A 43,453-nucleotide genomic window follows, 5' to 3' on the forward strand; every position below is an offset into this window, starting at 1 on the left:
GCAGCGGTGAAGTCGAAGAGCGGCCTGTGGCATTTAGGATGTAGCATTTAGCATTTAGGTTGTAGGGCGCTCCGCGCGTTGGGGCTGGGAGGGGCGACGCGTGGATTCGAGCGCCGTGGAAAAGATCGCGCTCGGCCAGGAAACCGCGGCATGTGCTAGGCACGCGGCGCCATCAGCGTGGAGAGCTCTTGGGCGACGCGGTGGATGACGGACTCCCAATCGCCGGGGGCGGGCTGGCGGAAGAGGCGCATGGTCGGATACCACGGCGTGTCTTCGCGCTCGAGGCCCCAGCGCCAGTCGGGGACGAACGGTAGCAGTGTCCAGACAGGGCGACCGAGCGCGCCGGCGAGGTGGGCGACGGCGGTGTCCACGGTGATGACGAGATCGAGTTCGGTGATGAGAGCGGCGGTGTCGGCGAAATCGGTGATGTCGGCGGTCAGGTCGATCAGCCCGGCATCGATGAGCGCGGGCGGCTGGCCGTCCGGTGGCTTCACTTGCAGGGTTTGGAAAGTGGCGCCCGGCAGGCGGAGCAGGGGAAGCAGCTTTTCGGGTGGCATCGAACGCTGGCGATCGTTCCGGTGTTGCGGGTTGCCCGCCCAAGCCAGGCCGACCCGAAAGTGAGACCGGGCGCCGAGTTTCGCGCGCCAGGCGGCGCGGGATTCGGCAGTGGCTTGCAGGTAGGGCTGGGCCATGGCCAGGGGCTCCCATTGCTCAATGGCAAATGGAAGATGGAGAAATGGAAGATGGCGATCGAACGGTGGCAACGACGGGGAGGCCGGCGCGGTCGTATCCTGGCGGTCGACGATCTCCGCGCCGAAGCCGCCGCTCTGCCGGACCAGCCGGCTCAAGAGCGGCGGGCATTCCACAATGACGCGGGCAGCGTGGGCGCGCTCGCGGACGAGGGGGACATAGCGCAGGAATTGAATCGCGTCGCCGTGGCCTTGTTCCTCGTGGATGAGGATCGTCTCCCCGTCGGCCCGCGACCCGTCCCAGAGCGGCGCGGCGAACTCGCGCGGCGGCGCCGCGGGTTCGGGGCAGTGATCGTGCCGCGCATGCACGCGCCAGCCTTCCTCGTGGCGCCCGAGTCGCAGCAGAACGGGCGCGAGCGCCCAGTGCGGGTCGGCGTAGTCTGGCTTCAAATCGATGGCGCGGCGAAAGCAGGCGATCGCCTTGTCCCACTGTCCCGACCGCGAAAGCGCTACGCCCAGATTGTAGTGCATCTCGGGGGCGTCGGGTTGCAGGGCGAGGGCTGGCCGAAAATGGGACGCGGCTTCGTCCAGATAGCCCTGCTCCATGAGGACGTTGCCGAGGTTGGTGTGCGTCTTCCCGTGGCTGGGGTTCAGGGACAGCGCCTGCCGGTAGGACGCGACGGCCTGGCCCAGGTCGCCGGCCCTCGCGTGGGTGTTGCCCAGGTTGAAGTGCACCTCCGGGCGATGCGGATCGATTTGCCGCGCCCGCTCAAGGACGGCCACGGCTTCGGGCCAGCGGCCCAGATCCGCCAGAGTATTTCCCAAGAGAACGGTGGCGCGCAGGGAGTCCGGTTGCGCCGCCAGGATCCTCCGGCAGGCCTCTTCGGCCTCCGCCAGGCGGCCGGCCTGCTGGAGGGCCATGGCCATCTGGAAAGCTTGTTCGATGGTGATTGCAGGCATGCCGGGGAGGGTTATCCTCAGGTTGAATCGTGTAGCGGGGTAAATTCCCAGAGCAAAAAGTGTTTGCATTCTGCGGCGAGGCCGCTATTTTCCGCGCTCCCAATTTACTTATGGCTAAAACCTGCTGGCTCGAACGTGAAAAACGCAAATCCGCGACTGTGGCGAAGTACGCCGCCGTGCGCGCTGAACTGAAGGCGAAGGGCGACTACGTCGGTCTGTCCCAACTTCCGCGCAATGCCTGCGCGGCGCGCTTGAGCCGCCGCTGCCAGGCCACCGGCCGCAAACGTGGCTACATCGGCCGCTTCAAGCTGTCGCGTATTACCTTCCGCGAACTCGCTTCGAACGGGATGATCCCCGGCGTGACGAAGTCGAGCTGGTAACCGGTATTCCAAGACTCTTTTTCGAGCCGCCGGCTACCGCTGGCGGCTCGTTTCTTTTTCCATGACTCCCGCTTTCCTCGCCAACGCCGGAGCCATTGCCACCGAATGGGACGGGCCGGAGGTCATCGCGGGCAAGCTGCTCGGCATCCTGACGATCGTCGTGCTCAACGGTTTTTTCGTGGCCACGGAGTTCGCGCTGGTCAAGGTGCGCGGCAGTCAGCTTGATCCCTTGATCGAGGAGGGCAACGCGAAGGCCGTACGCATCCGGCACATTCTCGGGCATCTCGACGCCTACCTTTCGGCGACGCAATTCGGCGTCACGCTGGCCAGCCTGGCGCTCGGCTGGCTGGGTGAGGATTATTTTACGATGCTGCTGCAGCCCGCCTTTTATCGGCTGGGCATCGAGTCGCACCGTGTCATCGACGGCTTCGCCGTGGGCATCGGCTTCGTCATCATCACTTTCATCCACATTCTCTTCGGCGAACTGGCGCCGAAGTACATCGCCATCCGCGACCCGCTGCGCCTCGCGCTGACGCTGGTGCGGCCGCTGGATTTCTTCTTCAATCTTTTCCGCCCCGCGATCTGGCTGCTCAACCAGGCCTCGAGTATCGTGCTGCGCCGCTGGCTGCGCATCACCCCCGCGACCGAAAGCGAACTGGCCCATAGCGAGGAAGAGCTGCGTGTGATCCTGAGCCAGAATGCCGAGCAGGAAAGCGTGACCACGATCGGCAAGGAGATCCTGATCAACGCCCTGGACATGCGCGACCGCGTGGTGCGCGACATCACCACGCCGCGCGGCAAGGTCGTGTTCCTCAACACCGAGGACACCTTTGAGGAAAACCTCCAACGGGCGTTCGATTCGCGGCACACGCGCTTCCCGCTGTGCGAAGGCCACCTCGATCACACGATCGGTCTCGTGCACATCAAGGACATCGTCAAGCTGCTGCGCACGCCGCAGCCGGACCTGCACACGATCAAGCGCGACCTGTTTCCCGTGCCGGAAATGATGTCGCTGGAAAAGCTGCTGACCTTTTTCCTGAGTAAGCACGCGCACCTTGCGCTGGTCGTCGACGAGTACGGCGGCACCGCCGGCATCGTGACGCTCGACAACGTGATCGAGGAGCTCGTGGGCGAGATCCAGGATGAATTCGACGCCGAGAATCCCGAGTTCCGCCGGCTCAATGCCAACGAATTTACGGTCGAAGGTTCCATCGGGCTTTACGAACTGCACGATCTCGCGGGGCTGGAATTGGAAAGCCCGGACGTGAGCACCATCGGCGGGTATGTCACGCATTTGCTCGGCCACATGCCGAAGCAAGGCGAGCACGTGCGCATCGAGGACTACGAGGTCACGGTCACCCAGGCGGATGGCCGGCGGGTAGGGCAGGTGCTCTTCAAGCGCGTGGGTGACAAGGACGAGGAGAAGGCGGAGGCGTAAATCAACAGGGCGAAGGATGCCGCCCCTCGCAGTTCATTTCTCCACCTTCAAGAACTGCACGCCGTCGAGCACGACGTAGCCGTCGGTGCCCTCGTTGGTGACGCTGATGGTGGTGTTGTGACCGCTGGGGAGCGCGAATTTGCCGAGGGATTGCTGGCCGCTCTTTTCCTGCTCGTTGACGCGGATGGTTTTGGAATCACTGCCGGCGATGGAGATGGTGACGGGGACGTTCTTCGCGCGGTTGGCGTTGGGCGGGAAGTGGAAGATGATCTCGTACTGACCGGCCACCGGAATTTCCGGCGTCCACTTGGCGGTGAGCTGGCCCTTGTTCTCGTTGTGATCGTGGATGTAGCCTTCGCCGACGTGGTGCGTGCCGCCGAGACTGCCGGCGATCCATTCGCCGGTCTTGAGCGCATCGGTGTCGTCGAGGACGAGGCCGTCGAGTTTGGGTGGAGGCGTGGCGGGATGATGGGCGGGGCCGGTCCACTCGAGGACCTGGCTGTCCTGAAGGAGGCGCGCTTTCAACGTCGCGTAGTCGACTTTTTGCACCGTCACCTTGGTGTCGATGGCGAGGCTGGCCGCGGTGGCGGCGCTCTGGCCGAGGATCATGAAGACCGGCTCCATGCGGATGCTGCCGTAGGCGATGTGGGTGGCTGAGAGGCAGACAGGGACGAGCAGGTTTTCCGCCTGCCCGGCTTTCGGGACGATGCTGCGGTACGAGACGGGATACGGCCCGGCCACGCCAACTTCCACGTCGCCTTCGTTGCGCACGATGCCGCCTTGCACGAGCCGCTGGCAATTGTGCGAGTCCATGTTGTAAGCGCCCATGGCCACGGGATCCTCGGCCTTGCGCTGCCAGCGGCAGTCGGCCTCGGTCATGACGTAGTCGGACATCATGCGGCGGGCTTCGCGGACGTAGAGCTGCGGCGGGAAGTGGCCGTTGTTCGCGAACTCATCCTTCGCCATGCCCCATTTGTTGACGGTGTCGCGGATGTGCGGCGGCACGCGCGGGCTGCTGGAGAGGAAATAGAGCAGGCCTTTGATGTAGTCGGCGTGGGCCTGGATGATGCGTTCGCGGGTGGGATAATCGGCGTCGGGATAGGCGAAGTTTTCGCCGATGAAATCGGTGCTGAAGCCGCCGCCGTTGTTGGTGTCGGTCTTGTCGTTGGGCATGGGCGTGGGACCCATGAAAATGCCGTTCAGCGGTTTGCCGGCTTTTTCCGCGGCCTCGATGTAGCGGGCGAGCAGCTCAAATTGTTTCTCGTCGTAGTTCGCCGGTTTGAGATCGGCCCACGGGACGAGGTTTTCCTGCGTGCGGGTCATGCACAGGCGGAAGTTGTAAGCCTGCACGCACTTGTCGGCGTCGCCGGGCTTTTCATCGGTGCCGGCCTGGATGAAGGGGATCAGACCGCTCTTCGGGTCGCCGGGGGTGAGGTAGGGATCGACGGCCACGGTGAATTGATGCTGCGGGGTCTTTTCGCGGAAGCCGTTGAGCGTCTCGCCAAACTCGGCATTGGCTTCGCGGCCCACATGATAGCTCACGCCGGCCTTGGCCATGAGGTCGCCCTCGTAGCTGGCATCGATGAAGACCTTCCCGCGATAAGTGCGGCCGCTTTCGGTGGTGAATTCGACGATGCGCGCGCCGTCCATCTTCACACCCTGGAGCTTCTCGCCGAGGTAAACTTTCACCCCGGCATTCGCGAGCCACTTCTTATAGATGTCCATGGCCACGTGGGGCTCGAAGGTCCACTTCGTATCTCGACCCGTTTTTTGCACCAGGGGGTCGGTGGATTTCTCGTGCTTGATGTCCTGTGCGTCGCGCTTCTGCCAAGTCCACGCCTCGGGCTTTTCGTAGTGTGTGGCGATCTGCTCGTAAAACTCGCGCGCGATGCCGCCGATGGCGCCCTTGTTGCCGATGTCCGTCGCGCCGAGGCCGCCGGTGGTGAGGCCGCCGAGATGGGGTGACCACTCGGCGATGACCGCTGTCTTGCCCATGCGCCGGGCTTGCACCGCAGCGGCGACGCCACCGGAGGTGCCGCCAAAGATGACGATGTCGGATTCGACGACTTCAGCGCGGGCGACAAGGGCGCTGAGCAACAACGCGGCGATGAGGGGGAAGGGGAGTTTCATACAAGGAGTGATCGAACGAGCCAAAGGTGAGACGCGCAAGCAAATGATCGGGTGAAGGAACAGATCATCGCCGTCGACCAGGAGCATCGAGTTTCGTCAGACAACGATTCAACCCTTTCAGGGTTAAGGCACCGCTGTGGGAATTACCCAGGGTAGCTCGTGCCTCGCAACCCTGGGCTGTTAGATTAAACGCCGTTGGCGTTCCTTCGGTTCCCGCCGCTGATCTACATGAAGCGCCCTAGAAATTCATCCGCAGGCCGCCGGTGACGCTCTGCGCGTTGTATTCCTTCTTCAGGAGGTCGGTGTCGTAGTAGATGTAAGTGGACGTGCGCGTGTTCCAGAGGACGGCGACACCGGCGCCGAAGAGCAGGCTGTCGCGCCCGAGTTCCGTGTCGGCCACGGAGAACATGTCGCCGGCGCCTGAAGCGAGGGCGGAGTCGATTGAATAGCTGCGGTCGCCGAATTCGTGCTGCCAGGCGAGCTGGCCTTCCGGACGCACGATGACATTGCCGACTTTCCAATCGTAGGCCATCCGCAATCCAAACGTGGAGCGGATCGAAGATTGATGCTGCCCGGCGTAACGCAGCGGCGTGAGCGAGCCGTGCTCGGTGAAGCCATCGATGCCGACGTAGGTATATTGGAACTGCGCGGTGGGGCCGATGGTGAGGGCGTCCAGACGCCAGTCGTAGCCGGTATCCACCATCACTTCCACTTCCGTGCCCTGCGTGCTGCCGGAGGCGTCGCCATCCAGCGAACTGCGGCGGGTGGAGTAGTTGCTGGCGCCGCCGGTGACCGCGGCATCCGCATAGAAACCCTTCGTATAATAAGTGCCGTAAACGCCGACCTTGCCGCCATTGACGAGCAGGCGGCCGTCGTCGGGGAGATTCGCATTCGTGCCCGTGTAGCCGACGGTCATGCCGACCGCGAGTTTGGGAGTGAGCCGATAATCCGCGCCGACCGTGACGCCGCCGGTGTTGAGCTCGTAACTGCTGGCATTGGACGATTCGCCGACGTGGACGAAATCGCCGTCGCCGCGGATAAAGGTGCCCCAGCGCCGGTCGGCGGCGGGCGTGGCGTCGGTCTTGCCGCCGTCGCCGCTTGGGCCGGCAACGCCGCCGCTGTAGTTGGGCCCGCCGTTGGCCTGGAAGCCCGCACTGCTGAAGCCGCTCGCTCCCGCGCGCAAGTCGGCGGTGCGGCGCTGCACATTGCGCGCCTGCACATCCGCCAGCGAGACGCCGAGCCGGTAAACCGCCGCCATCTCGTCGGGCGCGATATGGTTGAAATCGTCGGGCAACTGATTGAGCTGCCGATTGTCGAGGAAGGTCATCAGCTTGGCGGAGCGCTTGTCGGTCGCGGCGCTGTCCAGCATCCGGGCCACGGAGGTCTGGTTGTAGGTGAGATGAATCTGGCTTTCGATCGAGGTGAAGGAACCCTGCGTGCCTTCGAGGGCCACGGCATTCGGCTCATAGACCAGCTTGGCCACGACGATGGTGCCGCCGAGGAAGGGATTGACCACGTCCGAGAAGGTTCCGCTTACGCCACCGTCGGCGGTGAGGAACTTCACCTTCTGGCCCATCTTGAGCTTGATCGTGCCGCCGCCGTCCTTTTGCAGAACGAGGCGTCCGTCCAGTTGCGCATGGCCGCCGATCGACAGCCGCGAGTATTGGCCGGCGTTGGCGCCATTGACCTGGATGACCAGCGCGCCAGTGGACTTTTGCGTATAGTTTCCCTTCACGGTGAAGGTGCCCGGGGTGGCGCTGTTGGGAATAGCCCCGATGGGTGTGCCGGGAAGGACGGCGCCGAAGTTGACTAGATTGCCGGCCAGCGTGCCCGTTCCGGTGAGCGTTCCCTTGACGCTGATGACGGCATTGCTGATGAGAGTCCCTTGAACATTGAGGCTGCCTTCCTCGATCTTGGTGCCTCCGGTGAAGCTGGCGGTGTCCGTGAGTCTCCATTGGCCGCCGCCGAGTTTGTCGAGAAACTCGTAACCGGAAAAATCGGCCAGCTTCAAGGTGTCGTCACCGCCGCCGACGAGGCGAAGGGTATCGTTGGTGCCCACGCTGGCGGAGATCGGGGTGTAATGAATTTGCGCCGCGATGATCACGGTATTAATCCCGGTGCCGAGATTGACCGCACCGGTGAAGGTGCCGAAGTCGCCGATCGTAATTCCGGAACTGGTGGTGGCATCGACAGACACCCCACCCGTCGCGCCGATCGTTCCTCCGTTGATCAGCGTGGTGATGCCGGTCGCGTTGTTGGCGGTCACTTTGCTGGCCAGGCTGCCGAGGACGGTGATCCCGCCGGCGGTCAGCGTGGTGCCGCCGGTGTAGGTATTGACGCCGCTGAGGCTAAACGTGCCGGTGCCCAGTTTGGTGACGCTGCCGGTCCCTTGGATGACACCCGAGAACAAGGTATTGGTGTTATCACCGCCAGTGGTGAGCGTAGCCGAGCCGAGATTGACCGTCCCGCCTGTCCCGGTCGTAAAGTCATTCGCCAGGGAGCCGATAGTTTGATTTAAATTATTGAGGTCCAACGTGGCGCCCGCGTTGACCCCGACGGCGGAGTTGCCGGGGATGGTATTGGTGGCGCCGGCGCGCAAGGTGCCCCCATTCACCAACGTTGCGCCCGCGTAGGTGTTGGCGCCGCTGATGGTCATCGTGCCAGTGCCAACCTTGAAAAAGCTGCCGCCGGTGCCGGCGGTATTTCCGCCATCCTTGATGACGCCGGAGAAAGTGGTGCTGGTGTTATCGAAACCCGCGACCAGGATCCCGTTCGTGGAGCCGAGTGTGACCGTGCCGCCGCCGCCGGCTCCGTCGGCCAGAGAACCGATTTTTTGCAGGTGATCGTTGACGTCCAAGGTGGCGCCGGGATTGACGCGGACCGCCGAGGTCGAGGGCAGAGCGTTGTCCACATTCACCCGAATTGTCCCGGCGGTGATTTGGGTGACCCCCGTGTAGATGCTTTGACCGCCGAGGATCAGCGTGCCGTTGGTGGGGGAGTTCAGCGTGATGCCGCCACCCACGCCGACGCCGGGGAGGTGGTTTGGATTCTCAAAATTAGTATCACCGTCCTCGATCACACCCGCGAAATTACCTCCGACGCCAATGGTCAGCGTCCCGGAGCCGAGCCCAATCCTGCCGACGCTGTTGCCATTGAGGGTGGCGATGGTTTCATTGGCGCTGCGCAAGTCCATACCATCGATGTGAACCCCACCTCCGAAGGTGATACCCGCGCTGTTGACCGTGACGGTGGCAGTGTCGGCGATCTGTTCTCCGCCGGCCAAGCCGTTGATGAAGTCGACCGAGCCATTGCCCTCGACATCGATATCTCCCTGCACCGCACCATTGGCCACCGATTTTGCCAAGACGAGGAAGGAATGTCCCTCGACCGTGGTCAGCCCCGTGTAGGTATTCGCCGTGCTTCCGCCGTAAATGAAAGACACGTAGTCATTGGTAGGGTCACTGTTTACCGCCGCGGAAGTGTCGAACGTGATGCCGCCATTGGAAATAGCGTTGGTAAAAGTGATCTGTGCTCCCGCGTTGAGCCCGGTAATCGTCCGCGTGGCGGCATTCAGATTCACGGGGCCGTTGAATGTGAGGTTTTGGAGGCCAGCGTCCGCGAGGTTGATATTGGTCGCGATCGAGAAATCACCGAGAACGGAAACCGGGTTGTTGAATTGAAGGTCTCCCACTACGTTGTTGAGCACGTCCCGGGTTCCCGAGACGTTCGTACCAATAATGCCGCCGACGATCGTCAGCGTTCCCGTACCCAAGGCATTGGTGTTATCGATGTTCAATCTTCCGCTATTGAGCGTCGTTCCGCCGGTGAAGGTGCTATTGCCGGCGAGGTTAATCGTTCCGCCGCCCTGGATCACGATGGAGCCGCCACCCACGAGGGCGGGGTTGATCGTCGCCGTCACTCCCGCGGGCGCGACAATCGTCGAGTTCACGTTGGGAGTGAGCGTGAAGCCGCCGCCATCGTTGATGACGTAGCCGTCAACATCGAAGTGCAACGATGTGAAGGTGATATTGTCGCCCAAGGTGACCGTTCCGGGCGTGGTCGCAAAGTGAGCGATATCGTTGGAATCGTAGACTTGTGGGACCGTGCCGGAGGCGTCGACCCAGTTGGTGGTTACGTTGTCCCACGTGCCGGGACCGCCCGCGCCGTTCGGGGTGCCGCTGCCGGCGGTGTTCGTGCCGTCCCAGTATTCATCGGCCGGGGCCTGGGGGGCGGCGAGGAGAAAGCCGAGGGTCAATAGCGCCGCCACGGAAGTCGTGAGTACGGCGGGACGCTTCTTCTGGGAATGGGGTCGGGACATGAACAGGCGGCAGGGTGCCGTCTCCAGAGTAAATCGTCAAGCCCGCCTTGGGTTAAAGTTGTGTTGCGAAGGGCGGGGTAAATCAGTCGTCCGTATTGTCGACGATGGGCGACAATATGCGTTTGGCTTAAGGCGGTCCGCGCGACCTGTGTCGAGGCACCGGCCCGGAGAATTTTCGGACCTTTAGTAGCCTTGACCGGCCTTGACTGGCCTTGACTGGCCTTGAGCCCGCGCCGTTTTCTTTAGGCGCAGCCATGCTCCATCAAGGCAGCCCGCGCATGGAGAGGGCGCGCCAGTGCGGAATGAACCGGGGATCAGGAAAGAATTTCAGGCACGATTGCTGGCGATCCCCGTCGCCACCCTTGCGGGCGCGCTTCGCGCGGCTTCTCGCTCCGCTCGATTAGGCACGATTGAGGGCGATTGACCACGATCGCTGGAATTTGACCGCAGAGGCCGCAAAGAGAAGCGAGAGGGCCGCAGAGGGAGTATTTTCCTTTGCGACTCTTTCTCGTTTCTCTGCGCTCTCGGCGGTCATGCCGACCCTTGCCGTAGATCGGCCTGGCCGTGTTACTCTCGCTTGGTATGTCAAAGAACCTCCTTTTCCACCCGCGCCTCCGCAAAGCCCTCGATGGCTACACACACCTCTTCTCAATTCCGTCGCGCATCGTAGCACCGTAGCTGTAAAAAGTCAAGCAAAAAGTGAGAGGAATAGCGCGAAAGAATCGACCGCCGGGCTCATTGAACCCCAGCTACAATCCTGCATCGACCGCTTCCGCTACCGCTTTGCCGCGGGCGCGGGGATCTTCTTGAAACGCTGCGTGAGTTCGACCAGCGGGCCTTCGACGCCGAGGCGTTCCAGGGAACTCGCGCCGACGAAACCGACGCAATCGGTGTGCTGGTTCACGTAAGCGGCATCTTCCGGCGTGGCGATGGGGCCGCCGTGGCTGAGGAAAAAGATGTCCTTCCGGCCTGAGGAACGCGCTCCGTCAATGATCGTCTGCGTCCGCCGCACGGCATCATCCATCGAGCACACTGCGCCGGTTACGCCGATCGAGCCGCCGACGGTCGTGCCCACGTGGGCGATGATCGCATCCGCGCCCACGTCGGCCATCGCCTTCGCTTCGTCCGCCGTGGCCACATAGACGATGGTGAAAAGATCCATCCGGTGCGCGAGGCCGATCATCTCGATCTCCTTCTGCACGCTCATGCCGGTTTCCTCCAGCACCTTGCGGAACTGCCCATCGACGATGGTGTGGGTGGGAAAATTGTTCACCCCGCTGAAGCCCATGTCCTTCACCTTGCCCAGCCAGTGCCACATGCGCCGACGCGGATCGGTGCCGTGCACGCCGCAGATCACCGGGATTTCCTCCACCACCGGCAGGACCTCGTACTCGCCGATGTCCATCGCCACCTGGTTCGCATCGTCATAGGCCATGAGCCCGCAAGTCGACCCATGGCCGCTCATGCGGAAGCGCCCGGAATTGTAAATGATGAGCAGGTCCGCCCCACCGCGCTCGATGAATTTCGCGCTGATCCCCGTGCCCGCGCCCGCGGCGATGATCGGTTCTCCGCGCCCGAGCGCGGCGGACAAGCGATCGCGGACTTCCTGCCGCGTGTAGGGGTTTCCTTTTCCAGTCCAGGGGTTGGGCATCGGGGTGAAAGTTTGAAGTTTGAGGTTTGACGTTTGAAGTAGGGGAGCTGGCAGCAAAGCGCGTCGCCGCGGCGCGGGAAAGCCTTTGTGCGTTTTTGATAGACGTTGGTGGTTCAGGGAAACGTCCGCGCCACTCCGGCACTCGGAACGAATCGTTAGTTTCCTCATTGCTCGCGACCGTTACGGTCGAAAAAGGCCTGGTACCTGCAGATCGGTAACTAAAGTTTCCTGCGGCCTCGTTTTCATGCTTGCCAAGGTGTTTCGAACATGACCGTATTCTCACGGGTAAATCGAGAGTCGATGAATCATCGTTATCGCAAATTGTGTGCGTGTGGCCAGCTACTGCGGTCTGTCGACCGACTGCAAGGCGGGATGGATCGGTGTCATCTTAAATCTGACTTGGAAGTTATTATTTGAATCGGATGAGTTTGGGCGCACAAAGGTTGATCATCAAATTGAGCCGAGATCCCGCCGATCCGGAGAACGTCATTCTCTCTCTGGTTCCGCCGATCGAGAGGCAGGCTGGCAATAAACCCGGCGGGTTCAAGCCGGTGACGATTCGCCACCCCGATTCCTTGCTACCTCCCGCTGACGATTTTTGGGAAGAGTTGAGAGAGGCAAATGTCGACAACCGTTTTTATTCTTTTGCCGAGGAGGACCGGAGATGTAAATCATTGGGTCGCCGCCTGTTTGAAGTCCTTTTCGACCAGACCGTCGCCGGTGACGCGAAGGTAGATTACGATAAGATCTACGACGAAGTCCAAGGTTTGGCTCACACGTGGGATCAGCATCGTTCTGCCGACCGGGAAGACGCGAGTATCAAATCTTTGGGTTGGCGGCCAAGAGTGATGTTGCAAATCTCCGACGAGATCGGGGAATTGTGGCGTTATCCATGGGAATTGATGTGGATTCCATTTCAGCCCACCAAGGTGGGAAAGATTCCAGGGGGAATTTTTCTGTCACGGACCTACGCTTTCCTGCGCATCATGCCGGGCACTCGAAAGGAGGGCGAAATGAGGGCCACTCCGATCCATTTGGTCTGTGGCTCGAAGGCGCAAAACAACATCTCCGCAACCCATTCGAGTCCTCTTGATTCGATCTGTGGTGGCCGGCGTCATCGGCCACCCACTTTGAGTTGGTTGGATGCCCATTCATGCTCCAGCTTGCGCGACATGTTGGTTCGGAATTCCAGCGAAGGATACGTTCACTTGGGGCACTCGGACTTCGTCACGGACGAAAAAGAGGTCTCGCGATCTCCCCGGCAGGTATTTTTCCTGGAGGAGGAATCGACCGCTCCGGCCGATACCCTTCCTTTCTCGAATTCCGCCAGACGCGTTCCCGCTGCCGAGTTTGCGACTGCTCTCGATGAAGCGGTAAAACTAAAGAGCGTGTATCTGCTGGGATCGATGACTGCTCGTGTCCACCCCACGAAGCTGGGAGATACGCTGCTTGGCCATATCCCGCGCCATATCGTGGAGATCGTCGGGTTTCAACACGACGTTTCCTCCGCTTCCTGCCTTGAGTTGCTGCAGATCCTTTTTTTCTCGATTCCTCAACCGGTCGAAATCCATGAGAGAGAGCCGATCGAAACAGAAGTAGCCATGCTGCACGCCCGGCGCAAGATGGCCGGTTTGCGAATCACGGGTCGCTACAGTGAACGCCGGCGTATTCCTAATGAGTGGTGGAAGCCGGTCATTTATCGCCGTGCGGCCAATGCGGAAATTCAAATTGACTATCAATATCCGAGCCCCGTCGGGACGGTCGAAAGCCGCGATATTTCCATCCCGATTCGCCTTCCGAGTGACCCTCGAATGAATATCGGAGGGATCTCTCGTTTCGTTCAGGATATTGCCGACCGCGCGACAACCAGTTCACTCTAAGGAAATCTTCATGACGACCCCGGACACAGATCCCAGCGAAGGGATGCCCTCACTACCGCCCCATTCGGCCAAAACAATTGCTCTAGTGAGTCCAAAGGGTGGAACAGGCAAGACAACACTCTGCCTTTCGTACGGTGAAATGCTAGCCCGGTGGGGGAAACGGGTGTTGCTGATTGATTCGGACTTTTCGACCCGCGGCCTCTCTCGCTATCTCAATATCATTTCCCTTCAAGGCCTCGAAAGGGAGATCGAGAAGATGGGGGATCCGAAACGAGAAATAGGTTTGGCGGGATTTTTTCCTGAGCTTGGGCTAAAGAAAACGCGTGATTGGGAGGTCGAGGCATATTGCAGGCCGATTGCGTTAAGCGAGGTATTTGATGACCCGAAACTGGAGGAAGTGAGGAGTCGTCTTCACATTCACCGGCATGGTAAACTTGTCGTCCCCAACAAGGAAATCGCGCGCGCAACGATTATGCGTGAAGATACGCTCATTGCGGAGTTGACCGACGCGGCGCTTTTGGAGGCGCCGCCGGGCGAAGAACCGGAAGAAACCAGAAAGCGTGCGTTGGGTTTGTTCCTTCATTACTGGATCGAGCTGCGAACGAAGTTGTTCACGCAATTCGATTTCGTGCTCATTGACACCAGGGGAGGCGGCGATTTGACTTCCGGTATAGCCGCGACGGTGGCGGACCTATTGGTCTTTGTCTCCGAATACGAGGCGGGGTGGAAAAGCACCATGGAGGGTTTTTTAGAAACAATGATCGATATCGGAAGGGACGTGGAGCAGATTGATGGCGAGCTCAAGCGGCGAAAAGAAAAGGAGCAAATGATCTTTAGTCAAATTGATCAGCCAAAAACTGAGGTTGTGATCTGGAATCGATGCCCTTTTCGAGCGAGAGACTTGGATGCACCGTTGCCGCTGGTTGGCAAGCAAACTGTGCCATATTATTTTGCTTACACATCGGCCATGATACCGCTTTCTGGCGCGGTTGGTGCAGCCCAAATCCTGAAAAAGAGTATTGCCGTTGACGATGACTTGGTAAAGCGAGACATCGAGTTTCAATTCTATCTGGCCAAGTCGCTTGATTATATTCTGTTTGGTGGAGCTGTTGACGGTGAAGCCACGGGCTACATCGGCCTAATTCCGCAAGCCACCGCAGAGGAAAAAGCGGGATTCCGAACAGTGGTTCTGGACGAATGGGAAAAGAAGTGGACCGAAATTCCGGAAGAACAAAGGCTGGAGCAAAATCGGGTGGAACGGGAGCGAAGCGAGCGCGAAGCCAGGGCAGCGGCAGGCCGGACCATATGGCACCGCGGAATGGTGACAGGTGCGGTGTGCCTGGCGGTGGCCAGTACGGTGTTTATTATCGAGTCGTGGTTGCCTTTGGGGAGTAATCCGCATGTTCCAGCGCTGGGGGGAACGGGCATTTTGGCACTGCTCGGCGCCGCGATTCTTCCGATCCTCGCGGTTGTGCTGCTGCCCCGAGTGATCTTACGCATGGGATTCCGCCACGACGAGGCCAGTCAACTGAGGACGATTTCGGCGGTGTCGGTAGGGATGGTCATGCTGGCGGTGGTGACCTTCGCCACCCGTTGGTCGGTGATCGGCGGTGGCGCCAGCGTGCGATCCCTGATTGAGCAAGGAGTGGAAGAAAAGGAGCAGGCGCGTATCTCCGAAAAAACGAAAGCCGCAGCCCTCCAGGCGCAAGTCGAGGAGCTGAAACAGAAGGACGCCGAGAACCAGAAAGTGATCCAGAAGATCGATCCTCAGAATCAGGAATTAGTGAAGCAATTGACGACCGCGGGGTTGGTGAATAACGCGGAATTGCGTGACCAGGTGGTCAAGGCGGCGGCCAGTATTCTCAACCGTCCAGAAGGTGATTTGAAGCAGCCGCAGGATTGGGAGCGCCTGATGCTTCAAGGGATCCAAACGTCTCAATCCTCTGCAATTATCCACGACGAAATATTTTTGAAGATGCTGAATGTGGCGCCGCCAAGGTTGTCTTCGTTTAGTCGCCGGACGCTCGCGGAAATCGGCACAGCGCAAGACGACTTTCCACCCTCGAAACGGGAGAATCTTGGCCAGATGGCGGGATTATGGTTTGCAGGCAGTTTCGCAGCGACGCCAGTCCGAGCGGTGTCCACGCCTCGACCTTCCTCAGCAAGTCCACCGAAAGCCGATGCTTTGGCGCTGTGGACGTTTCGTTGGTTTCGTCGAATGGCAGAGGATACTGAGGCAATGGGTTCGAAAGGTTACAAGCCACCTCTGGACTTTGCCTTCTCGAAGGAGGACGAAAATTTGTCTCACCTGCTGGTTGTGTTGGCGGCCCTCAGCCCCATCGAAAACAGCAAGGGGCCGACGGCGGATACCTATGGGAATGTCTACGTCCGATTTCTCATTCGACGTGTAAAACCGGCATCTCGACAGCAGCTTGTCCCATTGATCGAACAAGAGATGTCCGCGCTCTCCGGTTATCTGGCTGCGGGTGATAAGGAGGCGGCCAACGGCCAGCGTCGACTTGCTGAAATTTTGGTTGGCTGGCGAGGTAGAGGTTTTCCAGCGAAAGTCTGCGCGAAGGCGAATCGCTCGGCTTTGGGCTTTTGCCGGAGAACATGGAAGACAGCGAAGCGTACTGGAAATTGATCCAAAAGCTCGCTAGCCCAACGGTTTCGACGCCTCCTTCGCAAAATGCGAATTCGGATTCACAGGGTCGGACGGCGACCGAAGTTTCCAAGGCTCTACGACTTTTATGGGACGAGCATGGTAAGTGAGTCAATCTTGGCGGCGTGCGGTAATGAGGGTGCAGCCCTGCGGTGCGTTTCAAGAATCTGATTCCAAACGCAAGTCCACCAACGCCCATTGATCCGCCCAAACGATCATCCTGGCTATTTCTTCCTCGGGCCACGTCGAGCTATCTAACTTGGTAACTGCCTGGCGGAATTCGTTGGCGAATGCTGCGGGAGAGTTTGTCGAGTTGATCGAGTCGACGGGCGCATTAAGACGTAGTTGCAGGGCTTTGGTGAGCTCTTCGTTGGGCCAGTGAGGCAGGTACAGGTGATTCTCTTTCGCGTCGCTGGGTACCCAATTCCGTGGATTAAGGATGATTTCGACTGGGTCTTGGAAAGTTTCGAGTGGCTGATGTTGCCGTGCTACGGGAAACGCGCCGCCACGTCGTAGATTTTCGCGAAGGGCGAGTTGGCAGGCCAGGAAGCTATCAATAATTTTTTGCTGATGGCGGTCAGCGTTTGGCAGTACGGAAAAAGTGGGGTGACGGATGGCGGCGGTCGCCCACACTCCACCGGAATGGTAGACTTGCACTCGTTGATACCCAAGCAGGCCCAGTTTGGGGGACGTGGCCGCTGCAATCACGAGGCCACAGTATTCCTCGACGACGTGGACGAACACCGGACATGCTGGAGATAGCGAGAAGGCTACTAGGACGCCCGCAATGCTCGAGTCCCGCTGATCAAGCAACTCTTTGGCGCGGAGGATGATTTGGCGTGCTTCCTCGCCTTCCTTCATCAGGCGATGGAATGTATCGACCGCCCGAGTCATTGCCTCGTATGCCTGGACGAGCTCTGAAGGGGCGCCCTTGACCATGGGATTTCCGTCTGCGTCGCGCCCAATGGCGTCTTCGATTTGCTCTTTAAAGAAGGTGAGAGGGGCCTCGTGGAAGGAGACGGCCCGGGCGATGCGTCCCTGTGGCGCCACACGCTTTAAAAAACTGTCGAAGATTTGATCGGCAGGTAGGACTTTGGGGATCTTCTCAAGGTGGTCCTGGTTCTCCCCATTTCTGAACCATTGGTGAATGGCATCCGGCACGACGGCGCGGAGAGTACGCCAGCGCGAGTAAATTGGGTGACTGCGCAGCTTTTGGAGATCGCTGGCTGAGTAACAGTACCAAAAAGCTCCAGATCGTGCCCGCCAATTTCTTTTTCGGGCCTCCTGCAGGGCAATGCTCACGATATCATCCACGCCGCACCCATAGCCAACAACTACAATTCGTTCTGCGCCCACGAACATATTGACCAATTGTTCAAAGCCCGGAGAATTCAACTGCTCTTCCATGCTGGCCTCGTGATTGATGAGATCGTCAAATTCAAAAGTGCCGTGGGCGTGAAATAATTTGATGGGGTCGCCGGAGGAATTATTCTGGACACGTCCGAATTCGTTAAGGCCTCGAGCCACTCGCATGCGGCGCTTGCCGAAGATTCGCATGGCACGCTCCAGATGATCATCGAAATTGGTGGTAACGACCGTATTTCCGATCCGTCCGTCGCTTAAGAGTAGCGCCAGCAGCGTGTTGGCTCTGGAGATACACGTCCGCGTCGACAGATTTTCAAAAAAAGCCGCCTGGTTAGCCGGAAATGGCAGCCACTTTTGGAGCGCTTCTTTATATCCTCCAAAACTGGCTTCAAATTGAGCGGAGGTCGGGGGAACGGTGGCGGACGATTGTGCCATCAAGCGATAGAGCTCAGGCCCAATACAGGGAATTTGCGGAGCAGAGATACCTGCGCCCACGAGAGACACCCATGGCTCTCGGCTTCTGTCGCCATCATGAATGGGCCAAATTAGATCCAGGGCTTCACTTTCGGTGATCACCCTTCCCTTCCATTCGTCTTCAGTGCGAGGCGAAGACATTCCTCCCTCGTGTTTTTCAGACATAGTATTTCGTACTCATGCGGACTGACCGCATCGTCCGCACGCTGAGTAAACACGGGCCAAAACGCAAGCTGGAATTGATCTCCCGGTGGTGGTGCCGAACGCCCCCAATTCGAGAGTGAGCTGAACTCCGGGATAGAACCAGAGTCAGGCGTCGTATTCTTCAACCACCCGTAGGCCGGCAGATCTTCCGCCTTCGGGAATTCTTTCGGGAAAGGTACGCCATGAGGGTAAACCACATTTCCGATATAGAAACAGCCGCGCTTCAGTTAGAGGTGGATCCATGGTTGCCATCCTCATTAGGCGACGAATCACCGTCCAAAGCCGTTAAAACGTGAAGCGGAAGCCGGAGCGGGCGGAGAAGAAATTCAGGTCGCCGCAGGGATTGGTTGTCATCCGGGAAATAGCGATCGCCGCGAGAGGCCCAGCGGGCTTCGGGTGAGAATTTCCCTTTTCCGGGGAGGCGTAAGCTCGTGAATCGTTCCCCATGTGTGAAACGGAGGGTCATAGCCGATACCTATGGGCTTCTTGCCGAGAGATCGCTTTGCAGTGTGCTGCACCGCTGAAGGTGGGCTTGCATATAGCGTAAAGCTATCGCGACGTGTCGTGAGAAGCATTGGATCGGTAGACCGGACACGCCGATGTTTCCGGCAGGCCTGACAAATGTGGAGGAAGCCTTCGCTGCGGGTCGTCTCGACCCTTGCCCATGAAATCCCAAGATCCCCCCAACCCTCCGTCATCCGCGGCTGATGCGCTACCTTTAGCCGCGGGTGGCGACGGAAACGCGACGAAGCAGGAACCACGGGCCACGGACGCCCAAACACGAATGGGCGGCGCGGACACGCGCGACCACGAGATTTTCCGCGCGTCAGAACTGCGGTATCGGCGTTTATTTGAAGCGGCGCGGGATGGCATCCTGATTCTGGAAGCCGATACCGGAAAGATCAGCGATGTGAACCCCTTCCTGGTGGAGATGCTGGGCTATTCCCACGCCGAATTGGTGGGTACGTCGATCTGGGAGCTGGGTCCGTTCAAGGATATCGTATCCAATAAAGCCAAGTTCGAAGAGCTGCAGCGGCATGGGTATGTCCGCTACGAAAATCTTCCGCTGGAAGCGAGAGATGGCCGCAAGATTGCCGTGGAGTTCGTCAGCAATGTTTATCAAGAAGGTGCCGGCAGGGTCATCCAATGCAATGTCCGCGACATCACAGAGCGGACGGAAGCCGAGAAACAACGAATGTGGGTCGCCGCAATTGTCGAATACTCGGCGGAGGCCGTCGTAACGACGACCGCGAAAGGAATCGTCATAGGGTGGAACGCCGGTGCCCAGCAGCTGTACGGCTACACGGGCGAGGAAATCATCGGGCATTCCGTCTCGGCTCTCTTCCCGCCCGAGAGTTATCGGGAGTATTTGCAAATCATGGAAAAGGTCAGGAAGCGTGAGGTGGTCGAGGCATATGACACGGTGCGGCGGAAGAAAGACGGGACTCTCGTGAATGTTTCCGTGGATATTTCCCCGATCGAAGCGCGCGATGGCGAAGTCGTGGGAGCGACGAAAAGCAGCCATGATATCGGGCGCATCAAACGGCTGGAGGCGCAATTTATCGAAGCGCAGAAAATGGAGGTGATTGGGCACCTGGCGAGCGGTGTGGCGCATGACTTCAACAACATCCTGGCGGTGGTCATGGGTTACAGCGAATTGCTGGGCTTTGCTGTCGACCGGAATAGTCCGCTGCACAAATATGCCGAAGAGATCGGGCACGCGTCGGAGCGGGCCGTGGGGCTCACGCGGCAGTTGCTTATCTTCAGTCGCAAAGAAACGGTGAAGCCGGCGGTGCTCGACCTGAACGAGGTGGTCAAAGACCTGGAGAAAATGCTGCGCCGGCTGGTGGACGAGAACATCGAAATGACCATCGTTCTCGGAGACAAAAACGGGCCCATCAAGGCCGATCCCGGCTATATCGGGCAGGTAGTGATGAATCTGGTGGTGAACGCGCGGGATGCGATGCCCGACGGGGGAAAACTCACCATCACCACCAGTAATGTGGTGCTCGATGAAACGGCGGCCGGGAGGCACGCAAAGGTACTACCCGGGGACTATGTGATGCTCTGTATCCGTGACACCGGGACCGGGATGACAGACGAAGTGAAAGCACATTTGTTTGAAGCGTTCTTCACGACGAAACCCAAAGGCAAAGGCACTGGATTGGGCCTGGTGACCTGCCAGACCATCGTCCAACAATCAGGGGGCTATATCGACGTGAGCAGCGAGATCGGGAAAGGCACGACTTTCCGAATCTATTTTCCGCGGGTCGAGCAGGCGCTGGACGCCATGACGATGCCGAAACCAAGTGGGTCGTTGCCTCGCGGGACGGAGACCTTGTTAGTGGTGGAAGACGAGCCCGGCCTGCGGCATATGTCTGCGAGTGTCCTGGAAGGGCAAGGCTACACCGTCCTGCGCGCGCCAAACGGCCAGGATGGGTTGCACGTGGCGCGCCAGCACAAGGGCCCCCCGATTTCGCTCGTGGTGACCGATGTTATCATGCCGCGGATGGGCGGGAAGGTGATGGCCGAATGGCTGAAGGCAACTTATCCCGAGATCAAAGTTCTATTCACCTCCGGTTACACGGATGACTCCATCGCCAAAGACGGCGTGCTGGAGTCTGGAGTGGCGTTTTTACCGAAGCCTTATATGGCCAGCACGCTGACCCGGAAAGTGCGGGAGATGCTGGACGAGAAAATGGAGAAGGTAGCTGTCTAACCGGGAAAGGAGAATGTGCATAACCCCCGAGCGATAAGCAAACCCTGGCGCTGTGAAGCAGGCCTACTCTGGATTCTGCTCTTAGTTGTCGCTGGACTGCTCATTTGTTTGTCTGGTGTGGGTTGCTCCCGGAAAGAGCCGGTTCCATTGCGGGTGGGCAGCCAAACGTGGCCGGGCTATGAACCCTTCTATGTGGCCCGGCACCTGGGGTATCTGGATGAGAAGGAGGTCCGCCTGATGGAATACACCTCTACGTCGGAAATCCTCCGCGCTTTCGGCAATGGGGCCATCGATGCGGGGTTGATTACGCTCGATGAGGCGTTGTTGCTGGCGCAGGATGCGCCGGACGTTCGGCTGGTGTTGGTGACGGATTTTTCCAACGGCGCGGACGTGATCATGGCCAAGCCGGAGTTCGCCAGTCTCAAAGACTTGAAGGGGCACCGGGTGGGGGCGGAGACCTCGGCCTTGGGCGCCTATGTTCTCCTGCGCGCTTTGCAGCTCTCGGAGATGAAGGCAGAGGATGTGGAGATTGTCCCGCTGGAGTTTGCGGAGCACGAGGCGGCCTTCAAAAAGGGGAGCGTCGATGCGGTGGTGACTTATGAACCCACGCGGACGAAACTGCGGGACTTTGGGGCCCGCCAAATTTTCGATAGCACGCAGATCCCCAAAGAAATCGTGGACGTGCTGGTCGTGCGCGCGGCCTATCTGGAAGCGCATCCGGAGACGGTGAAGCATCTTCTTCAGGCCTATTATCGCGGGCGGGTCTATTTCAAAGAGCAGCCGCTGGAAGCCGCGCGGATCGCCGCCGCCCGCGCGAAGATCAGCCCCGATGAGTTTCTCTCCTCGCTCGATGGCTTGTTGCTCCCCGAGGCCGAGGAGTCGCGCCGCATGCTGACCGGGCAACCGCCCCTGCTGCTGAAAAACACGCAAACGCTGGCGGCTGTGATGCGAGAAAAGGGCTTGTTGAGAAAGGACGTGGATAGCAAAGCACTGTTCGACGAGAGCATGCTCGCCCGCGTATTACCGTGAAGGGGCTGCTGTCAATTCCCATGCGGGTGGCCCTGCCGGTGCTGCTGCTGAGTTTCGCGGCCATTGCCGGATTCATCTCGTGGAGGCTCGACACCCTATCGCTCGGGGAGGAGATCGAATCCCGGTTTATCGACGAGGCGAAGCTGAGGATCACCGACTGGCGGACAATCATCGAATATCGCTTTCGCAAGGGCGATCCCACCGGGGTAAACCTCCAAGTCTCCGGGATGACTACGCGGAACGATGTGCGCGCGGCGTTTGTGCTCGATTCGCAGGACCGAATCATGGCCGCGACGGCGGCCGCGGCGATTGGCCATGGCGTCGGGCTCATCGAGGCCGATCTTCCCGAGGAACTCAAGGGTCGGAATGCGGCACGCCTGGCCGAAGTGCGAGCTTCCGCCAATGGCAGCGTGGTACTGTCGCAAGATAGACGTTTTGTGGTCGCTTACTACCCGCTGGCGGTGGAGGTGAACGACCACGCGCTGCGGTCGATGCGGAGTGGAATTCTCGTGGTGGTGTTCGACATGCGCATCGCCAAAGAGCGGGCGTTTGATGGCGCCGGGCGTGAGATCCGTGACGATACCTTTATCTTCGGTGGGCTCGCCGCTTGCGCCTGGCTGTTTGTCCATTTCGCGCTGACCCGCCGGGTCGCCGGCATCGTCGCCACCACACAGCAGTTTGCGTCGGGGCAACGCAGCGCGCGCACCGGGATGGATGGAGGCGATGAATTGGGGCAGGTGGCCCGGGCATTTGACCTGATGGCCGACCAGATTGTCGAAGACGAACTCCGCCGGAAACAGATCGAGGAAAAGATGCTGCGGCAACAAACCGAGCTCCGGGTGCTGTTCGATTTCATTCCGGCGATGATCTGTTTCAAGGACACGAAAAACCGCATCCTGCGGGCGAATCAATTGCTGGCCAGCGCTATCGGGAAGACGGTGGCGGAAATCGAAGGGAAACCCGTTCTCGAAATTTTTCCGCAGGAGGCGGCCGGGTTCTATGCGGATGATTTGGAGGTGATTCGTTCCAAAGTGCCCAAGCTGGGGATCATCGAAAAGGTTCACGACCCGGAGGGTAAGGAAATCTGGATTCAGACGGATAAGGTTCCGGTCTGCGGTCCAGACGGGGAGGTGATCGGGATCGTCGCCATGGCCCAGGACATTACGGAGCGCAGACGGGCGGAAGAAGAGTTACGGTGGAAGACGGCGTTCCTAGAAGCCCAGGTGAATTCCTCCATCGACGGGATTTTAGTCGTGGATGAACACGGAACGAAAATTCTGCAAAACCAGAGAATGATCGACTTATTAGGAATTCCCCAGCACCTCGCCGACGACAAGGATGACGACAAACAACGCCAGTGGGTGACAGACAGGACCAAAGACCCCGCGCGGTTTATCGAAAGGGTCGTTTATCTGAATTCTCACCGGAATGAAATCAGCCGCGATGAGCTCGAAATGAAGGACGGGATGGTTTTCGACCGCTACTCCGCACCGGTAGTGGGCTCGGACGGAAAGTACTATGGGAGGATCTGGACATTCCGCGATGTCACCGAGCGGAAGCGGACGGAGGAGTTATTGCGGTTGCTGAGTTCCGCTGTGGAGCAGTCCAAAGAGTCCATCACGATCACCGATGCGGAACTGAATCTGCCGGGTCCGAAAATCCTTTTCGTCAACCCCGCATTCACCCAAATGACCGGTTACCCCGCGGCGGAAGTGATCGGAAAGACTCCGCGGATTTTGCAGGGGCCAAACACGGACAGAACGGTGTTGAGCCGGCTGCGGAAAAACCTCGAATTGGGTGAAGCATTTGTGGGTGAAGCCATCAATTACCGCCAGGATGGGTCGGAATTTAACCTGGAATGGCAAGTGGCACCCATTCGCGATGGTGAGGGGAAGATCACGCACTTTGTGGCGATCCAGCATGACATCACGGAGCGCAAACGAACCGAGAGAGAGTTGGAAGCGATGCACCACCAACTGGTGGAAACCTCGCGGTTGGCGGGCCGCGCGGAAGTGGCGACCAACGTCCTCCACAATGTGGGCAACGTGCTGAATAGCGTCAACATCTCCACTTCGCTGGTGACGAACCGGGTGAAGAAGTCCCGGACTTCCAGCCTGGCGAAAGTCGTCGGCTTGCTCCGGGAACACGAGGCGAATCTGGGAACATTCATCACTTCCGACCCCCGGGGTCAACGGTTGCCGGCTTATCTGGCCCAACTGTCGGAACACCTGCTGGCTGACCAAAAGGCGACCCTCCAGGAGCTGGAATCCGTGCGGGAGAACGTCGAGCACATCAAGGGGATTGTGGCCATGCAGCAAAACTACGCGACGTTCGGCGGGGTGAAGGAAATGATCAACGTGGTCCAACTGGTGGAAGACAGCATGAGCCTGAATGAAGAGGCATTCAGCCGCCACGGCGTGGAAGTCATCCGCGAATTTGAAAATGTGCCGCCGCTGAACGTGGAGAAGCACAAAGTCCTGCAAATTTTGGTGAACCTGTTGCGCAACGCCAAACACGCTTGCCAGGATTCGGATCGCCAGGACAAACGGATGACGGTGCGGGTGGCCAACGGCGATGGCCGGATCCAGATCTCGGTGATGGATAATGGGGTGGGAATTTCCCCGGAAAATCTGACCCGCATCTTCAGCCACGGTTTTACCACGCGCAAGGATGGGCACGGCTTCGGTCTGCACAGCGGCGCGCTGGCCGCGAAGGAAATGGGGGGCTCCCTCAACGTGTCCAGCGCCGGTCCCGGCCAGGGCGCGGCCTTCACCCTCGAACTCCCGCTCTACTCCAGCGGAAACAATCCCGAACCACAGAAATCATGAAATCGCCGACACATCCCCGATTGAAACATGGGCGGATCTCCGCCGCGTGGCGTTGGCTGGGCCAGCCTGCCAAAGGTATTGTCTGCGTCTTCGCCTGCGGGTTGCCGGGGATTCCGGCGTGGGCTGCGGAGAGCCCGCCCGGGCTGTCCGACTCCATCCAGCACCTGTGGAAGGAAGCGACGAGTTCCATCCAGTTCGGCGGCTTCGTCAGCCAGGGCTTCCTCGTGAACACCGGCCACAATAACTACCTCGGGGAAACCAGCAAAGGCACCTTCGACTTCCGCGAATACGCGGTCAACGCTTCCTACGCCATCGGCCAGTTTCGCTTCGGCATGCAAGTCTTCGGGCAGAAACTCGGCGAGTATGGCGACGACAAACTCGACATCGATTGGGCGACGGCGGACTATCAGCCCGCGCAGTGGTTTGGCCTGCGCGCGGGCCGGGTGAAGATGCCACGCGGCCTCTACAATGAGGCGCTCGACCTCGACTCGGTGCGCCCTTTTGTGCTGCTGCCGCAGAGCGTTTACGACGCGCGGCTGCGCGATTTCAACGCCGCGTTCAACGGCGCCATGATCTTCGGTAACATCGGTCTCAAGAAACTCGGCAGCCTCGACTACCGCGTGTTTTATGGCGACATCCCCATCGCCACCGACTCGGGAGCGAGCGACTACTTCAACAACGATTTTCCCTCCGCCAGCCTGGACTTCAAAATGGACTCCGTGGTCGGCGGTTCGCTGTTCTGGAACACCCCGCTGTCCGGACTTCGCGTGGGATACTCTTACAACTCGTTCGAGAACCTGAGGTCCACCCGCGAGGCCACGCTGCAGCTTTCGCCCCTGGCGCCGTTGGCCAGAGTGGTCGGCACGAAACAAACAGATCATTACGGACGACACCTGTTTTCGATCGAATATACCAAGGGCGATTGGGTGCTCGCCGCCGAAGCCGGGCGAGAGGAGGCCATCTACCACATCGGCACCAGCGGGGTGCGCATTGCGGACACTGATTTCACGAGCAACTACTTTTACGTATCCGCGGCGCGCCGGATCAACCGGTGGCTGGAACTCGGTGCCTACTATAGTTACTCGCGGGACAGTGAGTCGTTGATTGGCAGTACGACCGTTCAGATTAGCAAACAGCCGGCACTGACCCAAGCCGATCTGGCTCTGAGCGCGCGCTTCGATATCAGCGATCACCTGATCTTCAAGCTGGAAGGCCACTACATGGATGGCGCCGGCAAGATCTTCGACACAGTCCAAAATCCGCAGCCGGTCGCCGGCCGCGACGCGGCGTGGTTCCTCTTTGCCGCAAAACTCACCTATTCGTTCTAACCCCCGAGCGCGAATTACTGTGAAGAGAAAATTTCTACATTTGCTGGTGTTCGGGGTGAGCCTGCTCGATGGCAACGCGGCGGTCCACGCTGCGCCCGTGCTCGCCGGCCACTCCAGCCTCGCCGGCCAGGCCCTGGATGGCGATGCCGTGAGGGCGGTGCTGCTGGGAAAGAAAATCGCTCTGGGCGGGACCCGCGTGGTCATCGTGGTGGCCCGGGCCGGCGAGGCGCAGAACGCGTTTCTTCAGTCCCATGCCGGGATGACCACCAGCCAGTTTCTCAACTATTGGCGGCGCCTTTTCATGACGGGCGGCGGTAGCGCTCCCCGGATCGTCGAGACGGAAGCGGATGCCCACAAACTCGCCGCCGAAATACCCGGGGCGATCGTGATCCTCGACTCGGGCAACGTGGCAGGCCTCACGGCTCTGGCCCCGAACTAGCCGCCGATGAAACTCCTCCGTCTCACCCGCAGTTTCGGATTCCGGCAAACGATGCTGCTCACGGCGGGATGCTTCGCGCTGATCGCGCTCGGGGTCACGGGCGTCACGCTCGTGTCGCGCAACTATACTCGGCAGGGCACGCGGCAGACGGAGACGCTGACCGGAGAGTTTCTGCCGGGTCTGGTAACCCTCGCCCGCCTGCAGAACGCGGCACTCAACCTCAAGAGCCTGCCCTACCAATTCGCCCTGGCCAAGGACGAGACTGCGATGAAGGAACAAAGGCAGGCGTTCCAGATCGCCACGGTAGAGGTCACCCGCGGCATCGCCCGGTTGAAGATCATGGCCCAGGATGAACCGACGCAGCACCTGATCGCCGACTTTGCCGCCGCGGTGCAAACCTATCGCGAGGGGGCGGAAAAATTTCAGACCGAGTTGGGCGCCGGGGAGTTTGAAAAAGCGATGGCCACGCTCGACCAGCGGGTCGGCCCGGCCCAGCAAAAAATCGAAACCCAACTCGATGCCCTCGAGGAGCATTACTTCGAACTTTCCGCCGCCGCCGGCACCCGCACCACCGCGCTCCTGGTGCAGTCCGATCATTTCGGCCTTTTGGCGACGATCGTGCTGGCCGGGTTCACACTCCTTTGCCTCGGACTGACGCTCGCCGCCACCCGCGCCTTGGTGGCGCAAGTGGAGAGACGAGACGCCGAGCGCCAGGCCGCGCAGGACACCCTGGAAAAGCGCGTGGAAGCGCGCACGGAAGAACTCGCTGCCTCGCTTTCCATCCTGGATGCTACGCTCAATTCCACTGCCGATGGCATCCTGGCGATGAACCTTTCCAGGAAAGTGGTTTGCTACAACACCAAGTTCGCGGCCATGTGGGGGATCCCGCCAGAGATGCTGGAAAGAAGAGACGGTATCGAAATGGCGGCTTTCGCAGCCTCACAGGTCGAGGATTCAGAACAATTCCTCCAAAGGATTGAAGAACTCCACCGCAGGCAGGGGGCGGAGGGTTTTGATGTCATCGAGTTGAAGGACGACCGGACTTTCGAGCGCTACATTCAACCTCAACGGGCCGGTGGGGAGAGCGTGGGAACGGTGGCCAACTTCCGCGACATCACGGAGCGAAAGCGCGCGGGGGCTGAACTGGAGAAAGTCTACAAGCAACTCCTGGAAACTTCCCGCCAGGCAGGGATGGCGGAAGTCGCCACCAACGTGCTGCACAACGTCGGCAATGTGCTCAATAGCGTCAACATTTCCGCCGGCTTGATCGTGAAGAGAGTGATGAAGTCCAGGGCGCCTAGTCTGGCCAGAGTCGTGGCCTTGCTGCGGGAACACGAGCAGGACCTGGGGGCGTTTATTGCCCATGACGAGAGGGGTAAACATCTACCGGCGCATCTGGCCCAACTCTCCACCCATCTGGTGGCCGACCAGGAGGCCATGGTCACCGAATTGGATTCGTTGCGGCGGAACGTCGAGCACATCAAGGATATCGTGGCCACACAGCAGAAATACGCGGTGGTCGGCGGGGTGAAGGAAATGGTCGACGTGGTGGATCTGGTCGAAGACAGCCTGCGCATGAGTGAAGGCGCATTGCGCCGGCACGGCGTGGAGTTCATCCGCGAATTTGAAACTGTGCCGCCGATGAACTTCGAGAAGCACAAGATCCTGCAAATCCTGGTGAACCTCGTGCGTAATGCCAAACATGCCTGCCAGGATTCGGATCGCGCGGACAAACGACTGACGTTGCGCGTGACCAACGGTAAGGATCGGGTCAGTATCTCGGTGACGGACAACGGAGTGGGGGTGCCACAGGAAAACCTGGCGCGCATTTTTAATCACGGATTTACGACTCGCAAGGGCGGCCACGGCTTTGGCCTGCACAGTGGCGCGCTGGCGGCCAGGGAAATGGGTGGTTCATTGACCGTGCAAAGCGATGGCCGAGGCCAGGGCGCGACCTTCACCTTGGAACTGCCTTGCCCCAAACAGGAAGCCTCCAACAAATAACATGTGCGCTGACAAGAACCGACGGGTGTTGGTGATCGATGACAATCGTTCCATCCACGATGATTTCCGCAAGATTCTGTCCCCCGTCACCGATACGGAGGAAGCCCTGGATGTCACGGAGACGGAGCTGTTCGGACAGCCCACGGAGACGGTCTTGCAAACCCGATTTGAAGTGGATTCCGCTTACCAGGGTGAGGAGGGACTGCTGCTGATCAAGAAGGCGCTGGAGGCCGGGCGGCCTTACGCCTTGGCGTTTATCGATGTGCGGATGCCCCCCGGCTGGGACGGCGTGGAAACGACCCGGAAGATCTGGGAGTTTGATCCCAATCTCCAGGTGGTCCTCTGTACGGCCTATTCCGATTATTCATGGGATGAGGTGTTTGAGAACCTTGCCCATCGAGATGGGTTGCTCATTCTCAAGAAGCCGTTTGACAGCGTGGAGGCGTTTCAATTGGCGTCGGCACTCACAGAGAAATGGTGGTTGCATCAAGAAACCCAGCGAAAAATGGAAGAGCTGGAGGACCGGGTCGCCGAACGCACCGGGGAGTTGCAGCACACCAATCACGCGCTCCAGACGGAAGTGGCCGAACACCAGCGTGCGATCGGAATGTTGCGCGAGAGTAATGAGAAATTCCACCAATTGGCGGACAACATCACGGACGCATTTTGGATCCGATCACCGGACCTGAGCGTGGTGCATTACATCAGTCCCGCCTTTGAGCGCATCTGGGGCCGTTCCGTGGAAAGCCTCTACGCTCATCCGCATCAGTGGATCGACTTTATTCATCCAGAGGATCGCGAGCGCGTGGAGGGCGCCTTCGCGGCGCTCACGGGAGACACGCCCAGTTTGGACATCGAGTATCGTATCATGCGGCCCGACGGCGAGGTTCGTTGGGTGCGGGTGCGGGGGTTTCAAGTCCGGGATGCCGCGGGTAAACTGATCCGCCACACCGGAATTGTCACAGACGTTACCGAGCGGCGGCAGGCTGTGGAGAAGTTGCGCGAAAGCAAGCGCTTCGCCGAGAGCATCGCGGAAAATTCAACCAGTATCATCTATCTTTACGATCTGGAGACGCGCCGCAGCGTTTACTCGAACCGTAACGCCGCCGAGGCGCTCGGCTATTCGCACGCCGAGGTGGTCGCCATGGGCGAAAATTTTCTCCCCGCGAAGATGCATCCCGAAGATTTGCCGCGAATCCTGCAGCAACACGCCGAGTACGCGCACGTGACGGACAATCGCGTCTTCGATCTCGAGTTTCGCCTGAAGGACGCCGGCGGCAACTGGCACTGGATGTGGTCGCGGGAAACCGTGTTCAATCGGCGTCCCAATGGCGCCGCCTGGCAGATCCTTGGTTCGGCGCAGGACATCACGGAGCGGAAGCGGATGGAGGTCGGGTTATTTCAATCGCAGAAAATGGAGACCGTCGGGAAACTAGCGGGCGGCGTGGCGCACGAATTCAATAGCATCCTGACCGCCATCATCGGCCAGAGCGAATTGCTGATCGGCAAGCTTCCCGCCGACAGTCCCCTTGTGAAAAATGTCGCGGCGATCAGCCGGGCTGCGGTGCGGGCTGCGACCTTGACGCGACAGTTGCTGGCTTACGGTCGCAAACAAACCCTCCTGCCCGAAGTCCTCGATTTGAATACGGTCCTCGCGGACATGGAGGAAACCCTGCGGCATTTGATGACCCGCAACGCGGACGTGAGCATCGTTCCCGGCTCCGGACTGAAACAAGTCAAGGCGGATGCCCGGCAGATCGAGCAGGTCATCATGAACCTGGCCTTGAACGCGCGCGATGCCATGCCCAACGGCGGAAAGCTCATGGTGGAAACGGCGAATGTCTCGATCGACGAGGAGAGCGTGGGCGGTTATCCGGAACTGAAACCTGGAGACTACGTCATGCTAGCGGTGACGGACACCGGCACGGGAATGAGTGAGGCGACAAAGGCCCGCGCCTTCGAACCGTTTTTCACGACGAAGGGGGTAGGCGAAGGGTCCGGTCTGGGATTGTCGACCTGCTACGGCATCATCAAACAGAGCGGCGGTCACATCAGCCTGTACACGGAACTGGGACGGGGCACGACTTTCAAAATCTATCTGCCACAGGTGGAGCAGGAGGTGATGATTCCAGTGCAGCGACCGGCCTCTTCTGCTTTGCCGCGCGGGACGGAAACGATTCTTTTGGTCGAGGACGATGCGGACTTGCGAGAAATGGCGGCGACGTTGTTGAGGCAGTTGGGCTACACCGTGTGGGTGGCAGCCGATGGGATCGAAGCCTTGAACCTGAAGCAGCAGCGGGACACCGGGTATATAGATCTGCTATTGACTGATGTCGTCATGCCACACATGAGCGGCAAGGAATTGGCAGACCGCGTGCGGGCCTTAAATCCGCATACCCAGATTCTCTTCACCTCCGCCTACACGGAGAATGCCATCGTCCATCAAGGCGTAATGGAGAAGGGAGTGGTAATGCTGCAAAAGCCGTTCACCCCGTCGGCGCTGGCGCACAAATTACGGGAGCTGCTGGATCAAGCCGTGGCCAATCATCCATCGTAGAACTCATCCAGGATGAGCCAGGACGGATAGTGACTTTAGGCTGGCAACGACAAGACGATTCCTCCGGCGGAATGGGATTCCACAGGAGGGTCGGCAAGGCTTTCCCGTATTCGGGAAACGAGGCGATGCTCGAATTCGCTGCTTAGAAGGTGAAGCGGAAGCCGGAGCGGGCGGAGAAGAAATTCAGGTCGCCGCGGGATTGGTTGTCATCGGGGAAATAGCGATCGCCGAGATAGGTCCAGCGCGCATCGGCGAAGAATCCGACGCGTTCGGCGACGAAGCTCGGGAGGAAATGCTGGATGATCCGGTATTCAAATCCCAGACCGGCGTGGGCGCTGCCCCAGGTGCGATCGCCGAATTCCGCGCCACCGCCGACAAAGACATAGGGTGCGAGGTGCAGGGATTCGATCGGCACACGGAAGAAGAGATTTCCGCCCACGTGATCGCGCGCGACCTGGTGGTTGTGGAGGCGGCCATTGTCGGTGTCCGGGCTCTCCTGTGCGTAGACGGTGTGATACTCGGCGCCGATGCCGAGGTAGCGGGTGAAGAAATAGTTGATCTCGCTGCCACTGCCCCAGGCGTGGTTGCGGAAAAGGCCCGCGTGGGCCGGGCCATTGCCGACGCTGTAGATGGCATAGTCGCCAAACTGGAGTTCGTGGTCCTTGAAAAGGGGTTCGTCCACGACGGTCTGCTTCGAGTCTTTCGAGTCGACCATCTCGTGGCCGGCGAAGGCCATGGGGGATGCCGAGAGGAGGGCGACAGCAAGTAGGGGGCGTAGTTTCATGATTGCGGGTGTGGTGGGCATTGGTTGGGAGAGTGAGGGATCGTGCGAAGGGTGGATATAGGGGCGCGGACCTATATGTGGGTCAGACGTTGCCACCCAATCGTGAGTCACCATGGACTTGGTTGTGTGCGGCAGCTTTGATATCGCGATTCCTCAACGGAAGCGCAGTTCGGTGAGTTGGGCCAGGGAACCGAAACCCCCGATACTGGGGTTTACTTCCAGCTCGATGCGCCGGACGCGTTGCAAGTCCACGGCGTAATCTTCCACTTCGCTGGAGATGGGGGTGAAGTTATATTGTTGCCGCACGATTTCCTGCATGGGTTGGTCGTCGCCGGCCGACCAACGGAGGACGAACTCCTGGGCGCGGTGGGTCGTTTCCTCGGTGAAGACGAGGTGGATGAGGCGGAGATCGGTGGGGGTATCGAAAAGAATGCGGATCGTTTGCGGGCCGGGCGCGGCGGCGCGCCAGCCGGAGCCTTCGCCGGGCAGGAGGGCGGCTTCGATGGGGTGTGCGGCATCCTCGGAAGTGACTTCCACCTCGGCGCTGGCTTCCAGATCCATCCATCCTTCCTGGTGCAAGGGGAGGGTTTTGGAGATGGAGGGATCGATTCGCTTGCGCATGGGTGTGGATGGTGGTCGCAGGGGAATCGGCGTGGCGCTCACTCCTGGCGGTATGCGTGCTGGGCGGCGGCGGTCTTATATCCGACCCTGAACGCGAGGGAGGGGCACCTCACCCGTCGGGCGGAGTTGTTGTTCGGCTTCCGTCCAATCCTTCTGCGGGTCGCTGGGTTCTCCCCGCCGGTGGCGATCGAGCGCGAGGAAATAGGCGCGGAGCGCGATTTCATCGTAGGTCGGCTTGGAGGCCGGGGCCGCGCCCTCGGTGCGCGGTGAGTCGGATGGGGAATCAACAGTCATATTCATGGGGAGTATTTCAGCAGGGCCGCTTCCGCCGTCGCCACGCTGCCGATATTTCGCAATTCGCCTGCTCCTTGGTTGCCTTGGGCAGTGCGTAATCTCACGAGAGTCCGGGCGCGAATCTCCGCCCTGGCCTCATCTGCGATTCGCCACGCCTTGGCTCGTGTTTTCCTGCTTTCCTCATTCCAACGCTTCGCCCTCAAACCGGAGCGGGTACTACTGCATGGGCAGCATGAGTTCCACGCGCTGCTGGCCGCGAAGGACGATGGCTTTGACGTCGGATTTTTGCGGGTGAGCGGTGAGGAGGCGGCCGAGGAATTCGCTTTCGGTCAGGTCGCTGGTGAGGCCGCCGGCTTCGATGAGGATGTCGTCTTTCTGGAAGCCGGCTTTCTTCGCGGCGCCGTGCGGGCCGTATTCGCCGACGCGCGCGACTTGCAGGGCGAGGGTGCCGGGGGCGAGGCCAAGGGCGGTGCGTTTCTCGGGCGGCAGCGGCTCGAGCTTGAGGCCGCCGGTGGCCATGGCGCGCATCGGCCAGGTGCCGACGCGGGTGGAGATGTCGGTCTTCCAGCGCCAGTGCGCGGGGAGGTGGACGGTGATTTCCTGTGCGGCGCCGGCGCGGCGGGCGAGCAGGCGCAGGTCGCCTTCCTCGGGCGAGCGATGCAGGGCCCAGGCGAAGTCGGCGATGGAGAGGAGCGGGGCGCCGTTGGCGGCGAGCAAGTCGTCGCCGGGGTGCAGGCCGGCCTGGGCGGCGAGGGAGTCGGGAGTGACTTCCTTGACCGTGGCGCACCGCTCGGGATTGAGAGTGAGACCGATGGTCTCGGGCGCGGGCATGGGATAGATGAGCTCGGGTGGGATGGGTGTGCCCTGGCTGCGGTGCCAGGCGCGGAAGGCGTCGCCGATCTGGTGGCAATGCACGCAGCTCTGCACGACGTTGCCTTTCCAATTCAGCTCGCGCTCGTATTTGCCGGCGAGCGCGGGGATTTCCACGGGAGTCTTGAATGGCGCGGGTCCGCCTTGTTTCGCGGCGAGCGCGGATTTGTTGGCCGGGTAGGTGCGATGGACGGCGAGTGCAGCTTCGAGCGCGGCTTTGTAGCCGGCGGTGGTGGCGTCATTCGCATCGCGTTGGTGCTGCCACGAGCCGTAACGGCCGTAGACGGTGTGGTCGGCGTTGAAGAAGAGCGTGGAAAAGGAGAGATCGTAGTCGAACTGGAAGAGCGTGAGGTCGAGGGCGTTGGCGTTGATGACGCGCACGCAGACGAATTGATCGAGCAACGGCTGGAGCTCGGCGGACTTAAGAATGCTTGCGTCGATGCCCATGCAGGCCTTGCACGGCACGCAGCGCAGGACGACGAGAAGCGGCTTGCCGGACTTTTGCGCGGCGGTGAAACCGGCGTCGACGTCGTTGTAGATCCACCGGTCGTTGCTTTCCATGGCCGTACGGTCGGAGCGCACGGCGCCTTCGCGGTCCTTGACGGCTTCGGCGTGGAGGAGAGGGGCGGCGCAGAGCGCGACGACGAGGAGGGCTGGGAGGGACAGCTTCATGCGGGTGTTTGTGACAGGGGAATGGGGCACTGGCAACTTTGCCGTTTACGGCGACCGGCGGCGTTCCTGGTAGCGGGTGAGCTGTTGCTGGGCATCCTCGCGCTCGGCGGCGGCGGCTTCGATTTTGCCGACGTAATCCCGGAAAGTGGCAAGGGTGATGGTATTCGTGAAATCCAACCGGCCGGTGGCTTCGTCCCGTCCCCAGGCGCCCCAGTTGAAATCGAGCAGGTCGAGGACGGCGAGAGCGTTTTCGCCGATGACCTGGTCGCACTGGCGGACGTGTATTTGCAAGGGGAGCAGCGGCCCTTGCGATTTCGCATAGAGGTCGACGGCAGAGTCACGAATGGCCGCAGGCACCTTGGCGGAGTTCAACTCGGCGCGGATGAAGCCTTCGCCATAACGCAAAGTCTCGGTGAGCCGGGTATTGGTGGTGAGAAAATCGTGGATGATCTTCCGGTCGCGTTCGATGTCGGCGCGACTGTGAATGTTCCAGGAGAGCGCCTTTTGCTGCTGCAAGCGCAGGAAGTCGGCATCGTGGTCGCGGAACTGGGCGCGAATCCGGGCGAGGTAATTTGAGAGGGCGCGCGCGGCCACGGCGTCGTCGCTATTGGCGGGTGGAGGAGTTTTCGCGTGTTGGACGGCGGCCTCGCGCTGGGCGCGCAGGTTACGGAGGAACAGGTAGCCGCTGGCGATGACGCCCCCGCAAAGCAGGACCACGAGCACGATGACGATCCACCGCTGGCTGCTGGTTTTCGCCGGGGCCAGAGGGAGGGGGGAAGTCATGCGGCGAAGAAAGCGGGTGATGGTGCCGACGGCAAGGGGGAAGCGGCTCGGCGGGAGGTGGAGACCGCAGAGCGAGGCTTGCGGTGGTGTGCTTTCACGGCGCCCCGTCCCGCTCCCCGATCGCCGCCGCGCATTCTTTCACCAGGAGCACGGGCCAGGCAGGGTCCTGAAAGAACGCGGGCTTTTCCCGTCGATAGCGATGGTAGCGGGCGACGAATTCAATGTTCAGCGGGGTGTAGGCCACGGCCAGATCCGGATAGAGCCGCACGGCCGCGGCCCGGCCTTCCAGTTCCGTGGTGATCCGGGGCGACGGCTCCGTGGGCGCGGCCGGCGTGGCCGCACCGTTGGGTCGCGGGCGCATGTAGCTCCAAGGGGTCACGGGAGGCGGTGTGGCGATGTTCTTCGCCGTCTTGTGCGGGCGGTCCGATGCCCAAAAAATACCCGCGGCTATCGCGATAACGGCGAGGATTCCGAGATAAATGCGGCCGGTAAAGTCAACGTCCACGCTGCCGCAGTTCGGGCATTTGCGGGAAAGGTCGAAGCCTCTTGGAAACCAGGCGTGCCCGCAATTCTGGCACCGGTTGAGAAGACGCTGTTTCATCGCTATCGCAACGCTATTGCCTCCGTTGCAGGCCGTAAAGAAACACGAGACGGGCGCGGCAAGCTGGCGTGGAGAATAGGCCTTGCCCGATGATGCGCCGTGGAGTCTAAATCACTCCGCAGACGCCCCTATGAACAAGCTCCTCGTTCCTTGTTGGCTGGCGATGGTCGCCCTTCTCCTTCCCGGGCGATCCATGGCCGCGGAAACGGACCCGCGGGCCACGGGCGCGGCCATGGTGGAGAAGTTTCAAGAGCGCTTCGATGCGGACAAGGCTTACTTGCGGCGTCCGCTGGAGGAGTTGGCCGAGAGCTATCGACAGGCGCTTCTCCTGCAGAAAGAGCAATACACCAAGGCGGGCGATGCCGCCGGTGCGCTCGCGGCCACGCAGGCGCTGAACACGCTGTCCTCGAATGCGGCGAACACGCCTTCGGAGGATGCGGCGGTGGAAACGCTGCGCCGCAAATATGTCGACGAGCGCAGCCAGAAAATGAAGGAGCTTGCGCCCAAGGTGCAGGCGCTATTTGCGAGCTATACGGAAAAGCACAAAGCCCTGATCGCGTCCTTGGTGGAGCGGGATTTTACCGATGACGCGCTGGCCATGGCCGCGCGGGCGGAGGAGTGGCGGGACTGGATGGCGGGTCAACCGGTGGGCGAGCCCTATGGCGAGGAAGTGGTGATTAGCCTGCTGGCCAAGGGCACACCGGCCTTGAGCGGGGTGGTGGCGTGGGGCTGGGACAACCAGCAGCAGACGACCGTCCCGCCGAAACTCACGGGGGTTATTGCCGTGGCGGGTGGCATTTTCCACAGCTTGGCGCTCAAGTACGATGGAACGGTGGTGGCGTGGGGCGGCAACGAAGATGGGCAGACGCGAGTGCCGGAGGGATTGAGCGGCGTGGTGGCGATCGCCGCCGGGGAAAAGCACAGCCTCGCCTTGAAGAGCGACGGCACGGTGGTGGCGTGGGGCTACAACAAGGAAAAGCAATGCGAAGTGCCGGCTGGTCTTAACCACGTGAAGGCGATCGCGTCGCACTGCTGGAGCAGCATCGCGCTGAAGACGGATGGGACGGTGGTGGCTTGGGGGCGCAACTCGTATGGTCAGTTGAATGTGCCTCCCGATCTTGCGGGTGTCGTCCAGATCAGTGCGGGCGCTGCCCATAACCTCGCGTTGAAATCCGACGGCACTGTCGTGGCGTGGGGATTGAACGACCACGGACAGACGGACGTGCCCGGCGACTTGGGGCAGGTGGTGGCGGTGGCCGCGGGGCACTTTCACAACCTGGCGCTGAAGGCCGACGGGACGGTGGTAGGGTGGGGATTCAACAACTACGGGCAGACCAGGACGCCGCGCGATTTGTCGCACGTGAAAGCGATTGCCGCCCAGGGGTGGCACAGTGCAGCGTTGACGGCAGACGGGCAGGTCCTCGTGTGGGGATTCAAGAACCAGGGGCAAACGAATGTGCCCAAGAACCTGGCCCACGCCTCGGCCATTTCCTCGGGGACGTATCACGTCCTCGCTGTTGCACCGGTGAAGCCGTGAGCCCGGCGCGGTGACTACCCTCTGCTCAGGGTGTGGCACTGCGACCGATGTGCGCGTTTTCCGCGATGGAGCGGTATATGAAACTCAACACCCTTGCCGAATTACTGCACCACGAGCTGAAAGACCTCTATAGCGCGGAGAATCAACTGGTCAAGGCACTGCCCAAAATGGCGAAGGCGGCGACCAACGCCGACCTGAAAGCCGGCTTTGAAGAGCACCTCGAGCAGACCAAAGGCCATGTGGAGCGCCTGGACGAAATCGCCGGGAAGCTCGGCGTCAAACTCACGGGTCACAAATGCAAGGCCATGGAAGGCCTGATCGAGGAAGGGGCCGAACTCATCGGCGAAGACGCCGAAGATAGCGTGCGCGATGCGGGTTTGATCGGCGCCGCCCAACGGGTGGAACACTACGAGATGGCCGGTTACGGAACGGCGCGGACCTTTGCCCGGCAACTCGGTCACGACGAGGTTGCGGATCTGCTCGAACAAACACTCGAGGAGGAGAGGGCGACGGACCAAAAGCTCACCGAACTCGCCGAATCCGCGGTGAACGTCGAAGCTGGCGGGGCGGGAGACCAGGAATAGGGGCCTATCGAGATCGTATCCGCGCTCCCCTCGTGCCGCTTTTGGAAGAGGGGGGCGCGCGGTGCGACTCGGCGGCCATCACAAAAAATCCAGAGTAAGGGGCCGCCGGGCGCGATCTCACCTTGCTCCCTGTTGGCCTTGTGATAGGGAATAATACTCATGTTTGCCGCCGGTTTCTTCAACCCATCGGTTTGGACTGTTTTTCAGGGGCTGTGATGAATCGGCTCGACTCTTACCAAGCGGGATTTTTGGTGGGGGCTGTCCTCTTCATTGCCTTTACCGCGTGGCATGGGTGGAGGTTGGGGATCGTGCGGCAGATCATGAGCATCCTCGCGCTGGCTGCAGCCTACATTATTGGCTATTTCGGTGGCGGGAATTTGGGCCGGTTGCTGCATCACTTTTTCGATTTGCCGGAGCGGGCCCTGGCGGTGCTGGGGGCGGTGGGACTCGGGTTTGTCGTCTACTGCTGCATTACGCTCCTGGGGGTGATCGCGTTTACGAAGACCGCCCAGCAGAAGGCCGGTCTTACACGGCTCGGCTATGGGATTTCGGGCTCAGCCTGCGGCGCCCTCTACGGGCTTTTCCTCGTCTGGATCATGGTTCTCGCCATCCGCCTGCTGGGCAGTGTGGCGGAGACGCAGCTCACGATGCCCGAACATCCGCGTTTGATCGCCGGCAAACCTTCACCTTCGCCGTCGCCTTCTCCCACGCCGCCGAGCGCGATGATTCGCACACTGGCGCACATGAAGGAGTCGCTGGAGCAGGGGGCAACGGGTGCGGTGGTGCAGCAGGTGGATCCGATCCCGGGCACACTGTATGGAATTCTGCGCAAGTTGGGCGTGATGGTTTCCGACGACAAGAGCGTGGACCGCTTTCTCTCGTACCCGGGCGTAAAGCCATTGCTGGCCCATCCCAAGATTGCGGCGCTGCAAAACGATGCCCAGATTTCGCGCGACATCGTGAACCAGAACTATTTCGCGCTGATCCGCAATCCGCACATCATCACGGCGGCGAACGACGCGGAGATCGCGGAATTGATGCGGAAGTTTGAGTTTGAGAAGGCGCTGGATTACGCGATTCGCCGGCCCGAGCAGGATACGGCGGAGAATCGGCGCGGGCGTGGGCAGTAGCGAAGAAAAGGATGAAGGATGAAGGCGGAGGGATGAAGGGGCGGCGCTATGCGGGTCACTTCGCTTACCCTCCCGCCTTCCTCTTCTCCGCGATATCGATAGGATGAAACGCGGATGACAGAACGCACTTCATCCTTCATCCTTCCGCCTTCATCCCTTTTTATAGATGCCTCGCTACATTCCCACCATCGGTCTCGAAGTTCATGTGCAACTCAAGACGCGCAGCAAGATGTTCTGCGCTTGCCCCGTCGAGTACGGCGCCGCGCCGAATTCGCATACCTGTCCGGTGTGTCTCGGCTATCCGGGCGCGTTGCCGGTGATGAATGAAGAAGCGCTGAAGATGAGCGCGCTCACCGGGCTGATGCTGGGGTGCAAGGTGCCGGACATCTGCAAATTCGACCGGAAGAACTATTTCTATCCGGACATGCCGAAGAACTACCAGATCACGCAGTTCGACCAGCCGATCTGCGCGGGTGGTGCGGTGCCGCTGCACGATTTCGCGTATCCGAAGGATGCGCAGAAGAGCATCGCACAGCCGAACAAGGAGGTGCGGCTCACGCGCATCCATCTCGAGGAGGACGTTGCCAAGTCGCAACATTTCGAGTCGAGCACGGGCATCGATTTCAATCGCGCGGGCACGCCGCTGATGGAGATCGTGAGCGAGCCGGAGATCGATACGCCGGAAGAAGCATTTGCCTATCTCACCAGCCTCCAGCAGATCCTCGTCTACGGCGGAGTGAGCGATGCGGACATGGAGAAGGGGCAATTGCGTTGCGATTGCAATGTGAGCGTGCGGCCCGAGGGGACGAGCGAACTGGGCGTGAAGATCGAGATCAAGAACATGAACTCGATCAGCGGCGTGCGGCGGGCGCTGGCCTATGAGATCGAGCGGCAGATCGAAGCCGCCCAGCGGGGCGAGACGCTCATTCAATCCACGCGCCGCTGGGACGATGACGCGGGGCAGACCTTCCAGATGCGAATCAAGGAATCGTCGCACGACTATCGCTATTTTCCCGATCCCGATTTGTTGCCGGTGGACACGCGGGCTTTCATGGAGGAAGTGCGGACGAAGCGTCCTGAATTGCCGGGCGAGAAGCGCGAGCGTTTCGAGCGCGACTTCGGGGTGACCGCTTACGACGCCAGCGTGCTGGCGAGCGAGCAGGCTTTGGCGCAGTATTTCGAAGTGGCAGCGAAGGGCGCTCGCAATCCTAAAAGCGTGGCAAATTGGATTCTTAACGAACTACTAAGCAAACTTAGACTAGAGGAACAGTCGATTGAGAACTGCCGAATCAAACCGCAAGAGATGGCGAGTTTGGCCGACAAAATTGACGAGGGAAAAATTAATAGGGCTCAAGGCATCCGAGTATTGAATTGGATGTTTCAGGATGGCTCTACCGCGGCTGAAGCGATTTCATCGATGGGGCTGGAGCAGGTGAGCGATTCGGGCGCCATCGAGGCGCTGTGCGACCAGGCCATCGCGGCCAGCGCCAAGGCAGTGGCCGAATACAAGGCTGGCAAAGTGCAGGCGATCAACTCTATCAAGGGGCAGGTGATGAAACTCTCGCAGGGCAAGGCCAACCCGCAACTCGTCGGCGAGATTCTAGCCCGCAAACTTGCCGAATAAATATTCCATGAAACGTCCGCTGCCCGCCGCCCTTTTCCTGAGCCTCGTGCTCGCCCTGCCCGGCATCGCCGCGGACAAAAAGTCAAAGAAGCCGACAGGCACGCCGAGCACGCTGCCGCCGACTTCGCCGATGCTGGTGGTGACGCCGCCGGATGCGCCCTCGACGGGGGACAAGCTGATCAGCAGCGAAATGAGCGGGCGCGACCTGGGCTTTTTCACAAAGGCGGTTGAGGCGGGGCGCGAACAGGCGTTCTTCGTGGACCTGCTGAAAAAGAACGCGAGCTCGGATCAGATCAAGAAACTGGCCGAAGCCCTGACGACGGCGCAAGGCGAGGAGAACATGCACCTCGCGAAGCTCGCGGGGCAGAAGGGTTGGAGCGTCTCGCTCGAGCCAACGGCGGAGGACAAGAAGGCGGGCGAGGAACTGGAAAAGCTCTCGGGTTCAAATTTTGACAAGGCGACGATGGACAAAGTGATCGCGGCGAGCAGCCAGGCGCAGACCGCCTACGAGAGCGCCGCGCAGTCGACGGACCCGCAGATCAAGACCTTCGCCGCGCAGATGTTGCCGCTAGCCGAGGAGAAACGGCATCTCGTCGAGAAGATGACGGGTGCCGGCGCGAAGACCGCCAACCAGCTTTTTCGCCACGGCGGAGCCTCGCAAGGTGTGCCTGCGGAAACGCCGGCGGCGACTCCCGCGAGCAAGGGGAAAGCGGGTTCGTCGAGCAAGGCCACTCCCGTTACCAAGATCGTGCCGCCCGCTGGAACGCCGACGATTTCGGCGACGCCTGTCGCCGCACAGAGTTCTCCCGCTCCCGCCGGTAAATTGGTCGCCACGCCGACGCCGCTTCCTTCGGGGCTGGGACGTCCGATTGCCACGCCGCCGGGAACGGCCACGCCAGTGTCGAATTTGCCGGCGATCGTTCCCTCCAAGGCCAAGGCCGCGCCGGTGGCGTTGCCGACGCCGATTTCGCCGCCGGTCGCGAAGCCGGGTTCAGGCTAGGCCGGACGGCTCGCAATGTTACCGCGATAGGCGGCAACCCGTAGCGCCTCGGTTTCAGGCCAAAGGCCTGCCACAAGCCAGCCCAGGGCAAAGCGAGGAACGAGCGTCGCCCTGGGTTTGCCAGTCAACGACGATTTAGCCCTGAAGGGGCGGCACAATCGTCACCGAAGCGACATCCGCTTCAATCCCAGACGTAATGTTCATCCATCTCGATCCCGTGCTTGCGGCATTAGCGCGCGGAACTCGTCTTGAAACGAAACATTGCGATGATGTTCCGCCTGCGTTGCCACATAAGCGCGAACTTGCTCGACGTTGGATTGGCTTACAGAAAACGCACCGTAGCCTTGCTGCCAAAAGAAATCCCGGTGCGCGGGCCCTTGTTCCTTCATCCATTTCGAGGAGCTTTTCTTCACTTCTTCCATCAGTGCTGCGACGGTGATGGTGCGCGGGAAATTGCAGAGGATGTGAACGTGATCTTCGACGCCATTGATGAGGATAGGCTCGCAATTGATACTTTGCAGAATGCCGGCGACGTAGGCGTGGAGTCGCGAGCGAAGTTCGAGATCCTTGAGAAAGAAAGCGCGATTCTTCGTGCTGAAGACAATGTGGAGGGCGATGCGAGCAAGGGATTGCGGGATAGCCGGTTGAGATTGTTACGCCCCTTCAGGGCTTTGCCTATTCTTTGTTGTAAACCCAGGGCGGCGCTCGTTCCTCGCTCTGCCCTGGGCTGGCTTGTTTGCGGGCCTTCGGCCCTCGATCTGTCGCCGCGGCGTTCCGTTCGTTAGCTCGTCGGCTCGTTCGCCAGGACTGTATTTAACAGCACCGATTCACCCCGCGATAGCGATCTTCGGTGGCGGTGAGGAAGGCGTTTTGGCGGCGATATTTGGCCGGTTGTAGTTGCACCTGGCCTGTCGCCTCGGCTTGGGTGCAGGCACAGACTTCGGCGCGGTCGATGGCGGCTTCGCCGGACAGTTCTTTGAGGAGCGTGAAGCCAAGCAGGGCGATGCCGAAGGCGGGCAGGGGACTGGATTCCGAGAGCGCGCTCGCGGGCAGGTAGACGGGTTCGGTTTCGCTGAGCGTCGAGGCCTTGCTGCGGTTGAGCAGCCGCAGCCATTCGTAGATGCTGAGGAGGACGATCGCGCTGACCAGGACGAGGAAAAGGCCGGTGACCCACGCGTCGACGATGGCGTTGAAACGCATTGTGCGGACGGAGTTCACCGCCTTTTTCGCCACGGGGATGGCGCTGAGGCGAACGGGGTCGTCAGTTCCCGCCGGGGCCGCTTCCATCGCTTGCGCGAGTGCCTGTTCCGCCGCCGGTAATTTGGCCTCAGCCGCGTGCGCGGCGGCGAGGAAGCCGATCTTCGGATTCTTGTCCCAGACTTTGATGACACTCGCGCTGATCGTCACGGTGAGCAGCCAGGCCAGCGGCAGGAGCGTGACGAAGGCGAGCGCAGGCGACTTGCCGCGTTGCAGCGACATCTTGAGGAGAACTGTGGTAGCCAGGCAAAGGGCGATGCTGGCGAGGAGTTGATTGGCGATGCCGAAGATGGGCCAGAGCGCTTTCACGCCGCCGTCCGGATCGCGCACGCCCATGATGAGGAAAAAGCCCCACGCGGCGACGATGAATGCGCTGGCGATGACGCCTGCGCTCGAATTCTTGGTGTCGCCGAAAGCGGGGATGAGGCGCTTGAAGGCATCCTGCAACAAGTAGCGGCCCACGCGCGTGCCGGCGTCGAGGGTGGTGAGGATGAAGAGCGCCTCGAACATCAGCGCAAAGTGATACCAGAGCCCAAGGAGTCCTTTGCCGAAGACGCCGGCAAAGATTTGCGCCATCCCGACGGCGAGGGTCGCGGCGCCACCGGTGCGTCCAAAGAGCGATTTTTCCTGAACCGTTTCGG

The 43,453-nt window shown here is 60.4% G+C and carries 29 protein-coding genes; 16 read left to right on the top strand and 13 right to left on the bottom strand.

Translation table 11 applies throughout. The features are described from left to right. Window positions 1-155: 155 nt before the first annotated feature. The gene (locus ABJF10_RS03115; protein ID WP_348543056.1) at window positions 156-1,649 is read right to left on the bottom strand and encodes a tetratricopeptide repeat-containing glycosyltransferase family protein; all 1,494 of its coding nucleotides are present in this window, start codon (window positions 1,647-1,649) and stop codon (window positions 156-158) included. A 110-nt stretch (window positions 1,650-1,759) separates the two neighbouring features. On the opposite strand from ABJF10_RS03115, the gene rpsN reads away from it, so the two are divergent. After that, entirely contained in the window at window positions 1,760-2,029 is a 270-nt protein-coding gene (rpsN, locus tag ABJF10_RS03120; protein ID WP_348543057.1) for a 30S ribosomal protein S14, read from the top strand. A 61-nt stretch (window positions 2,030-2,090) separates the two neighbouring features. Beyond that, the gene (locus ABJF10_RS03125) at window positions 2,091-3,467 is read left to right on the top strand and encodes a hemolysin family protein (RefSeq protein WP_348543058.1); all 1,377 of its coding nucleotides are present in this window, start codon (window positions 2,091-2,093) and stop codon (window positions 3,465-3,467) included. 33 nt (window positions 3,468-3,500) lie between these two features. Here ABJF10_RS03125 and ABJF10_RS03130 read toward each other — a convergent pair whose 3' ends face one another. From ABJF10_RS03130 to ABJF10_RS03140, 3 genes are all read right to left on the bottom strand, one after another. Then, window positions 3,501-5,597, bottom strand: coding sequence for an FAD-dependent oxidoreductase (locus ABJF10_RS03130; protein ID WP_348543059.1), 2,097 nt, complete (start codon window positions 5,595-5,597; stop codon window positions 3,501-3,503). A 238-nt stretch (window positions 5,598-5,835) separates the two neighbouring features. Further along, entirely contained in the window at window positions 5,836-9,915 is a 4,080-nt protein-coding gene (locus tag ABJF10_RS03135) for an autotransporter domain-containing protein (RefSeq protein ID WP_348543060.1), read from the bottom strand. A 775-nt stretch (window positions 9,916-10,690) separates the two neighbouring features. Then, window positions 10,691-11,566, bottom strand: a complete 876-nt coding sequence (locus ABJF10_RS03140) for a phosphoenolpyruvate hydrolase family protein (RefSeq protein WP_348543061.1) — start codon at window positions 11,564-11,566, stop codon at window positions 10,691-10,693. Between the two features lie 422 nt (window positions 11,567-11,988). Between ABJF10_RS03140 and ABJF10_RS03145 the strand changes: the two genes are divergently transcribed. Next, window positions 11,989-13,446: a hypothetical protein gene (locus ABJF10_RS03145; RefSeq protein WP_348543062.1), complete on the top strand. Its 1,458-nt coding sequence runs from the start codon at window positions 11,989-11,991 to the stop codon at window positions 13,444-13,446. Window positions 13,447-13,456: 10 nt separating this feature from the next. Beyond that, on the top strand, window positions 13,457-16,090 hold the full coding sequence (locus ABJF10_RS03150) for an AAA family ATPase (RefSeq protein WP_348543063.1): 2,634 nt from the start codon (window positions 13,457-13,459) through the stop codon (window positions 16,088-16,090). 177 nt (window positions 16,091-16,267) lie between these two features. On the opposite strand, the gene ABJF10_RS03155 is transcribed toward ABJF10_RS03150, so the two are convergent. Next, on the bottom strand, window positions 16,268-18,112 hold the full coding sequence (locus ABJF10_RS03155) for an SIR2 family protein (protein WP_348543064.1): 1,845 nt from the start codon (window positions 18,110-18,112) through the stop codon (window positions 16,268-16,270). Window positions 18,113-18,815: 703 nt separating this feature from the next. Here ABJF10_RS03155 and ABJF10_RS03160 point away from each other — a divergent pair. The 7 genes from ABJF10_RS03160 (at window position 18,816) to ABJF10_RS03190 (ending at window position 31,055) form a co-directional block, all read left to right on the top strand. Continuing rightward, entirely contained in the window at window positions 18,816-20,870 is a 2,055-nt protein-coding gene (locus ABJF10_RS03160) for a PAS domain S-box protein (RefSeq protein WP_348543065.1), read from the top strand. A gap of 117 nt (window positions 20,871-20,987) precedes the next feature. Continuing rightward, window positions 20,988-21,899 carry an ABC transporter substrate-binding protein gene (locus ABJF10_RS03165; RefSeq protein ID WP_348543066.1) on the top strand — a complete coding sequence of 304 codons (912 nt, stop codon included), beginning with the start codon at window positions 20,988-20,990 and terminating at the stop codon, window positions 21,897-21,899. After that, window positions 21,896-24,727: a PAS domain S-box protein gene (locus ABJF10_RS03170; protein WP_348543067.1), complete on the top strand. Its 2,832-nt coding sequence runs from the start codon at window positions 21,896-21,898 to the stop codon at window positions 24,725-24,727. Before ABJF10_RS03165 ends, ABJF10_RS03170 begins: the two co-directional genes overlap by 4 nt. Beyond that, on the top strand, window positions 24,724-26,055 hold the full coding sequence (locus ABJF10_RS03175; protein WP_348543068.1) for a hypothetical protein: 1,332 nt from the start codon (window positions 24,724-24,726) through the stop codon (window positions 26,053-26,055). Before ABJF10_RS03170 ends, ABJF10_RS03175 begins: the two co-directional genes overlap by 4 nt. Before the next feature lie 19 nt (window positions 26,056-26,074). Then, the gene (locus tag ABJF10_RS03180; protein WP_348543069.1) at window positions 26,075-26,494 is read left to right on the top strand and encodes a hypothetical protein; all 420 of its coding nucleotides are present in this window, start codon (window positions 26,075-26,077) and stop codon (window positions 26,492-26,494) included. A 6-nt stretch (window positions 26,495-26,500) separates the two neighbouring features. Then, a complete protein-coding gene (locus ABJF10_RS03185) occupies window positions 26,501-28,498 on the top strand; it encodes an ATP-binding protein (RefSeq protein ID WP_348543070.1) in 1,998 nt (665 codons plus the stop codon). Between the two features lies 1 nt (window position 28,499). Beyond that, on the top strand, window positions 28,500-31,055 hold the full coding sequence (locus ABJF10_RS03190; RefSeq protein WP_348543071.1) for a PAS domain-containing protein: 2,556 nt from the start codon (window positions 28,500-28,502) through the stop codon (window positions 31,053-31,055). Window positions 31,056-31,197: 142 nt separating this feature from the next. Here ABJF10_RS03190 and ABJF10_RS03195 read toward each other — a convergent pair whose 3' ends face one another. The 6 genes from ABJF10_RS03195 to ABJF10_RS03220 all read right to left on the bottom strand — a co-directional run bounded on the left by ABJF10_RS03195 (window position 31,198) and on the right by ABJF10_RS03220 (window position 35,680). Beyond that, window positions 31,198-31,839: a hypothetical protein gene (locus ABJF10_RS03195; RefSeq protein WP_348543072.1), complete on the bottom strand. Its 642-nt coding sequence runs from the start codon at window positions 31,837-31,839 to the stop codon at window positions 31,198-31,200. Between the two features lie 153 nt (window positions 31,840-31,992). Beyond that, window positions 31,993-32,460: a carbohydrate-binding protein gene (locus ABJF10_RS03200; protein ID WP_348543073.1), complete on the bottom strand. Its 468-nt coding sequence runs from the start codon at window positions 32,458-32,460 to the stop codon at window positions 31,993-31,995. A gap of 75 nt (window positions 32,461-32,535) precedes the next feature. Beyond that, complete coding sequence (locus tag ABJF10_RS03205) at window positions 32,536-32,760, bottom strand: DUF2934 domain-containing protein (protein WP_348543074.1); 225 nt, start codon at window positions 32,758-32,760, stop codon at window positions 32,536-32,538. Between the two features lie 210 nt (window positions 32,761-32,970). Then, complete coding sequence (locus ABJF10_RS03210; protein ID WP_348543075.1) at window positions 32,971-34,296, bottom strand: Trx7/PDZ domain-containing (seleno)protein; 1,326 nt, start codon at window positions 34,294-34,296, stop codon at window positions 32,971-32,973. A 45-nt stretch (window positions 34,297-34,341) separates the two neighbouring features. Beyond that, a complete protein-coding gene (locus tag ABJF10_RS03215; protein WP_348543076.1) occupies window positions 34,342-35,079 on the bottom strand; it encodes a hypothetical protein in 738 nt (245 codons plus the stop codon). 94 nt (window positions 35,080-35,173) lie between these two features. Continuing rightward, window positions 35,174-35,680, bottom strand: a complete 507-nt coding sequence (locus ABJF10_RS03220; protein WP_348543077.1) for a hypothetical protein — start codon at window positions 35,678-35,680, stop codon at window positions 35,174-35,176. A 130-nt stretch (window positions 35,681-35,810) separates the two neighbouring features. On the opposite strand from ABJF10_RS03220, the gene ABJF10_RS03225 reads away from it, so the two are divergent. The 5 genes from ABJF10_RS03225 (at window position 35,811) to ABJF10_RS03245 (ending at window position 41,555) form a co-directional block, all read left to right on the top strand. Beyond that, entirely contained in the window at window positions 35,811-37,217 is a 1,407-nt protein-coding gene (locus ABJF10_RS03225; RefSeq protein ID WP_348543078.1) for a hypothetical protein, read from the top strand. A 77-nt stretch (window positions 37,218-37,294) separates the two neighbouring features. Beyond that, on the top strand, window positions 37,295-37,801 hold the full coding sequence (locus ABJF10_RS03230) for a ferritin-like domain-containing protein (protein WP_348543079.1): 507 nt from the start codon (window positions 37,295-37,297) through the stop codon (window positions 37,799-37,801). A 215-nt stretch (window positions 37,802-38,016) separates the two neighbouring features. Beyond that, complete coding sequence (locus tag ABJF10_RS03235; protein WP_348543080.1) at window positions 38,017-38,931, top strand: CvpA family protein; 915 nt, start codon at window positions 38,017-38,019, stop codon at window positions 38,929-38,931. 166 nt (window positions 38,932-39,097) lie between these two features. Beyond that, window positions 39,098-40,555, top strand: coding sequence for an Asp-tRNA(Asn)/Glu-tRNA(Gln) amidotransferase subunit GatB (gene gatB / locus ABJF10_RS03240; RefSeq protein ID WP_348543081.1), 1,458 nt, complete (start codon window positions 39,098-39,100; stop codon window positions 40,553-40,555). A 7-nt stretch (window positions 40,556-40,562) separates the two neighbouring features. Continuing rightward, window positions 40,563-41,555 carry a DUF4142 domain-containing protein gene (locus ABJF10_RS03245; protein WP_348543082.1) on the top strand — a complete coding sequence of 331 codons (993 nt, stop codon included), beginning with the start codon at window positions 40,563-40,565 and terminating at the stop codon, window positions 41,553-41,555. Between the two features lie 200 nt (window positions 41,556-41,755). On the opposite strand, the gene tnpA is transcribed toward ABJF10_RS03245, so the two are convergent. Together tnpA and ABJF10_RS03255 are read right to left on the bottom strand one after the other, a co-directional pair. After that, window positions 41,756-42,193 (bottom strand): IS200/IS605 family transposase, encoded by a 438-nt coding sequence (gene tnpA, locus ABJF10_RS03250; protein ID WP_348543084.1) that lies wholly within the window; start codon window positions 42,191-42,193, stop codon window positions 41,756-41,758. A 175-nt stretch (window positions 42,194-42,368) separates the two neighbouring features. After that, the coding region (locus ABJF10_RS03255; protein ID WP_348543083.1) for a carbon starvation CstA 5TM domain-containing protein at window positions 42,369-43,453 on the bottom strand (1,085 nt) is incomplete at its 5' end.

It is taken from the genome of Chthoniobacter sp. (assembly GCF_040003245.1).
Lineage (GTDB): Bacteria > Verrucomicrobiota > Verrucomicrobiia > Chthoniobacterales > Chthoniobacteraceae > Chthoniobacter.

Coding starts and splice junctions, on each gene's coding strand:
- ABJF10_RS03115 (WP_348543056.1), bottom strand. CDS start 1,649: ATGCCTGCAATCACCATCGAACAAGCTTTCCAGATGGCCATGGCCCTC.
- gatB (WP_348543081.1), top strand. CDS start 39,098: ATGCCTCGCTACATTCCCACCATCGGTCTCGAAGTTCATGTGCAACTC.
- ABJF10_RS03210 (WP_348543075.1), bottom strand. CDS start 34,296: ATGAAGCTGTCCCTCCCAGCCCTCCTCGTCGTCGCGCTCTGCGCCGCC.
- ABJF10_RS03215 (WP_348543076.1), bottom strand. CDS start 35,079: ATGACTTCCCCCCTCCCTCTGGCCCCGGCGAAAACCAGCAGCCAGCGG.
- rpsN (WP_348543057.1), top strand. CDS start 1,760: ATGGCTAAAACCTGCTGGCTCGAACGTGAAAAACGCAAATCCGCGACT.
- ABJF10_RS03220 (WP_348543077.1), bottom strand. CDS start 35,680: ATGAAACAGCGTCTTCTCAACCGGTGCCAGAATTGCGGGCACGCCTGG.
- ABJF10_RS03140 (WP_348543061.1), bottom strand. CDS start 11,566: ATGCCCAACCCCTGGACTGGAAAAGGAAACCCCTACACGCGGCAGGAA.
- ABJF10_RS03150 (WP_348543063.1), top strand. CDS start 13,457: ATGACGACCCCGGACACAGATCCCAGCGAAGGGATGCCCTCACTACCG.
- ABJF10_RS03155 (WP_348543064.1), bottom strand. CDS start 18,112: ATGTCTGAAAAACACGAGGGAGGAATGTCTTCGCCTCGCACTGAAGAC.
- ABJF10_RS03185 (WP_348543070.1), top strand. CDS start 26,501: ATGAAACTCCTCCGTCTCACCCGCAGTTTCGGATTCCGGCAAACGATG.
- ABJF10_RS03235 (WP_348543080.1), top strand. CDS start 38,017: ATGAATCGGCTCGACTCTTACCAAGCGGGATTTTTGGTGGGGGCTGTC.
- ABJF10_RS03230 (WP_348543079.1), top strand. CDS start 37,295: ATGAAACTCAACACCCTTGCCGAATTACTGCACCACGAGCTGAAAGAC.
- ABJF10_RS03145 (WP_348543062.1), top strand. CDS start 11,989: ATGAGTTTGGGCGCACAAAGGTTGATCATCAAATTGAGCCGAGATCCC.
- ABJF10_RS03225 (WP_348543078.1), top strand. CDS start 35,811: ATGAACAAGCTCCTCGTTCCTTGTTGGCTGGCGATGGTCGCCCTTCTC.
- ABJF10_RS03125 (WP_348543058.1), top strand. CDS start 2,091: ATGACTCCCGCTTTCCTCGCCAACGCCGGAGCCATTGCCACCGAATGG.
- ABJF10_RS03200 (WP_348543073.1), bottom strand. CDS start 32,460: ATGCGCAAGCGAATCGATCCCTCCATCTCCAAAACCCTCCCCTTGCAC.
- ABJF10_RS03160 (WP_348543065.1), top strand. CDS start 18,816: ATGAAATCCCAAGATCCCCCCAACCCTCCGTCATCCGCGGCTGATGCG.
- ABJF10_RS03135 (WP_348543060.1), bottom strand. CDS start 9,915: ATGTCCCGACCCCATTCCCAGAAGAAGCGTCCCGCCGTACTCACGACT.
- ABJF10_RS03195 (WP_348543072.1), bottom strand. CDS start 31,839: ATGAAACTACGCCCCCTACTTGCTGTCGCCCTCCTCTCGGCATCCCCC.
- ABJF10_RS03175 (WP_348543068.1), top strand. CDS start 24,724: ATGAAATCGCCGACACATCCCCGATTGAAACATGGGCGGATCTCCGCC.
- ABJF10_RS03130 (WP_348543059.1), bottom strand. CDS start 5,597: ATGAAACTCCCCTTCCCCCTCATCGCCGCGTTGTTGCTCAGCGCCCTT.
- ABJF10_RS03205 (WP_348543074.1), bottom strand. CDS start 32,760: ATGAATATGACTGTTGATTCCCCATCCGACTCACCGCGCACCGAGGGC.
- ABJF10_RS03245 (WP_348543082.1), top strand. CDS start 40,563: ATGAAACGTCCGCTGCCCGCCGCCCTTTTCCTGAGCCTCGTGCTCGCC.
- ABJF10_RS03190 (WP_348543071.1), top strand. CDS start 28,500: ATGTGCGCTGACAAGAACCGACGGGTGTTGGTGATCGATGACAATCGT.